Annotated in this window: 56 protein-coding genes, 1 tRNA gene, 1 rRNA gene, 1 pseudogene and 1 riboswitch; of the genes and pseudogenes, 25 read left to right on the top strand and 34 right to left on the bottom strand. The window is 44.9% G+C overall.

Annotation, left to right across the window (positions count from 1 at the left end; translation table 11 throughout):
- Together BTA31_RS21270 and BTA31_RS21265 are read right to left on the bottom strand one after the other, a co-directional pair.
- A 16S ribosomal RNA gene (locus BTA31_RS21270) occupies positions 1-254 on the bottom strand; the annotation flags it as partial.
- Between the two features lie 624 nt (positions 255-878).
- Positions 879-1,979 carry a GntR family transcriptional regulator gene (locus BTA31_RS21265; RefSeq protein ID WP_076794086.1) on the bottom strand — a complete coding sequence of 367 codons (1,101 nt, stop codon included), beginning with the start codon at positions 1,977-1,979 and terminating at the stop codon, positions 879-881.
- A gap of 162 nt (positions 1,980-2,141) precedes the next feature.
- A riboswitch (TPP riboswitch) is annotated at positions 2,142-2,241 on the top strand.
- A gap of 111 nt (positions 2,242-2,352) precedes the next feature.
- Here BTA31_RS21265 and thiT point away from each other — a divergent pair.
- Positions 2,353-2,937, top strand: a complete 585-nt coding sequence (gene thiT, locus BTA31_RS21260; protein WP_076794083.1) for an energy-coupled thiamine transporter ThiT — start codon at positions 2,353-2,355, stop codon at positions 2,935-2,937.
- Between the two features lie 42 nt (positions 2,938-2,979).
- Here the strand turns inward: thiT and BTA31_RS21255 are convergent, their stop codons facing one another.
- Both BTA31_RS21255 and BTA31_RS21250 read right to left on the bottom strand, forming a co-directional pair.
- Complete coding sequence (locus BTA31_RS21255) at positions 2,980-3,546, bottom strand: class D sortase (protein ID WP_076794081.1); 567 nt, start codon at positions 3,544-3,546, stop codon at positions 2,980-2,982.
- Positions 3,547-3,652: 106 nt separating this feature from the next.
- The gene (locus BTA31_RS21250; protein ID WP_076794078.1) at positions 3,653-4,648 is read right to left on the bottom strand and encodes a processed acidic surface protein; all 996 of its coding nucleotides are present in this window, start codon (positions 4,646-4,648) and stop codon (positions 3,653-3,655) included.
- Positions 4,649-4,828: 180 nt separating this feature from the next.
- On the opposite strand from BTA31_RS21250, the gene BTA31_RS21245 reads away from it, so the two are divergent.
- From BTA31_RS21245 to BTA31_RS21225, 6 genes are all read left to right on the top strand, one after another.
- Positions 4,829-5,017: a hypothetical protein gene (locus BTA31_RS21245; RefSeq protein ID WP_003184678.1), complete on the top strand. Its 189-nt coding sequence runs from the start codon at positions 4,829-4,831 to the stop codon at positions 5,015-5,017.
- A 124-nt stretch (positions 5,018-5,141) separates the two neighbouring features.
- Positions 5,142-6,254, top strand: coding sequence for a response regulator aspartate phosphatase (locus BTA31_RS21240; protein ID WP_043928501.1), 1,113 nt, complete (start codon positions 5,142-5,144; stop codon positions 6,252-6,254).
- 1 nt (position 6,255) lies between these two features.
- A complete protein-coding gene (locus tag BTA31_RS23610) occupies positions 6,256-6,384 on the top strand; it encodes a hypothetical protein (protein WP_255204467.1) in 129 nt (42 codons plus the stop codon).
- 79 nt (positions 6,385-6,463) lie between these two features.
- Positions 6,464-7,111 (top strand): pyroglutamyl-peptidase I, encoded by a 648-nt coding sequence (gene pcp, locus BTA31_RS21235; protein WP_076794075.1) that lies wholly within the window; start codon positions 6,464-6,466, stop codon positions 7,109-7,111.
- Positions 7,112-7,257: 146 nt separating this feature from the next.
- A complete protein-coding gene (locus tag BTA31_RS21230; RefSeq protein ID WP_076794073.1) occupies positions 7,258-7,914 on the top strand; it encodes a potassium channel family protein in 657 nt (218 codons plus the stop codon).
- 2 nt (positions 7,915-7,916) lie between these two features.
- On the top strand, positions 7,917-9,236 hold the full coding sequence (locus tag BTA31_RS21225; RefSeq protein WP_076794070.1) for a TrkH family potassium uptake protein: 1,320 nt from the start codon (positions 7,917-7,919) through the stop codon (positions 9,234-9,236).
- Between the two features lie 10 nt (positions 9,237-9,246).
- Here BTA31_RS21225 and BTA31_RS21220 read toward each other — a convergent pair whose 3' ends face one another.
- Complete coding sequence (locus tag BTA31_RS21220; RefSeq protein ID WP_076794068.1) at positions 9,247-10,161, bottom strand: DMT family transporter; 915 nt, start codon at positions 10,159-10,161, stop codon at positions 9,247-9,249.
- Positions 10,162-10,278: 117 nt separating this feature from the next.
- On the opposite strand from BTA31_RS21220, the gene BTA31_RS21215 reads away from it, so the two are divergent.
- On the top strand, positions 10,279-10,764 hold the full coding sequence (locus tag BTA31_RS21215; protein WP_043928494.1) for a DinB family protein: 486 nt from the start codon (positions 10,279-10,281) through the stop codon (positions 10,762-10,764).
- Between the two features lie 40 nt (positions 10,765-10,804).
- Here BTA31_RS21215 and BTA31_RS21210 read toward each other — a convergent pair whose 3' ends face one another.
- From BTA31_RS21210 to betB, 3 genes are all read right to left on the bottom strand, one after another.
- Positions 10,805-11,386: an MOSC domain-containing protein gene (locus BTA31_RS21210; protein WP_043928493.1), complete on the bottom strand. Its 582-nt coding sequence runs from the start codon at positions 11,384-11,386 to the stop codon at positions 10,805-10,807.
- Between the two features lie 108 nt (positions 11,387-11,494).
- The gene (locus tag BTA31_RS21205) at positions 11,495-12,703 is read right to left on the bottom strand and encodes an iron-containing alcohol dehydrogenase (RefSeq protein ID WP_076794066.1); all 1,209 of its coding nucleotides are present in this window, start codon (positions 12,701-12,703) and stop codon (positions 11,495-11,497) included.
- A 17-nt stretch (positions 12,704-12,720) separates the two neighbouring features.
- Positions 12,721-14,193: a betaine-aldehyde dehydrogenase gene (betB, locus tag BTA31_RS21200; protein WP_076794064.1), complete on the bottom strand. Its 1,473-nt coding sequence runs from the start codon at positions 14,191-14,193 to the stop codon at positions 12,721-12,723.
- 323 nt (positions 14,194-14,516) lie between these two features.
- On the opposite strand from betB, the gene cudC reads away from it, so the two are divergent.
- On the top strand, positions 14,517-15,071 hold the full coding sequence (cudC, locus tag BTA31_RS21195; RefSeq protein ID WP_043928490.1) for a choline uptake/conversion transcriptional regulator CudC: 555 nt from the start codon (positions 14,517-14,519) through the stop codon (positions 15,069-15,071).
- A 120-nt stretch (positions 15,072-15,191) separates the two neighbouring features.
- The gene (locus tag BTA31_RS21190) at positions 15,192-16,820 is read left to right on the top strand and encodes a high affinity choline transporter 1 (RefSeq protein ID WP_076794062.1); all 1,629 of its coding nucleotides are present in this window, start codon (positions 15,192-15,194) and stop codon (positions 16,818-16,820) included.
- Positions 16,821-16,863: 43 nt separating this feature from the next.
- On the opposite strand, the gene BTA31_RS21185 is transcribed toward BTA31_RS21190, so the two are convergent.
- Positions 16,864-17,781 carry a class I SAM-dependent methyltransferase gene (locus tag BTA31_RS21185; RefSeq protein WP_076794059.1) on the bottom strand — a complete coding sequence of 306 codons (918 nt, stop codon included), beginning with the start codon at positions 17,779-17,781 and terminating at the stop codon, positions 16,864-16,866.
- A gap of 176 nt (positions 17,782-17,957) precedes the next feature.
- Positions 17,958-19,139 (bottom strand): alanine racemase, encoded by a 1,182-nt coding sequence (gene alr / locus BTA31_RS21180; RefSeq protein WP_076794057.1) that lies wholly within the window; start codon positions 19,137-19,139, stop codon positions 17,958-17,960.
- Between the two features lie 342 nt (positions 19,140-19,481).
- Between alr and BTA31_RS21175 the strand changes: the two genes are divergently transcribed.
- Together BTA31_RS21175 and BTA31_RS23470 are read left to right on the top strand one after the other, a co-directional pair.
- Positions 19,482-20,663, top strand: coding sequence for an oxalate decarboxylase family bicupin (locus BTA31_RS21175; RefSeq protein ID WP_076794055.1), 1,182 nt, complete (start codon positions 19,482-19,484; stop codon positions 20,661-20,663).
- 344 nt (positions 20,664-21,007) lie between these two features.
- Positions 21,008-21,222: pseudogene (locus tag BTA31_RS23470) on the top strand (YolD-like family protein).
- Positions 21,223-21,351: 129 nt separating this feature from the next.
- Here BTA31_RS23470 and BTA31_RS21165 read toward each other — a convergent pair.
- Together BTA31_RS21165 and azlC are read right to left on the bottom strand one after the other, a co-directional pair.
- On the bottom strand, positions 21,352-21,684 hold the full coding sequence (locus BTA31_RS21165) for a branched-chain amino acid transporter permease (RefSeq protein ID WP_043928485.1): 333 nt from the start codon (positions 21,682-21,684) through the stop codon (positions 21,352-21,354).
- Positions 21,681-22,391, bottom strand: coding sequence for an azaleucine resistance protein AzlC (gene azlC / locus BTA31_RS21160; RefSeq protein ID WP_076794052.1), 711 nt, complete (start codon positions 22,389-22,391; stop codon positions 21,681-21,683). The genes BTA31_RS21165 and azlC overlap by 4 nt, the downstream gene beginning before the upstream one ends.
- 171 nt (positions 22,392-22,562) lie before the next feature.
- Between azlC and BTA31_RS21155 the strand changes: the two genes are divergently transcribed.
- The gene (locus BTA31_RS21155; RefSeq protein ID WP_076794050.1) at positions 22,563-23,951 is read left to right on the top strand and encodes an aminotransferase-like domain-containing protein; all 1,389 of its coding nucleotides are present in this window, start codon (positions 22,563-22,565) and stop codon (positions 23,949-23,951) included.
- 178 nt (positions 23,952-24,129) lie between these two features.
- Here the strand turns inward: BTA31_RS21155 and BTA31_RS21150 are convergent.
- Positions 24,130-24,202: transfer RNA gene (locus BTA31_RS21150), tRNA-Ala, on the bottom strand.
- A gap of 113 nt (positions 24,203-24,315) precedes the next feature.
- Positions 24,316-25,302, bottom strand: a complete 987-nt coding sequence (locus BTA31_RS21145; protein ID WP_076794047.1) for an ADP-ribosylglycohydrolase family protein — start codon at positions 25,300-25,302, stop codon at positions 24,316-24,318.
- A 257-nt stretch (positions 25,303-25,559) separates the two neighbouring features.
- Between BTA31_RS21145 and BTA31_RS21140 the strand changes: the two genes are divergently transcribed.
- Together BTA31_RS21140 and BTA31_RS23125 are read left to right on the top strand one after the other, a co-directional pair.
- Complete coding sequence (locus BTA31_RS21140) at positions 25,560-25,769, top strand: zinc ribbon domain-containing protein (protein WP_003184724.1); 210 nt, start codon at positions 25,560-25,562, stop codon at positions 25,767-25,769.
- Between the two features lie 22 nt (positions 25,770-25,791).
- The gene (locus BTA31_RS23125; RefSeq protein WP_165569714.1) at positions 25,792-25,965 is read left to right on the top strand and encodes a hypothetical protein; all 174 of its coding nucleotides are present in this window, start codon (positions 25,792-25,794) and stop codon (positions 25,963-25,965) included.
- A gap of 20 nt (positions 25,966-25,985) precedes the next feature.
- Here the strand turns inward: BTA31_RS23125 and BTA31_RS21135 are convergent, their stop codons facing one another.
- The gene (locus BTA31_RS21135; RefSeq protein WP_076794045.1) at positions 25,986-27,467 is read right to left on the bottom strand and encodes an alkaline phosphatase family protein; all 1,482 of its coding nucleotides are present in this window, start codon (positions 27,465-27,467) and stop codon (positions 25,986-25,988) included.
- A gap of 16 nt (positions 27,468-27,483) precedes the next feature.
- Positions 27,484-28,617, bottom strand: coding sequence for an MGDG synthase family glycosyltransferase (locus BTA31_RS21130; protein WP_076794043.1), 1,134 nt, complete (start codon positions 28,615-28,617; stop codon positions 27,484-27,486).
- 99 nt (positions 28,618-28,716) lie between these two features.
- Here BTA31_RS21130 and BTA31_RS21125 point away from each other — a divergent pair, with 99 nt between their 5' ends.
- Complete coding sequence (locus BTA31_RS21125) at positions 28,717-29,265, top strand: YkoP family protein (RefSeq protein ID WP_043927727.1); 549 nt, start codon at positions 28,717-28,719, stop codon at positions 29,263-29,265.
- Positions 29,266-29,310: 45 nt separating this feature from the next.
- On the opposite strand, the gene BTA31_RS21120 is transcribed toward BTA31_RS21125, so the two are convergent.
- The 3 genes from BTA31_RS21120 to BTA31_RS21110 form a co-directional block, all read right to left on the bottom strand.
- Positions 29,311-30,126, bottom strand: a complete 816-nt coding sequence (locus BTA31_RS21120) for a metallophosphoesterase (protein ID WP_043927729.1) — start codon at positions 30,124-30,126, stop codon at positions 29,311-29,313.
- A gap of 130 nt (positions 30,127-30,256) precedes the next feature.
- Entirely contained in the window at positions 30,257-31,087 is an 831-nt protein-coding gene (locus BTA31_RS21115) for an undecaprenyl-diphosphate phosphatase (RefSeq protein ID WP_043927731.1), read from the bottom strand.
- Positions 31,088-31,170: 83 nt separating this feature from the next.
- Positions 31,171-32,316: an AI-2E family transporter gene (locus tag BTA31_RS21110; protein WP_076794039.1), complete on the bottom strand. Its 1,146-nt coding sequence runs from the start codon at positions 32,314-32,316 to the stop codon at positions 31,171-31,173.
- A gap of 212 nt (positions 32,317-32,528) precedes the next feature.
- Here BTA31_RS21110 and BTA31_RS21105 point away from each other — a divergent pair, with 212 nt between their 5' ends.
- Positions 32,529-33,515 (top strand): Gfo/Idh/MocA family protein, encoded by a 987-nt coding sequence (locus BTA31_RS21105; RefSeq protein ID WP_076794037.1) that lies wholly within the window; start codon positions 32,529-32,531, stop codon positions 33,513-33,515.
- Between the two features lie 44 nt (positions 33,516-33,559).
- Here the strand turns inward: BTA31_RS21105 and BTA31_RS21100 are convergent, their stop codons facing one another.
- The 4 genes from BTA31_RS21100 to tlpB (BTA31_RS23850) form a co-directional block, all read right to left on the bottom strand.
- Positions 33,560-34,084, bottom strand: a complete 525-nt coding sequence (locus tag BTA31_RS21100; RefSeq protein ID WP_076794034.1) for a type 1 glutamine amidotransferase domain-containing protein — start codon at positions 34,082-34,084, stop codon at positions 33,560-33,562.
- Positions 34,085-34,217: 133 nt separating this feature from the next.
- Entirely contained in the window at positions 34,218-36,200 is a 1,983-nt protein-coding gene (gene tlpB, locus BTA31_RS23860) for a methyl-accepting chemotaxis protein (protein WP_076794032.1), read from the bottom strand.
- A 133-nt stretch (positions 36,201-36,333) separates the two neighbouring features.
- Positions 36,334-38,319 carry a methyl-accepting chemotaxis protein gene (tlpB, locus tag BTA31_RS23855; protein ID WP_076794030.1) on the bottom strand — a complete coding sequence of 662 codons (1,986 nt, stop codon included), beginning with the start codon at positions 38,317-38,319 and terminating at the stop codon, positions 36,334-36,336.
- 145 nt (positions 38,320-38,464) lie between these two features.
- Positions 38,465-40,447, bottom strand: a complete 1,983-nt coding sequence (gene tlpB / locus BTA31_RS23850; RefSeq protein WP_076794091.1) for a methyl-accepting chemotaxis protein — start codon at positions 40,445-40,447, stop codon at positions 38,465-38,467.
- A 130-nt stretch (positions 40,448-40,577) separates the two neighbouring features.
- Here tlpB (BTA31_RS23850) and BTA31_RS21080 point away from each other — a divergent pair, with 130 nt between their 5' ends.
- Positions 40,578-41,315 carry a protein-glutamine gamma-glutamyltransferase gene (locus BTA31_RS21080; RefSeq protein ID WP_043927739.1) on the top strand — a complete coding sequence of 246 codons (738 nt, stop codon included), beginning with the start codon at positions 40,578-40,580 and terminating at the stop codon, positions 41,313-41,315.
- Here BTA31_RS21080 and BTA31_RS21075 read toward each other — a convergent pair.
- From BTA31_RS21075 to BTA31_RS21065, 3 genes are read right to left on the bottom strand one after another with little or no spacing between them, the layout of a single operon-like run.
- Positions 41,295-42,350, bottom strand: a complete 1,056-nt coding sequence (locus BTA31_RS21075; protein WP_076794028.1) for a nitronate monooxygenase — start codon at positions 42,348-42,350, stop codon at positions 41,295-41,297. The two genes, BTA31_RS21080 and BTA31_RS21075, sit on opposite strands and share 21 nt — an antisense overlap.
- Before the next feature lie 15 nt (positions 42,351-42,365).
- Positions 42,366-42,767 (bottom strand): secondary thiamine-phosphate synthase enzyme YjbQ, encoded by a 402-nt coding sequence (locus BTA31_RS21070; protein WP_076794026.1) that lies wholly within the window; start codon positions 42,765-42,767, stop codon positions 42,366-42,368.
- Between the two features lie 38 nt (positions 42,768-42,805).
- Entirely contained in the window at positions 42,806-44,488 is a 1,683-nt protein-coding gene (locus tag BTA31_RS21065; RefSeq protein WP_076794024.1) for a glycoside hydrolase family 13 protein, read from the bottom strand.
- Positions 44,489-44,789: 301 nt separating this feature from the next.
- On the opposite strand from BTA31_RS21065, the gene BTA31_RS21060 reads away from it, so the two are divergent.
- Both BTA31_RS21060 and BTA31_RS21055 read left to right on the top strand, forming a co-directional pair.
- A complete protein-coding gene (locus BTA31_RS21060; RefSeq protein ID WP_043927743.1) occupies positions 44,790-45,380 on the top strand; it encodes a TetR/AcrR family transcriptional regulator in 591 nt (196 codons plus the stop codon).
- Positions 45,377-46,051, top strand: coding sequence for a YqeB family protein (locus tag BTA31_RS21055; protein WP_076794022.1), 675 nt, complete (start codon positions 45,377-45,379; stop codon positions 46,049-46,051). Before BTA31_RS21060 ends, BTA31_RS21055 begins: the two co-directional genes overlap by 4 nt.
- Positions 46,052-46,133: 82 nt before the next feature.
- On the opposite strand, the gene BTA31_RS21050 is transcribed toward BTA31_RS21055, so the two are convergent.
- The 4 genes from BTA31_RS21050 to BTA31_RS21035 all read right to left on the bottom strand — a co-directional run bounded on the left by BTA31_RS21050 (position 46,134) and on the right by BTA31_RS21035 (position 49,430).
- On the bottom strand, positions 46,134-46,919 hold the full coding sequence (locus BTA31_RS21050) for a GH12 family glycosyl hydrolase domain-containing protein (protein ID WP_076794019.1): 786 nt from the start codon (positions 46,917-46,919) through the stop codon (positions 46,134-46,136).
- A 182-nt stretch (positions 46,920-47,101) separates the two neighbouring features.
- Positions 47,102-48,391, bottom strand: coding sequence for a hemolysin family protein (locus tag BTA31_RS21045; RefSeq protein WP_076794017.1), 1,290 nt, complete (start codon positions 48,389-48,391; stop codon positions 47,102-47,104).
- A 50-nt stretch (positions 48,392-48,441) separates the two neighbouring features.
- Complete coding sequence (locus BTA31_RS21040) at positions 48,442-49,116, bottom strand: zinc metallopeptidase (RefSeq protein ID WP_076794088.1); 675 nt, start codon at positions 49,114-49,116, stop codon at positions 48,442-48,444.
- Positions 49,117-49,205: 89 nt separating this feature from the next.
- Positions 49,206-49,430, bottom strand: coding sequence for a YuzI family membrane protein (locus BTA31_RS21035; RefSeq protein ID WP_043927747.1), 225 nt, complete (start codon positions 49,428-49,430; stop codon positions 49,206-49,208).
- A gap of 182 nt (positions 49,431-49,612) precedes the next feature.
- Between BTA31_RS21035 and BTA31_RS21030 the strand changes: the two genes are divergently transcribed.
- Both BTA31_RS21030 and BTA31_RS21025 read left to right on the top strand, forming a co-directional pair.
- A complete protein-coding gene (locus BTA31_RS21030; RefSeq protein ID WP_076794014.1) occupies positions 49,613-49,867 on the top strand; it encodes a protein mistic in 255 nt (84 codons plus the stop codon).
- Complete coding sequence (locus BTA31_RS21025; protein ID WP_076794012.1) at positions 49,864-50,847, top strand: potassium channel family protein; 984 nt, start codon at positions 49,864-49,866, stop codon at positions 50,845-50,847. The genes BTA31_RS21030 and BTA31_RS21025 overlap by 4 nt, the downstream gene beginning before the upstream one ends.
- Here BTA31_RS21025 and BTA31_RS21020 read toward each other — a convergent pair.
- Together BTA31_RS21020 and BTA31_RS21015 are read right to left on the bottom strand one after the other, a co-directional pair.
- Positions 50,844-51,248 (bottom strand): YugN-like family protein, encoded by a 405-nt coding sequence (locus BTA31_RS21020; RefSeq protein ID WP_076794010.1) that lies wholly within the window; start codon positions 51,246-51,248, stop codon positions 50,844-50,846. The genes BTA31_RS21025 and BTA31_RS21020 overlap by 4 nt on opposite strands.
- Positions 51,249-51,285: 37 nt before the next feature.
- Entirely contained in the window at positions 51,286-51,852 is a 567-nt protein-coding gene (locus BTA31_RS21015) for a DUF421 domain-containing protein (protein WP_076794007.1), read from the bottom strand.
- A gap of 118 nt (positions 51,853-51,970) precedes the next feature.
- Here BTA31_RS21015 and BTA31_RS21010 point away from each other — a divergent pair, with 118 nt between their 5' ends.
- Together BTA31_RS21010 and BTA31_RS21005 are read left to right on the top strand one after the other, a co-directional pair.
- Positions 51,971-52,447: a TspO/MBR family protein gene (locus BTA31_RS21010; RefSeq protein ID WP_076794005.1), complete on the top strand. Its 477-nt coding sequence runs from the start codon at positions 51,971-51,973 to the stop codon at positions 52,445-52,447.
- Between the two features lie 68 nt (positions 52,448-52,515).
- On the top strand, positions 52,516-53,040 hold the full coding sequence (locus tag BTA31_RS21005; protein ID WP_076794002.1) for a GNAT family N-acetyltransferase: 525 nt from the start codon (positions 52,516-52,518) through the stop codon (positions 53,038-53,040).
- Between the two features lie 21 nt (positions 53,041-53,061).
- Here the strand turns inward: BTA31_RS21005 and BTA31_RS21000 are convergent, their stop codons facing one another.
- Together BTA31_RS21000 and BTA31_RS20995 are read right to left on the bottom strand one after the other, a co-directional pair.
- Positions 53,062-54,414: a glucose-6-phosphate isomerase gene (locus BTA31_RS21000; protein WP_076794000.1), complete on the bottom strand. Its 1,353-nt coding sequence runs from the start codon at positions 54,412-54,414 to the stop codon at positions 53,062-53,064.
- A gap of 291 nt (positions 54,415-54,705) precedes the next feature.
- Positions 54,706-55,869: an iron-containing alcohol dehydrogenase gene (locus BTA31_RS20995; protein WP_076793997.1), complete on the bottom strand. Its 1,164-nt coding sequence runs from the start codon at positions 55,867-55,869 to the stop codon at positions 54,706-54,708.
- Between the two features lie 141 nt (positions 55,870-56,010).
- On the opposite strand from BTA31_RS20995, the gene BTA31_RS20990 reads away from it, so the two are divergent.
- Positions 56,011-56,247 carry a DUF378 domain-containing protein gene (locus BTA31_RS20990; RefSeq protein WP_076793994.1) on the top strand — a complete coding sequence of 79 codons (237 nt, stop codon included), beginning with the start codon at positions 56,011-56,013 and terminating at the stop codon, positions 56,245-56,247.
- The last annotated feature ends 42 nt before the right edge of the window (positions 56,248-56,289 follow it).

Below are 56,289 nucleotides of genomic sequence, written 5' to 3'. Positions count from 1 at the left end.
CTAATGCGCCGCGGGTCCATCTGTAAGTGGTAGCTAAAAGCCACCTTTTATAATTGAACCATGCGGTTCAATCAAGCATCCGGTATTAGCCCCGGTTTCCCGGAGTTATCCCAGTCTTACAGGCAGGTTACCCACGTGTTACTCACCCGTCCGCCGCTAACCTAAGGGAGCAAGCTCCCGTCGGTCCGCTCGACTTGCATGTATTAGGCACGCCGCCAGCGTTCGTCCTGAGCCAGGATCAAACTCTCCACGAAATAATGGAGCGCAGATTAAGTTCGTCACATCCTGTGACAACATCTGCATGACCTGCATCGTGCAGGCCCCTGACTACGCACACTCGCATGTGCGATTTATTTAATGAATTAACAGGTACGTTTGTCTTGTTTAGTTTTCAAAGATCATTTCCGCCTCTCGAAGAAGCGACTTTACTAATATAACATTCTATCAATGTGAATGTCAACAACTTTTTTCAAGAAATTTTTGAAGTTGTTTTTATAAAGCCTTCTTTTTAGGGGCGGATACTAATATAACATCTATTTTCGCTTTGCACAATAGCTTTTTTAAAAAAATAATAATCAAATGAATTGGACTTAGGTGATTCATGAGCAGCTGGAGCAGACGGCAATTGGCGTAATGTATTCCTTCTTACTGTTTTCTTCTATATAAAAGATATACAGCGGTCTTTAACAGCTGAACACGATCTGAAGCTGCAGAGATGACATTAAACTCTCCGCTATCAGCCTTCACTTTAATAAAAGCTCCGAATTCGGAGCTTTTTAAAGGATCTATCTTCGTCTCATTATCATCCACTCTGTCGTGCAGTTAAGCAATGAAAGCAGCCGAACACTTGAGTCGCTTGTATAGGTAAAGCTGATCAGCTACCTTTTCAGCTTGGCAGTCGAATGTCTGACAACCAGTTCAGGTTTATAGACGGTAGAATGCTCAAGCTTATCCGTGTTGCGTCCCTCAACTTTGGCAATCATCCATTTTGCCGCCTCAATCCCCATCTGCATTTTCGGATGGGTGACTGATGTCAGCTTCACTTCAGATGCCTCGCTCAAGTGTGAGTCGTCATATCCGACAATCGATATATCTTCCGGTACTTTCAAACCGAATTCCCTCACGACATCCAACACCATAAGGGCTATCTCGTCATTATAGCAGAATATGGCAGTCGGGCGGTCTGATGAGGAAAGCCGCTTCCTAGCTTCAGCAATCGTTTTTTCTTTTTTGTTCTCTGTTGTGTAAGTCACGACCATTTCCGGATAAAACGACAAGCCGTTTTCTCTGAAAGCCCGGATAAATCCTTTCATCCGGTTGACACCCTGCATATCGTCCTGTTTAAAGAAACCGAACATTTTTTCATGGCCAAGCTTAATCAAATGCTCTGTGGCGATAAAACCGCCGTGCTCATCATCCAAAATGAAATGAGGCGGGTTTAACTCCTGATATAATTGGTTGATCATCAAATACGGTATATGGTGCTGTTCAAGCGTCAGATAGTAATTTAAATTCGGATTAAAGCTACCGGTTTTCGTCGGCTCCACAATCAACCCATCAATTTTTTTGTCAAGCATATTCACAAGACATTGTTTTTCTTTTTCAATGTCATTATTCGTGCTCGCGACGACCAAGGTGTAACCTTCACTCGACAGCGAAGATTCGATACCTGTTATAATAGAAGGAAAAATGTAATCCGAAAGGTAAGTCGTAATAACCCCGATCATCTTATTTCTTTCCCTTCCTTTTTCAGAAAGCTGAAGGCGGTGAGAGCAATACGTCCCTGAGCCTTGCTCTCTGTATAAAAGCCCTTCATGAACAAGGTCGCCAATCGCTTGCCGGATCGTATGCCTGCTCACATCAAATATTTTCATCAATTCGTTTTCAGAATGGATTTTTTCGCCCGGCTTTACTTTGCCTTTATATATCCACGATTTAATTTCATTTTTCACCATGCTGTATTTTGTGAGTTCACTCATCAGATCAACCCTTTACTGCATCTTGTACGTATGAATAAGTTCTATTATAAAGGAAAAGATGTTTGCATTGCTACATATTGGAGAGTTTTAGCAAAATTTTTCGAAAAATTAGCTTGTCGTCCGTTTCTTTTTTTAGTATAGTAAAATATAACTAAATAACTTGATGACCACAAGGGGAGCCTCCGGGCTGAGAGTGAACGACCGTTCTGACCCTTCGAACCTGTTAGTTAACGCTGGCGTAGGGATGTGGCAAAGTCATTTCTAATTGCATCCAAAGCAGTGCGTGGAAAACTTTCCTACTCCTTCCCCGCATTGCTTTTTTTATTGGGAAAGAAGTCCGGTATCCCTTTGTTCATCAAAAGTGAGGGTTATGATGAATCAATCTAAACGACTTGTACAGCTGATTGAAATTGCGATTATGACAGGAATAGCACTTATACTTGATATGGTGTCCGGAATGTTTTTAAAAATGCCTCAAGGCGGTTCAATCGCAGTTATGATGATTCCGATCTTCCTGATCTCCTTTAGATGGGGACTCAAGGCAGGCCTGGCAACCGGGTTTTTAGCCGGATTGCTTCAATTTGTCACTGGAGGATTTTATGTTGTTCATCCTCTGCAGCTTCTTCTTGATTACTTTATCGCGCCTACTTCCGCGGGAATCGGCGGCTTTTTTGCCGGATCGATCCGAAATGCTTCATTCGAGAAACAAAAAGGAAAGATCATTTCCTATGTTACGCTGGCCGTCTTTCTTGGAAGCGGACTGAAATTTCTCGCACATGTCATCAGCGGCGCTGTCTTTTTTGGAAACTATGCGCCTGAAGGCACTCCGGTATGGATTTATTCATTAATATATAATGGAACATATATGCTTCCGTCTTTCATCGTCTGCACAATCGTCCTTTGTTTACTGCTGCCAACCGCGCCAAGACTTCTGGAAAACAGATCAAACATCAGATAACATAAAAAAAACAGCGGGCTCGCCTGAGATTCCGCTGTTTTTTTATGTTTTAATCAAATCTGCGACCAATATATACCGCTCCGGTGCTGAGCCGATAAAGTCAAAAGGATAGCAAGTGGAAACCGTCAATGTCGCTCTCGGCTTCGGTACAATCACCGTCCGGTCATCCGCATCCACGATCCGGACCTTTTTCACTTTGTATGTAAAAGTTCCGTAGGAAGCTTCAACAATTAACTGATCGCCTTTCCCCACTCGGCCGAGTTTTCGGAAAACCGTATCCCGGTGGCCTGATAAAACCGAGTTGTCATCTTCTCCAGGCAGAACGGATCCTGCGAAATGGCCCACGCCTTTTTGCAGCTCGTCTTCATCTGTCCCATGATATATCGGAAGCCTTGCATTGATTTTCGGAATAACAAGATCACCGATTTTCTCCCCGGTTTCAAATGTTTGATCAATGACCGTCTTTTCTTTTTTCGTCGTCTGAATCGGGGGTTTTTCAGGTTTTTCAGGCTTTTCCTCTTCTTTCATCTGCTGAAATGAAAAAAGAGCGTAGCCGTGCATCAGCTTGAACACATTCGTTGTTGTAAAATAAGCGCCGCATGCAACCATCGCAATGGCTACGAACCAGATGATCTTTTTTCGATGTGCCTTAATTTCCTTTCACTCCTTATAAAAACTTCCCATTCTATACATACTTAGAATGGGAAGAGAAATGTTAAGCCGCTTTGCGAAGCCTTCTGACCATGAAGAATCCGCCAAACATCAGAACGGCGCCAAAGATCGACCATTCCGCATAATGCCCGGCCGTTTTCGGAAGCTTTGCACCTTTAACCGTCTTTTTCACATGAGATTTCTGTGTATCATGTTTGACAGCCGTTTGCGTTTGCTTCACTTTTGACCCTGTGTCATGAATTAAATCAGATCCGATCATTTCAGGCGTCAGCAATACATCCAAAATGAAATTGCCTTGCAGATCGTACACTTCCACCAGAAGGCTTGCTCCCTTCAGATCTTCCGCACTGACAAGCGTAGTCAAAGACACTTCTTTTTTCTTTCCGTCTTTAACAAGATAATATTTCGTTTTCACTTCAAGCGTCTTTTGAAGATCGTTTAAAATGGATAGCATTTCAGCGATATCCTGAGCTGACAGCTCTGATACAGACTCGAAATCGGCTACCGCTTCAAGACGTTCTCCAAGAGCCATCAAGTCATTTTCAAGGTTCGGATTTTTATCGCGCACCTTTCGGAGATGATTCACGAGTCTTTCCCACTCCTGATCATCCACACCCAATTCTTGAAACAGGTTTCCGATCTGAAAATCATCTTCTTCATATGTCACGGTGAAAAGCGCATCGTCCAATTCGTATTCAAACATAAACACGTCGAGAATGTTTTGGCCGCTTTCCATATAGCCATTTTCAACAAAAAGGGCAGCCGCTTCTTTTTCGCTCAATCCGTATTCTTCCAAATAGGATGCCAAAAGCTTTTTAGTCAGCTTTTGTCCTAAAAAGTCTTTCAACTCTTCCACCGACTCAAAATCTTTTAAACTCTCATCATATGTATCCTGCAAATAGGCTTCCAATTCCTTTTCTGTCATTCCTATTTCTTCTAGATACTCTTTAAGCTCGGCCTGTTTCGGCGCGGCAAAAGCCCCTGCTGCCGGCACTAAAACCAGGATGCAGACCAATAGTGACATCAGCCTTTTTTTCATTTCGTATGACCCCCTAAGTTTATCTTTCATTTTGATTATAGTGGAAATATTTTAAAAAACATGTATTGTAATTGAAAATCTTTTCGTCTATAATATTTTGTTCTTTTTCCTGTTTAAACAGGCATAATCTTTCCCTCTATTGAATGTAATTATAGTAAGGCGAATAGAGGAGGTATACAAATGAATCCTTACTATATGATGCTCTTATGTTACGTCCTATCGATCATCCACTTTTTAATAGGCTACCGGGAAGCCCTGAAAATAAGCGGAGCTGACGGGCTGGTCAACGGAACCGCAATGATCTCCTGTATTCCGCTTGGCGCGGTTTTCGCTTTTTTCGCGCACTTTTTTTGGAAAATGACGATTTAATTTCAGAAATGAATTTTTCACCAACAAACTTGCATTTCGGTGTTATTCACAGACGGCGGCAGTTTATGCTATGATTAATAGAACTTCAATTTACAAAAAATTCACAAAGATTGGAGGGAAGAGAATGGCCAAAGCCGTGGCTTCTCAAGAAGTCGCCAATATGCTGAACGACTGGTACATACTGATGAAAAAACGAGACATTTCAGGTTCAATCGAAATGAAAGATGACATAGATAAAGCAATTGAAAAGATGGAAGAGGATCATGACGTTCTTCTCTATTATCAAATGCTGGATTTTCGCTTAAGGCTCCTTCTTGAAGATATCTCCCAATCTTCCACCGAAAAATTGGAAGCCATCAGTTTTCAGGACAAAGATCCAAAAAGTACGGACGACAAGCTGAATTATTATTTTTATCTGTTCAAAGGGATTTATGAAGACTACAAGCAAAACCATACAGAAGCGCTCAATTTTTTCAGAATAGCGGAAAAAAGGCTGAGCGTCATTCAAAATGAAATTGAAAAAGCCGAATTCCATTATAAAATTGGTGTTTTGTATTACAACTTAAAAGCGACATGGCTGTCGATTCACCACATCAACATTGCCTCCGGCATCTTCCAAGGATATGACGGCTATGCCAAGCGGGTCATCAACTGCAAAATGTTGATCGGGCTCAATTATATTGACCAATTTAAGTTTGCCGAAAGTGAAGTATTATTAAAGGAAGCAATCGAAAAAACCGAAAAAATCGGCGACCAATATCTTTTACCGTGTACCTACTATAATATGGGCTTTTTGAAGAGTAAGGAAGACAAGCAGAAGGAAGCACTAAAGTATTACAATAAAGCTTTTGCAATCAAAGATTTTGAAACGAAGGCCAAATATGCTTACCTTCTTTGCGTTTATGAAAACACAAGGTCTCTTTTCAAAACCAACTCACACAAACAAGCATTTAAATGGATCGAAGTGGGCTTTAAAAAATCTCTGGAAATGAACAGCGAAATTTTCGAATTGAAATTCAAAATTTTATATACATTATATTCTGATACACAGAATAAACTGGAAATAATCAAGGACTATGTTCACCAGTTAGAAAATGAAAAAGCCTGGGTAGATTTGGAGGAATTATTGATGGATGTAGCGAATTACTACAGGCGAGAAAAGTTATATGAAGAAGCCATATACTTTTACATTAAAACAGACAAGGCGAGCAAGCTCGCCGGAAGAGGAGGAGAATAAAATGAAAAAAGTATTATTAACAGCAGTTGTATTAGGTGCAGTTTTCAGCTTTTCATTCGTAAATCATGCACCGGAAGCGGCTTCTCAAGGAGATCAGGTACTTCTGGCATCCCGGGGATCAGGAGCATAAAACATTTCAAAAAATACCCATTCAGACATCTGCTGAATGGGTATTTTGCACTTTACATTCATATTCAGGAGTGATCGATATGGGAAAGAAAGTACTGCTGACAGGCTTTGACCCCTTCGGGGGAGAAACGGTCAATCCGTCCTGGGAAGCTGTAAAACGGCTGAACGGAGAGGTAGTCGAAGACGTTTCTATCGCGGCGGAGCAGATTCCGACCGTTTTTCATCATTCAGCGGCCGTTTTGGAAAAAGCGATCGAAAAGCACAAACCCGATGTCGTCATTTGTGTAGGACAAGCAGGCGGCAGGGCTCATATGACACCGGAACGCATCGCAATCAACATCGATGACGCTCGCATTCCGGATAATGAAGACCGGGAACCGATCGATGAACCCATCGCGGAAGACGGGCCTGCAGCTTACTGGTCCGCGCTTCCGATCAAGCTCATTGTGAAAGAGTTGAGAAAAAACGGAATCCCGGCCTCTGTCTCCAATTCAGCGGGAACTTTCGTATGCAACCATCTTTTTTACCAGTTAATGCACCGTATAGACCGGACCTCGGCAAACATCCGCGGAGGGTTCATCCACATTCCGTTTCTCCCCGAACAAACAGTCGATAAACATGAGCCGAGCCTCAGCCTTGAAACGATCGTCGAAGGACTGAGGATAGCTGCAGTCACCTCCGCCCTTCACGAAAAAGACATTCGCGAAACCGGAGGCTCGCTCAGCTGACACCAAAGCCGCCTCAAAGCGGCTCTCCGGCTTCGAAAAAAGCCGCTTGATCCCTTGCCGCTTTTACCCGGATTCTAGTACATCTTGTGTGTTTTTCTTAAAAAAAGTAAACACTATAAGAAAAACAGGTAAAAGGGTGAACACGGATGCAGAAATCTTATGCCGTTTTCGGGCTCGGCCAGTTCGGCGGCAGCCTTGTGAAAGCCTTCCACGCAAAAGGAGCGGAAGTCTTAGGCATCGACAAATCAGAAGAAAAAGTAAACGAATATTCTGCTTATGCAACCTACACCATTTGCGCCAACGCCGTTGATGAAAAGACATTGAAACAAATCGGGATACGCAACATCGACCACGCATTTGTATCATTCGGCGATGACATTGAAGCAAGCATTCTGACCTCGCTTTTGCTGATTGAAATGGGCGTTCCCAAAGTATGGACGAAAGCACAAAATGACTATCACCAAAAGGTTCTGCATAAAATCGGCGTCCATCGTATCATTCATCCTGAAAAAGATATGGCCAAGCGGATAGCCAGCCATATCACCTCGGAAAAGATGATTGATTTTGTTGAGCTGTCGCCAAACTACAGCATCGTCGAAATTGTGGCAACTAAAAAGCTGGACAAAAGAAGCCTGGGGGATATCGATGTACGCGCCAACTTCGGCTGCAACATCGTCGGCATAAAAAGGGACGGGCATTTCATCATCGCACCGAGCGCTGACGACATGATATATGAAAACGATATTTTGATTGTGATCGGGCAAAACAAAGATATTGAGACCTTTGAAAAAAAGGGCGATTAACCGTGAAGTTTAAACAGATTCAATTAAGCCCGTCCCAACTGCTCGTGCTAGTGTTTTTATTTTTTATCATATTAGGAACCCTTTTATTGAAGATGCCGGCAGCAACGCCTAAACCCATAGGCTGGATTGATACGCTTTTTACATCGACCTCGGCGATGACTGTTACCGGTTTGGCCGTTGTTGATACAAGCACGGATTATACGATGTTCGGTCAGCTCATGATCCTCGTTCTCATTCAGCTCGGGGGACTCGGCATCATGTCATTTGCGGTGCTTATTTTTATTATGCTCGGGAAAAAAATCGGCCTGAAAGAACGGCTGTTGATTCAGCAGTCGCTCAATCAAACTTCTTTAGGCGGGATTATTAAACTCATCAAGAGTTTGTTTATTTACTCCTTCGCGATTGAAATGCTGGCGATGCTGATACTGGCTGTCAAATGGGTTCCTGAATACGGTTTCGCACGCGGCATCTACTGCAGCCTGTTCCACGCGGTTTCCGCCTTTAACAATGCGGGATTTTCCATATGGCCGGACAGTTTAATGCGGTATGAAGGCGATCCGCTCGTCAACCTGGTGATCAGTTTTTTGTTCATCATCGGCGGGATAGGGTTTACCGTATTGTCCGATTTATGGGATAAGCGGAGCTTAAAAAAATTGAGCCTTCATTCAAAATTGATGATATATGGTACGTTTATCATCAATTTGGCAGCCATGATCTTCATCTTTCTGCTTGAGTATCAAAATCAAAAAACGCTGGGAATGCTTCCGCTAACTGAAAAACTTTGGGGCGCCTATTTTCAGGCCGTGACCCCGCGAACAGCGGGATTTAACACGACAGACATCGGAAGCCTGCGCGAAAGCACGATCACGCTTTTGCTCCTTCTTATGTTTGTCGGAGCGGGGAGCGCATCGACCGGCGGAGGGATCAAGCTGACGACGTTTCTTGTCATTCTCCTGTCGGTGATCACTTTTTTAAAGGGCAAAAAACATATTTCAATAGCAAAAAAAACGCTGAAAGACCAATTGATCATCCGTTCGCTCGCTGTTTCAACAATCAGCGTGCTATTGATTTTAACAGCCGTCTTTATTTTAAATATGACAGAACCTAAACCGTTTTTGGCGATTTTGTTTGAAGTCGTATCAGCCTTCGGCACCGTCGGCCTGTCAATGGGGATTACGGCCGACCTGTCCCCTATCGGAAAGATGCTGATTATTTTCATTATGTATCTCGGAAAACTCGGGCCGCTCACATTGGCGTTTTCCCTGGCCAGACCTGAACAGGAAAACATCCGCTATTCAAGCGAAGATATTTTGACTGGATAAAGTGCAGACTTTAAAGCGCCTTGTGCGTTTTCCCTTTCACAGCCGGGACGTTGTCTTTCCGTATGCTTTGCGAGGCCATGAACAGGATGATGCCTGAAAAAATGACCGCTCCGCCGATTACTTGCGTCATCATGACGGATTCGTCTAAAATCCAATACGCCAACGCAACCGCTCCGACGGGTTCAAATAAAATCGCCACAGAAATCATATTGGTGCTCAGCCATTTCAGCACCCAGTTAAACAGCGAGTGGCCGAGCAAAGTCGGAATGACGGCAAGCAGGAAGAAGTACCCCCAATCTGACGCAGGATAAGAAAAAAAGGCGGCGCCCGAAATCAGGCAGTATAGACATAAAGTGAGGGCGCTGATTCCATACACAATAAAAGTGTAAACGGTCAAACTGTGGCGTTTTCTGACATGCTGTCCAAACAGCAGATATGCCGTCACAAGCGCGCATGCCAAGAGTGCAAGAATGTCGCCGTAGAGCGCCTGGCCGCTTACTTTGAAATCCCCCCAGCTGATGTACACGCTTCCGCCGATCGCGAGGAGCGCACTGATGATCCCGGCGAATGACACTCTTTCTTTAAATAAAAAGTATGTACCGATAAAAGAAAAAATCGGCTGCAGCGTAACGAGAACAACCGAGCTCGCCACTGACGTGTAATCAAGCGAGCGAAACCATAAAATAAAATGAAATGCCAAAAAGAATCCCGCTGCCGCGGAAAACAGCCAGTCTTTTTTCGAAAAACTCAAGACTTCTTTTCTTTTTCCCCAGAAAAAAGGAAAGATCAGCAAAGCGGAAAAAAAGAGACGATAAAAAGCGATGATTCCAGCATCAGCTGTTGACAGCCTGACGAAAATGGCGGAGGAAGACACAGCCAGCACCCCGACCACTAATGCTATATACGGATACAATGTGGTTCTCAAATAAATCCTTCCTTCTGTTCATTTTTTCTTAAGCATATCCGATGGCGCTGCGAAAATCGAGTGTTTTTTGGTTATTTTACCAGCCTGCGATATGGTACAGTAAGAACAGGAGGGGATATGATGAGCATTTTTAATGAAGCAAGAAAAGAACTTTGGAGCGAGATTCAAGGCCTGTCAGACGAAACGCTGAATAAAAGGCCCGCGGAAGACGAATGGAGCATTCAAGAAGTGATCGACCACCTGAAAAAAATCGACCTGATGGCACTTCAAATCCTGAAGGAACAAATCAAGCATGCACCGGTTAAAACAATCGAAGATAAACCGGTTCATCAGTCGGAAGACAGAAGCTCCAAACGAAAGGCGCCTCCCTATGCTGAGCCGGAAAGAAAAACGGCGGATGCTTTAACCCTCAAAGCTGAGCTCGACAATGTCAGAACTCAATTAACTTCAGTCATCGCTGCCTTTCACGATGAAGATTTTCAAAGGGTGCTGCCGCATCCGGTTTTCGAAGAGCTTACGGTCAGGCAGTGGCTCGACTTCATCGGCCATCATGAAAGAAGGCATATGAAACAGATCAAAGAAATCAAGCAGAAACTGTTGTAATACGCGGAAAGCCCCGGCTTACTCGGGGCTTTTCATCCGCTCAGGCAAACGACCTGGCGTCTTTCATGGCAGCAGGCGAATACGCCCACACTTCTGCCTGGTCGCCTTGATGGATCTGACCCGGGCGTTCGACGACACAGACGATTCCCCTTCTTCCCATCGCATGGCGCACAAAGCGCGAAGCAAGCTTCGGTTTGTCGGGAAACTGCTCCTGAATGACTTCTCCTGGCTGGATGCACGGCTCATTCTCACCCTCGCACAACAGAGAGGCGCCGCTCGGAAAAACGATTCTGCTTCCTTCTCTTAATGAGGTTAAATCAGGCAGTCCGCTTAATGCGATATTGGCCCCGAGCCATTCCGGAAGTACCGCAGGAATGTTCAGCCGTCCGGCAATCTCAAGGCACTCTTCTACCGAGACCATCGAAATCTGCCTCCTGTTGAAAATCTCCGTTCCTCTTTTATACATCGGCTCCCTTGCCCCGGCTTTTTTCGTCAGACCAAAATGCAGGTCACCCGGTATGCCCCCGTAATCGATCGCGATCTTTACCTGTTTCTCTGTCACAAATGACGGTGTGTCCGCTATGTATACGTTCTCCGCAACAGCCGTGTGCTTTTTCCACATTCAACCCATCCCCTTTTTTCAAGATGTGATTTATTTTACAATGCTTCCCTTTTTTTCTCAAATTGAGAAAGCCCGCTGTGCATTCAACAGCGGGCTTAACACATTTCTTTATACAGTTTTCGGGGTCAGATTAAAGCAGCGTTTGTAAATCCAATTATACGCTTTTTCGTTCAGGTCTCTCGGGTTTCCGACCGTTTGCGGATCTTTCATCGCTTCTTTTGAAAGGCGGTCGATCATGTCAGGTGATACGTCTTGCTCTTCAAGACTAGGAATCTCCAAGTCTTCCACAAGCTGATACATCCAGTTCACTGCAGCTTTAGCTGCTTCAACTGTAGACATGCCGCTTGTGTCAATTCCGAACGCTTTTGCAATGCGGGCGAATTTTTCAGGGTAGCCTTTCCAATTGTATTCCATTACAGGGCCCATCATCGCTGCCACACATTGGCCGTGCGCGACAGGAATGATTCCTCCGAGCGTCTGGCTCATCGCGTGAGCAGCGCCTGCAGATTCGCTTCCGTAAGAAAGGCCTGCAAGCATAGCCGCCTGCGCCATGCCGTATCTCGCTTCAAGATCTTCGCCATCGGCAAACGCTCTGCGGATGTAATGTGCGCCATATTCGATCGCAAGAAGGGCTACAGCGTCAGTAATCGGCTGGGCAAATTTCATCGTATAGCACTCGATGGCGTGAGCCAAAGCGTCAACGCCGGTCATCGCTGTGACGTGCGGAGGCATTGATACATGCAATTCAGGATCGATAACTGTTAAGTGAGCAGCAATCAGCGGGCCGCCCGTATTGAATTTAAATTCACGCTCTTCATCTGTGATAACCGCCCACTGTGTAACTTCTGAGCCGGTTCCGGCAGTCGTCGGGATCGTTGTAAGCGGAGGAATCCGGTTTTCAAGCGGCTTTTTTCCTTCTGCGGCTTCATAGTCAAGGACTGAGCCTTCATGAGTGGCTTCGACTCCGATCGCTTTTGCCGTATCCATTGAGCTTCCGCCGCCGACCGCAACAAGGCCGTCGCAGTTTTCTTCAGCATACAGCTTGGAACCTTCAGCGACAAGACGGACAGGCGGATTCGGCTCGACTTTATTAAAGACGACAACTTCAACGCCTGCTTCCTGAAGGGATTCAACGACCGGGTTTGTTACACCGGCTTTGTAGATGCCGGGGTCTGTGACAAGCAGCGCTTTTGAAACGCCAAGCTTTTTCACTTCTTCACCCACATGTTTAACGGCTCCGATTCCGTGCTTAATGACGGTCGGGATTTCAAACGTGTGGAATTTGTTCATCGCTTCTACTTTCATATTTAAAGTCATGAATAATCTCCTCCTTCTTATGCTTTAAACCAATTGACAGCCGCCGGTTTCGTATTGCGGTAGACGTGCTTCACTTCTGTGTATTCTTCAAGGCCCATGCGGCCAAGTTCGCGGCCGATGCCTGATTGCTTGTAACCTCCCCAAGGCGCTTGTGCGAAATAAGGGTGGAAGTCATTGATCCAGACGGTTCCCATGCGCAGTTTGGCAGCGACGCGTTCTGCTTTTTCGATGTCTTTTGACCAAACGGCGCCGGCAAGGCCGTAAATCGTATCGTTTGCAAGTGAGACAACTTCTTCTTCTGTTTTGAATGTTTCAACTGTTAATACAGGACCGAATACTTCTTCCTGAACGATTCTCATATCTGATGTACAGCCCGAGAAGATTGTCGGCAGATAGAAGAAGCCATTTGCAAGTTCAGGGGCCTCCGGTCGTTTTCCGCCTGTTTCCAGCTTGGCGCCTTCTTGCAGGCCGATTTCTACATATTTTTCAACTTTGCTGCGGTGCTCAGCTGAAATGAGCGGACCGCTCTGTGTCTCCACGTGGAATCCGTTGCCAAGTTTGATTTTTTTCGCACGCTTGACAAGCTCTGCGACAAACTCGTCATGAATGGATTCTTCAACGAGAAGACGAGCACCCGCGGAGCAAACCTGTCCTGCGTGGAAGAATACCGCATTCAGCGCCTGGTCAACCGCTACGTCAAAATCTGCGTCTTTAAACACAATATTCGGATTTTTTCCGCCAAGCTCAAGCGCAATTTTTTTCACATTCGTACTTGCAGCCTGCATGATTTTCTTTCCGGTTTCAATTCCGCCGGTGAAGGAAATTAAGTCGACGTCTGTATTTCTGGCAAGTTCATCGCCGACAGTGGCTCCGGGGCCAAGAACAAGGTTGGCAACCCCTTTAGGCACACCGGCTTCTTCCATCAGCTTGAAGATCTTAATGGTTGTCAGCGGTGTGATTTCACTTGGTTTGACAACGATCGTGTTGCCCGCTGCCAAAGCCGGAGCGATTTTCCAGCTAGCCTGCAGAAGCGGATAGTTCCACGGTGTGATCTGCCCGCAGACACCGACCGGCTCCCTGACAATTTCGCTTTTAGAATCGGGAATCGGTGAAGAAATGACTTCTCCGCCATCTTTATCCGCAAGCCCAGCATAATATTGAAATACGTTTGCAATATCATCCATATCGGCTCTGCTTTCTTCAAGCGTCTTGCCGGTATCAAGCGATTCAAGTTCTGCCAGCTCTTCGTGGTCGCGTCTGATCAATTCCGCGATCTTTAATACAATGTTGCCTCGTTCAAGACCCGGCGTATTCGCCCACTCACCGTCGTCAAATGCGCGGCGCGCTGCGGCAATCGCCCGAACAGCGTCTTCTCTGTCTCCTTCACTGACGGTTTCAATATGCTCTTGATTGTAAGGATTGATAATTTGGCGAGTCTCGCCGTTTTTGGCGCCCACCCACTTTCCGTCAATGAAAAGTGTTTGACTCATAAAAGCAGCCTCCTCATTACGCAAAGTTTGTTAAATAAAAATTTAACGTTTTGAACACTTTGAATTTATCATGAGCCATTTTTTGTGTCAAAGGAAATCAGTCTGATTATTTTTTTGAATTTTATGTGAATGCAGAGCTCACATGGGATGAGGCCGTTTGAAAAAAAATTTTGATTTTGACATTTGAATTTCTTTCGTTAAGATAAAGAACATACAGAAATAACTTAACAAACTTAACGCGGATTTCAGATCAATCCCCGATTTTTCGGGGGGCATTGAATCTGCAATGCTGATGTTCCGCTCCTGTGAAAGGAGGCAAGTTAATGGACAATCCCCGTGATCTTTCAGCAAAAGAAGCGATCGCACAGGCAAAGGATCTTGTCATTGATTCAATCGCAGAAACAATGGATCTGTACGGGATTACCCGGAGTGCGGGTATTTTGTACGGAACCATGTACCTATCGGATGAAATGACACTGGACGAGATGCGGGAAGAACTGCAAATGAGCAAGCCCAGCATGAGCACAGGCGTAAAAAAGCTCCAAGACTTAAACGTCGTCAAAAAGACATTCCATAGAGGTAGAAGAAAACACAGCTTTGTTGCTGAAAAAGATTTCTTCAAGTTTTTCACAAGCTTTTTCCCGCAAAAATGGGAAAGGGAAGTCAAAGTGAATCTCATGGCCATTCAAGACGCTCAAAAAGCATTGGAGGACATCGTCGAAAGCGATGGGCTTGACGAAAGGATAAAAGAAGAAGCGAGAACTCTTTATGACCAGCTGGAACATTCAAAACCGTATTATGACTGGCTGCTGAGACTCGCGAAATCTGTCCAATCCGGAGAGATTTTTGAGTTTATACCGATTGATAACAAGAAATAAAAAGGTTTTATCCGCTCTGAAGTCAGCAATTTGCATACTTCTCAGAGTGGCACAAAACCTTTTTTCACATTTTAATTTCACGAAAATTCAAAAAATATTTTTCGGAGGCGATGTGCATACATGAATTATGTTGAGAAGAAAAAAAACTGGATCAAATTAGGTATTTTTGCGCTGTTTGCGGGAGGCATACTCGCGTATATCGGCATTTCGAATGCAGACATTCATTGGGGCGGCTTTATCTCCATGATGATATTCTTTGCTTTCACCTATTATTTAGGCGCATTTTACGCAGCAAAGAAATCAAATTCTTTTTCTGATATGATCGTGGCAAAAAGGAGCATGCCGTTTTTCGTTGGAATGGTGACGATGGCCGCAACATGGGTCGGCGGCGGATATATTAACGGAACGGCTGAATCGGCTTACAGCGACGGCCTCATCTGGGCACAGGCGCCTTGGGGCTACGCATTGAGCCTGATTATCGGCGGTATTTTCTTCGCCAGAAAAATGCGCCGTCATCGATTTATGACCATTATCGATCCTCTCGAACAGCGCTTCGGTAAGCGGATGGCCGGCGTTTTATATATACCGGCGCTGTTAGGAGAATTGTTTTGGAGCGCCGCGATCTTAACGGCACTGGGCACGACTTTCGGAATGATTCTGAATATCGATTTCCAAACATCGATTATTCTTTCGGCGATGATCGCCATCGCTTATACGGTGGCCGGAGGCATGTGGGCAGTCGCTTTCACAGATGTCTTCCAAATGATCATTATTTTGCTCGGGCTGTTTTTAGTCGTCCCATTTGTATTGTCAAATGTCGGTTCACTCGATAGCGTATGGGCAAATTACAGACACGATTTCGGCAGCAGCGCCAATCTGTTTCCGCCGTTGGACGGCTGGAAAAACCCCGAATGGGGAAACCTGTTTTGGAACTGGTGGGATAATGCGCTCCTCTTGATTTTCGGAGGTATCGCATGGCAGGTGTACTTTCAGCGCGTTCTTTCGGCAAAATCGGAAAACGCCGCCATGTGGCAGTCGATTATTGCCGGAGTGATCTGCATCATTGCCGCCATTCCGTGCGTGATCATCGGAGCTGCCGGAAACAGTGCCGATTGGAGCCTGTTCGGAGCGAGCGCTCCGGATAACCCGGCGATGATTTTGCCGCAAACGCTTGCGTATTTAACGCCAGGAATCATCGCAGGCCTCGGCTTGGGTGCAATCGCAGCAGCCGTCATGTCAAGCATGGACTCATCGATTTTATCGGCATCATCAATGGCCGCATGGAATATTTACCGTCCGCTGATCAAGCCGAAGGCCACCCAAAAACAGCTGCAAAAAGTCGTCAAACGCTCAATCGTTTTGTTCGGTGCGGGAGCAGCGATCATCGCGCTGAATGTCAAAAGCGTTTATATATTATGGTATTTGGCTTCAGATTTAGTTTATTGCATTCTTTTTCCCCAGTTAACAATGGCCCTCTTTTATAAAAGAGCAAACCTGTTCGGGTCAATTGCTGGATTTGCAGTTGCAGTCATTCTGAGGCTCGGCGGCGGTGAACCCGCATTTGGCATCCCACCGCTTCTGCCGTATCCGATGATTGAAGACGGCACAGTCCTCTTTCCTTTCCGGACGCTGGCTGCAGTCACAGCATTTATGACGATCTTCGCTGTGTCCGAATTGACGCAGCGCAAATGCCCTCCTAAACAGCTTGTACTCCCCCAAGAAAAACAGAAAGACGATCGCGCGGCTTAAATAGGTAAAACGCCCGGCTTCGGGCGTTTTTCTTGATTCGTGTTTATTTTTTCACGGCATGAATGTAATGAATCGTTTCAAAGGCTGACAGCTCGTCTTTTCGATTTTTAAAATAACGCTCTTGAATATCTGACGGTGATAAGTGCTCATAAACGAGCAGTCCAGATTGCTCCAGCAAATGCTGCATTTCCTGATACGAATAGCATGACTTCATCGGTTCACCGCCTGCTGCTGCCATTTTCACCATATTTTCTACCCTGTTGGAGAAACCTTTCTCTTTAAAGAGGTTTTCATCCGCATAATCGAAAACGATCGAACTCCCTGAAGGTAGGTCAGCCATTAATTCCCCGAGCAGTTTTTCGGTTTCTTCCTTTGTTAAGTAGTAAGAAACGCCTAAAAAACTGAAAAATGTTTTTTTGTTAAAATGAAAACCCTTATCAGCCAATTCTTGATAAGAAAACGACTTGGCAAAGTCCAAAGGAATAAAATGAAGGTGGTCCGGGATGTGAAAACCGGCTTTGTCCAGCCTTTCCTTTTTCAATTTCTGTGTCGCTGGGTGGTCAATTTCAAAGATATCAATTTTGTCCTTTAACTCTAGGTTCCGAAAACAAAAAGTATCCAGCCCTGCCCCAAGAATCACGTATTGTTCTGTCCCAAGCCGAATCTCATGATGCAGCACTGTTTCGCAATAAGCGGCACGGGCGAGCGGCGTCGGAGAGAGCTGAACTTGTGTGATCCATCGTAATATTTCTTCATCGTCTCCCTCGTATTTTTCCGCTATATCTTTGTTGAAGAACTGTATGCCTTGAATGAAGCTGTTTTTGATATCAGCAAATTCTTGTTTGGAAATGAGCGTTTTGGCCAGATTGTCATCAAAAATTTTTGGTTCATCATACTGACTGTGATAAGCTCTGCCAAAAGCCGAAATAAGGGACGTTACACTCGATTCATCTTTTTTCATGTCGGACACTCCTTCATAAACGCAAAAAAATAGGATTCTCCCGGCCAGGAGAATCCTATTATACACACCAATATTTAATTAGTAAATTATAGCATAAATAAATTTTTTTGTCAAGAAATTGCACTTTTTTTATTTTGATCATTGATCGAGTAAACGGCCTGTGATGTATGGGAAAACTACACGTATAACAGCGGAGTCGACTTTTTAAAGATCTTGCCGTCTCTTATATAAAAACGAGGGACGCGCCAGCTTATGGTAGATACCACTTCATAGTTAATCGTATCAAGCATTTCCGCAATTTCATCAACAGAAATCTCGGCTCCCTTTTGCCGGCCGTAAATCACGACTTCCTCTCCTTGTTTACCTTCACTCTCTCCCAGACTGACCATGATCATATCCATTGTTACTCTTCCCGCCACCGGCACTCGTCTTCCGCGATGAAGAATAAAACCGCGGTTGGAAAGTTCACGGGAATAGCCGTCAGCATAGCCGACCGGAATTGTGGCAATGACTTCCCCGCGCTCTGCAACATATGTAGCACCGTAACTAACGGTCCGCGGTTCAGTCAACATGGTTTTCACATAAGCGATGCGCGCCTTCAAGCTTAGTGCAGGCACAAGCTTAATGATATTGAGCTGTCTGATATAATCGGAAGGATATAACCCATACATTCCGATGCCTAAGCGAATCATATCAGCGCTGAATTCCGGAAAAGCGATCGCCGCAGCCGTGTTGTTCATATGCACTGTAGGCAGCTTAAAGCCTTGTTCTTTCAGAAAACGAAGAAAGCTGATAAACTTTTCGTGCTGCAGCAACGTTAACTCAGTATCCGGTTCGTCAGCTGTTGAAAAATGCGTAAAAATTCCTTCCCACCTGAGGTTTTCACTTGCCGCCAGCGCTTCCACGATTGCTAAAAGCTTTTCTTTTGTTCGTACACCTAAACGCCCCATACCGGTATCCACATTGATATGAACAGCCAGCCGGTTAGGGCCTGCTTCATTTTCCAATATCTCGTTCGCTTTTTTAATCCAGTCAACTTGAAATGCTGATAACGATATATTCCAAGCTGCCGCTTCTTTCACACAGCTAAGCGGGGTGAAACCAAGCACAAGGGTCGGCGCTTCAATCCCCGCTTTTCGTAAAACGACCGCTTCCTCCACCGAGGCAACGGCGAGCTCACTCGCACCATGTTCAAGTGCATGGCGTGCCACTTCCACCGAGCCGTGACCATAAGCGTTCGCTTTTACGACAGCCATAATCTTGCTCCTCTTCGGAATATGCCGCCGAAAGGCGCGCAAATTTTTTTTAATCGCATCAAGATTTACCTCTACCCAAACTTCCCGGCAAAGCTTTTTCATCAACGCTCCCTTCTTTCTTGTCACATAGTATTCATTTCATGTAGCCGTTCGAAAATTGCCCGGATGCTTTCTATCTCATTCTTATTCAGCTTCGGGCGAAATCATTCAGTCAGTAATCGTTAGATGATCAGTCGAAGGCAATTAGAAAAGAAATAAGCCGGATGCCGCGCCGTGCAGACTGTAAATCGAAGGTTTTCTTCTGCTGCCAAAGAAAATGCAAATCTGTCTATCTAGTTTCTTTAAAGTGTCTTATTAGGGCTCCGGTTTTTTTTCGATTTGATATATTTTCAGCGTCCGTGTCATAAATTTCGTTATACACGACCTGTGAAGGGAGCTTTCCACATGAAAAGAACAGCCGGGACTCCAGCTTGGTACAATCACGTGCCGCATCCAATAAGAAACGATGGTGCGGGCGCGACCGATTTTGGCCCCCGCGACGTGATGCGGGATCTAGAGAATCCCGACATGTTCGTTCCTCCAAAAACAGATGCCGGAGCAATCCCTAATTTAAAGTTTTCTTTTTCAGACACACATATGCAGTTAAATCATGGCGGCTGGTCCCGTGAAATAACAGCCCGGGAACTGCCGGTATCAACGACGATTGCCGGTGTCAATATGCGGCTGACGCCAGGCGGGGTTCGCGAGTTGCATTGGCATAAGCAATCGGAATGGGCTTACATGATTTTAGGCCATGCGCGCATTACCGCCGTCGATCAGGACGGCCGAAACTTTATCGCCGATGTCGGCCCCGGAGATTTGTGGTTCTTCCCCGCCGGAATACCGCACTCGATTCAAGGGCTTGAGGATGGCTGCGAATTTCTCCTCGTTTTTGATGACGGGAACTTCTCCGAGTTCGATACCTTCACGATTACCGATTGGTTCGCACACACACCGAAAGATGTTCTGGCCGCGAATTTCGGTGTGCACGAAAGCGCCTTCGCCCGCACCCCTGACAAACAGCGGTACATCTTCCAAGCAAAAGTGCCGGGACCGCTTGAAAACCAAAAAGTTCCGGGACCGTATGGAACCGTCCCAAAAAGCTTCGCATACTGGCTGTTTGCACAAAAGCCTATCGTAACGCCGGGCGGAACGGTACGAATTGTTGATTCTTCAAACTTTCCAATTTCGACAGCGATCGCCGCCGCACTCGTCGAAGTCAAGCCCGGCGGAATGAGGGAAATGCATTGGCACCCGAACAACGATGAATGGCAGTACTATATCTCAGGGACCGGGCGAATGACAGTATTCGCCGCAAACGGGACTGCCCGGACCTTTAATTACCGGGCGGGGGATGTCGGATATGTCCCGTTTGCCATGGGGCATTACATTCAAAATACAGGCAGAGAAAGCCTGTGGTTTTTAGAAATATTCAAAAGCAGCCGCTTCGCAGACATTTCATTAAATCAGTGGATGGCGCTGACTCCGAGAGAGCTGGTTGAAGAGCATTTGCATGCAGGCCCTGAGCTGATGAACGCTCTGCGAAAAGAAAAATGGCCAGTCGTCAAATACCGTACTGACGGATAGGCCATGAACCTAAAAAAATGGATCGCGTAAAAAAGACAACAAAAAAACCCTTGAATCATCAAGGGTTTTAAAGATGGAGCATAGCGGGCCTCTACATGGAAATCCTATCGATATGGGCGTTAAGGCTGATTTCGGGTAGATTCATTTCTATTAAAGTGCTTAAGTCCGAACTTATGGTAGATTCAAACACTTCACGGTCAGTTATTTTCGCCAGATATCCTTGAATAAAAAAGAACCTAACTTCGACTATTGGGTTCTTTTTCTCGCTGAAAAAAGAACAAAAGTTCTCACATCATCATCTTTGGGGAGATTCACAATATGATAGATGACAGAAATGGTCTGCTATGATGCTGCCAAAGCATGTCCCCTGCTCTACGAATTAGAAAGTAGCCAGAACAAAGTGAAAAAGCCGGTGCTCGACATGTCCCAAATTGAAGATATGGGAATGGTCATAAGTGAAGCAATGGAGTTTAAAAATCCAGTTCAGTTATTTCAGCCGCTTCCCTTTGTAAATTCATTACATAAAATCAGATTCCGTTGCGTGGATTCAAATTCCTAACGACTGTGCGTGCGGATGATTCTCTACTTGCTTAAAAATTCATGGTTTTGTTCATAGAGTTGATGCTCGTCTGTTTTCTTTTGCACGATTCGCAGCCTCCTTGATTTTCACAAATCGGAATCGGTGTGATCAAAAAATGACTTGCACCAACATCATATAGACAATGGTTCCTCCTGCTATGGAGAGGAGCATATTTTTCTTCCAAAAGTGAAGCAGTACAACTGCAGCTGCCCCAATCAATTCAGGGATACCGTGACTTCCAGAAATTAAACTCACATCTTTAAAACAATAAATAACCAGAAGTCCAATTACTGCTGATGGCAACACTTTGCCAAGATACTGTACATATTTCGGTGTCGGTTTGCCCGACGGGAAAATCATAAATGGAAGAAACCTTGTCAGCATTGTTCCAAGCACTACCATGGCAATGGTGATCATTTGCTGCGTTATGCTCATCGTCATACGGAAACCTCAGCTTTCTCCAATGGTTTTCTCAGAACGGTGAGCACACCTAAGATGGCAAGCATAGCAGGAATCATAAATTGGTTTCCGCCAAAAATGATAAGACTGGCTGCTGAAAGCCCAAGTCCTGTGAGAGCACTGTGGTGCTTTTTCTCTTTCATCCACTGTTCTATGAAAATCACAATAAAGAGTGCTGTCATGACAAAATCAAGCCCTTCAGTATTAAACTTTACAAAAGATCCAAAAATTCCTCCGATTGCTGCTCCTGCGACCCAATATAGATGATTAAGCAGCGTCACAAAAAACATAAACCATCCCTTGTCAACATTCGCTGGTACATCAGCTGTATAATTGATAGAAAAAGATTCATCACACATTCCATAAATCAGATAAAACTTTTTCTTTCCAGTTCCCCTGTACTTATCTAACATGGAAATTCCATAAAATAGATGACGGGCATTCACCATTAACGTTAATAAAAGAGCATTAAACGGATTGAACCCGCTTAGTAAAAAATTTGCAGCAACAAACTCCATAGACCCTGCAAATATCGTAAAACTCATAATGATCGGGTAAATTGCGCTAAACCCTAAAGAATGCATAAAGATTCCATAAGCAATTCCCAAAAACAAAAAACCGGCTAAAATCGGAATCGTATATGGGAAGGCCCAACGAAATGCAGCCCATATTTGATTTCTTTCTGTCATACAATTCACACCTCGAATGAAAAATTTTATTATAATTTAGCACATGAAATCCAAACAATAAACTAGATAATTGTATGGATTACAATTATCTTTTGTATAATAAATAAGTACATTACTAGATGCTTCACATGATAGATATGTTGTTTAGACATTAGATAATGGAGGTGTATTATGCCAGTAAACTCATTCGACAATTACCCAATGTCTTGGAAACCTGAAAGGAAGGCATTGAAGCGTCCGTTTTATGAATCAATCGCAACTTTGCTTGAAGAGGATATAAAAAACGGCTATTTAGCGCCTGGTACAAAACTGCCGCCGCAACGGGAATTGGCTGACTTTCTTGACTTAAACTTCACTACAATCACCCGTGCTTATAAAGTGTGTAAGATTAAGGGGCTGATTTATGCGGTCACTGGAAAAGGAACTTTCGTTTCTCCTAGCGCCGCTCGTTCTATTACCATTTCTAGAGATAAAATGACTAACTGTATCGATCTTGGTTTGGTTGCCTCTTTTGAAGAAACCAATGAAATTGTAGCTGAGGCGATTCAACAGGTTACGAATAAACATTATTTAGAGCAGTTACTCAATTACAACGATCCAACCGGCATTCCGCATCAAAAGACGGCAGGACTCAACTGGATGAAATCGCTCGGCATTCAAACGGACCAAGAGCATATCTCAATTGTTTCCGGTGCCCAAAATGCGCTGGCCGTTTCATTGACCGCATTGTTTGAGCCAGGAAATCGAATTGCAACTGACTTATATACGTATTCAAACTTTATTGATCTGGCAAAAATGCACCAGATTCAGCTAGTGCCGATTCTTGGAGATGAATATGGAATGCTGCCAAACGAGCTTGATAAGCAGTGTACGCAACTCAATATTCATGGCATTTTTCTGATACCCTCTTGCTGTAACCCGACTACTATTATGATGTCAGATGTTAGAAAGAAAGAAATCGCGGAAGTCATCCGCAAGCATCGTTTACTATTGATTGAGGATGATATTCATGCATTTATGACCGCAGGCATGATCTCTGATTATCAGGAGCCCATGTTCAACCTGCTTCCAGAACAAAGCGTTTATATTTGCAGCACTTCTAAGTCAATCTGTTCAGGATTAAGAGTAGCCTATATCGCCTATGGGGATGCATTACGTGAGAAAATCCTCCAGGCTATTTTTACCATTAATGTGAAAACATCTTCTTTTGATGCAGAGGTGGTAACAGAACTGATCTTATCAGGAAAGGCGCATGACATTGTTTCTCGAAAAAAACAGCTTGCTCAGTCTGCAAATGATATTTATTCGGAGTATTTTCCAGAAAAAGAGCTGAATGGACATCCTTTAAGCTTTTATCGCTGGCTTTCCATCAAAAATCTTAATGATGGGTTACAGATGGAAACAGATCTGAAAAAACACGGAATTCGTGTATTTCATTCTGACCGCTTTCTCAGCGGTTCGACAACACCTAATAAGTACCTGCGTGTTGCCCTTTCTTCTACAAAATCACTGGATGAGCTCAAAACAGGTTTAGAAAGATTAAAAAATTATTTAGGGTAATTCAGAAAGAAAGGATAAAGAAATTACCCCTTTTTAATGAATTAAATTAATCAACATACTTAACAGTTTCTAAAAACATCGGTATCGGTCACTGAAAGGTTAGCCAACAACTCATTTCGAGTCGATTTTTATAAATCACAAAAAAAAGAAACCCTTGGTGTATCAAGGGTTTCCGAGATGGAGCATAGCGGGCTCGAACCGCTGACCTCTACACTGCCAGTGTAGCGCTCTCCCAGCTGAGCTAATGCCCCGTATATTTAAGACATGATTTATTATAGATGGAATTTTGGAGAAAAGCAAGTGGTTTTTGATGTAAAAAAGAAAATGCTCTGTTAGCCGGCATTTTCTTTTTCACATAGACAATCTATCGCTCTGATGTTTCAAAGCAGAACTGAGTAAACCTTTCAGACAAATCCAGAATGTCTTCTTTCCTTGCCAAGGCCGCGATCCATTCTTCCGGGATGCTTTCCATTTGATCATACATTCCAGCCATCGTACCTGTAATAAAGGCAATTGTATCTGTGTCTTCCCCCAGGTTCACTGCTTCCAATACGGCATCAGAATAACGGGCTGAATTGAGGAAACACCACAATGCCGCTTCTAAAGAATGCACGACATAGCCGTCTGACATGATGTCTTCTCTTTTAACAGTCGCAATGTCATCATTGAGTATCCTCTTATACGCAGAAAACTCATTTTCATACTTGGTTCCTCTCAAATTCTCCAGACAAGAATGAACAGCTTGTTTATATGCCTCTTTAGGAGAATGATCAAATAAGTTTATTAAGAATTCTATATAAATGATGCATCCCAGCGTAGATCGGGGATGGCGATGTGTAATAAAGGCCCACCGTTCGATCTCAGCTTGCCTTTTTGAAAAATCGGGTTCGTTCCATAGTGTAAAAGCCAACGGAGATATTCTCATCAATGCCCCGTTTCCATTATCAAACTCAGATGCTCCGCCGCATTGTTCAATTGGAACGCCCCTTTTGAAGCGCTCGATTGCATCATCAGTGGCTCTGCCAATATCAAACATGATGCCGTATGGAGTCCAATACCCTTCTCGATACGCAGCAAACTTTTTCATCAATTCGGTCTCATCTTTTTCTTCGATCAGATTCTCCATTAAACACAAAGTAAGTGATGTATCATCTGACCATGTTCCAGGCGGCTGATTATAAGTCCCGTACCCTGTCATTCCAGTGATATTTAAGTTTCTAGCTTTAAATTCCACAGGGACGCCCAGCGCATCACCGATAATTCCGCCAAGGATAGTGGAGTACAGTCTTTTTTTAAAGTTCGATATATGTTTATCATCGTTCAACTGAAACGATATTGTTCGTCTTTTCATTTGGCACACCTGCTTTGTTAGTTAATCTTTAAAATAGGTTTATCTTACAGGATGGTCCTAGACGAATGAATAGGTTAAAAGGATTGTTTTTTGCGCCAAAAAAATAAAACCACCGGACATCAAGGCTTTTTATAAGCAAAAGGAATCAGTCTATTTTTCCTCCTCCAACTGATCATTTCCTGAGAAATATTTTCTTTTGAAGAACATTCCATTATAATGAACTTGGTTGGATTTTACATCATGAAAGGAGAAGCGCCATGCGTGAACATAAAGGATGTATCAAGTGCGGAAGCACAGATGCGGGGCAAAAAGAAATCGCGACGACCGGAACCGGCCTGTCAAAGCTGTTCGATGTGCAGCATAACCGTTTTCTCGTCGTTTATTGCAAAAACTGCGGGTATTCGGAGCTGTACAATAAACAATCTTCAACCGCCGGAAACATTCTCGACCTGTTCTTTGGAGGATGACGGCCCGAAAGGAGAAACAGTTGTGGGGGAAAAATACGGTTCATTGATTGCCATATTTATTTTGGCTTTATGTGTGCACTCCAATATCGTCGTAGAACATGCATTCTTACAGGCGATCATAAAAACAGTTTCACTATTTGTGATGATCGCTTCGGCGCTCGCAGCATTTGTTAAAGGCATCAGACAGCCGTCATAATTGCGGGGAGGGGGCTTTAGTCATTCCCCCGCTCCTTGTGATTTGACTAAGTCGAGGACCCATTCTTTTATATCGACAAGACGATTGTATGCCGGCTTTGTATCGGTTCCGGTGATGATCATGGAGACGAGGGTGTCCTGCTTATGCAATGCACCGTGGCTGGCTCCTCCGACGTGCGTCGGCGACCCTTCGCCGATAAATTCGTATCCAGGCTTTGCATTGGCGATCAAATAATCACCTTCATGCGAAAAAAATGAAGTGTACAGTCTGGCCAGCGCATCAGGAAATTTTCCGTAAGTAAGGCTGTTCCGCTCATCCGTCAAATCGAGAATGTTTAGATCCCCTTCCAGCGTCCACGTTTGTCCAAATTCATCCGTGCATTTGCCTCCTGGTCGAAATGTGAGCTTCCCGTGCTGCTCCCCTGAAACGACCTCAATTGAATCCGTTTCATTTTTCCAGCTGATGATGTCGATCCTCTCATCCTTTTGCAGAATGTCTGCGATTCTATTGAGCGGAAGCTTCGCTTTATCGAGCGAATAGATAAATGCCATTCTTTCGTTAACGGCAAGAACGATGTCGTCATCGTCCGTCACGCCTTTCTTTAATTTCACAATGCGAAAGGCGTCCAAAAGGCTTCTCAAATCAATCAAAGCTTCTTTTTTATTGCCGTTGATCCAGGCCTGTCCGTTATCCCCCATCACGATCCAAATGTGATCCTTTAAAGCGTCTTTCCATGACGGAAAGCTGTCTAAAATCTTTTGAACATGCCGGTCGGCTTTCGCCACCCCCGCTGCGTCGTTCCTCCCGTGTTTATGTACATGCTGGTCGAGATCGGGAAAATAGACGAGTGCAAGAGGCGGTACTTTGTTTGTTCGGATCAGATAGACCAATTCATTGGTTGAAAATCGGTCGTTAAAACCGAATTTTTTGAAAAGCGAGCGGTTGGCCGGATTCACTTTGGAAAAACCGCCGTACGAAAACAGCTGGGATGCGTTGATTTTGACTGACTGGTTTAATCCGGAAATCATTGAAAAAAGAAAGGGAACCTGTAAATAGCCGTCCCGGCTCCCCCTGTGCAAGAGCGCATTGATCGAGCACGTTTCAATTCCTTTTTCATCAAGCTCTTCGTGAAGCGTCTTCACTTGTTGGCTTAAATGAACCTGATTCAGATTGTAAAAGACGTCTCTGGAGGATTGTTTGATGCCTAATTTCAGAAGCTCTCGAATATGGCTGCCATAATTGATGATCCGTTTTTCCTTCGCGTTGTACCATACAAGGCCAGGCACTTTGTGGCGGTCGCTGTACACCCCTGTAAGCAATGTGCTGTCAACATTGACAGACATCGTCGGAAAAGGGCTGATCACATCAGGCACATACCGCCCGTTTTCCAGCAAATATTGCAGTCCAGGAGCCTGTCCGTTTTTCACGGCTTCTTTGAGCGGTTTATCCATTAATGAATCGATCAGCAACATGACGACTGATTTCTTGCGGCTCTCAGACATCGTTCTTCCTCCTTCCTTATACGTGAGCATTCCCTAAACCGCTCCGGTTATGAATGATCCCGTCTAAAATGTCGCTGATATCCCGGTCCGATTTTTCGCGCAAATATTGGCCAACGCTCATTTGATAGCGTCTGATGTCTTCTTCCGAACGGAAAAAGGAAAGCAGCTGCTGTTCGATCGGCTGCTGTTTTTGCTGGCTCAATTCGATGACAAGGTTTTTCTTTTTCAGGATATCAAGATTCATCTCTTCCTGGCCGGGCAGCGCATGATAGATGAAGACAGGGAGCTGTTTTTCAATGCACTCGCTGATCGTGACGCCGCCGGGCTTCGTAATAATGCCCGACGCCTCCCCGTATAAGCGGTTCATTTCAGCTTTGCTTTCGATATAAGGCAGCGCTTTAATATATGGATTGTTTAAATCATGAACATACCGGTAGAGCTTTCGGTTTTTTCCGCATAGTATTTGGTATGCGACATCCCCGTTCGGCGACAGCTCCCGCACGAGCTTAAAAATGCCGCCCACCCCCATGCTTCCGCCGGTTATGAGGATGTTGCAAAGCGCTTTTTTGTCACCGGGCTGCCCAGGCTTTGTCTCCGTTTTATAGGAACGGTGCACGGGTATTCCGGTCAGAATAATCTTTTCTTCATCAACGCCTTCTGCGATCAGCTGGTCTTTGATGTCTTTGATGGGTGCGAAATGATAATCAATCTTCTCTCTTCCCCAAATTCGGTTGACGAAAAAATCGGTATATACATTGACCACTTTCATGTCGGGAAATTGGCCTTTTAAGCGGTTCAGCAAATAGGAGGGCAATGCATGCGTACAGAACACGATATCAGGCTTTTTTTCGGCAATAATCTGCTGCATGCCTTTCAAAAAGATCAGCTCATACAAGAGGTGGCGCTTTGCCGTTTCATGGCGCCCGCACGCCAGGAGATGATAGACCGAGCTGTAGACTTTCGGAAAATACTGAATCCATGACAAATATGTCGCAGAGGAAGCTTTTTCAAGCCGCCGATAAGCATGTGAAAAAATGTCGATTTTTTCACAGTGATGGGATTTGAGGAGCAGTTCTGTCTGCAGCGAATCGGCAACGTGATGATGACCGGTGGAAATGCTTAAAAAAGGGAAAATCAGAATCTTTGTCATCTCCATCCTCCATTTCAGAAGAAAAATGTTTTCCATTTATATTTTTCAAATATCCAGCCAAAATATAAGTGTATTTTTTCAGGAAAGGAAAGTGACGACTTGAGAAACTGTTTTTTGTCAATTTGGAGTGTAATTGACCCGTTTTATTATTTTTTTTCAAGACTGACACTCATTGATCAAACGAAAACGAGCATTTTTCGCGTCCGTCTCACAAGATACAAAGGGATCGATGTGGTGTTAAGCGATGGGACGGTTATTAAGAAGAACGATGTTTTGATCAAAATTCATCTGCACAATATTAAGCTGATCAAGGAGCTTCAAAATATTGAGAGCGCTGTCAGAAGAGGCATTCTCATTTATCAAAAGGCGTACTTTTCAATGCCGATCTTGGCCGAATATGTCAAAAATCATCACCGGTCGGACCAAATTAAAGGCATCATCGGCATCACTACGCTGCATAAAGGAGTTGAGAGGCTCGGTTTTGAAGCGGTGGAGCCCGCAAACCAGTTTTACAGAGTCTTCAAGAAGCTGACGCAAATTCCGATTTTATATTTAACAACAAAGCAATTTTCTTTTCGTAAAATCCCCCCTTCCCAATATTTGTTTATCTCGAAAGAAAAATTGTTGAAGTCCTACCTTCAAAAATAACCAAAAAAGAGACTGATCTCCAAAAACAGGAGCAGCCTCTTCTTTTTATGAAATGTGATGGAACGTCACTTCCGGACGGCTTCCGATGCGGATGTTCGCCCCCGTCTGACCCAATCCCTCGCTGATATAAAACGGTTTGTCATGATGATAGTGAAGACCTTTGATCATATTCATTCGCACAAGCTTTCCCATCTTCACGAGATGATAAGGCTTCGGCCAATGAATCTGACCGCCGTGAAAATGCCCTGACAGAAGATAGTCAAAGTGAAATTCTTGCATATCAAGCACAACGTTCGGATCATGCGTCAATACAAGGTTGTACCCTTCTTTAAGCCCTTTATACGAACCGGCGATATCGCTTCGTTTCGTACTGTAATCATCAATCCCGATAATGTTGAGTGTCTCGCCTTCCATTTCAATGGAGACATGCTGATTTTGCAAGGTGATGCATCCGTTATCTTCCAGCGTACGTTTCAGCTTCCGAAAGTGTTCGCCTTTCAATACGTAGTCATGGTTGCCGAATACAGCGTACATTCCATAGGCCGGCTTCAGTTTTTTCAAAGCTTTTAAGTAGTTTGCAAGCTTTGGAATATTTCTTTTCCTATCAAGAAAATCTCCTGTTAAAGCAATGAGATCCACTCGTTTTTTATTGGCAAGTTCAAGAATCTTTTCAGGTGAAATCGAAATGTTTTCTAAATGAAGATCAGACAGATGAAGAATGTTCAGCTTTTTCTTTAAAGCGGGCGCCTGCACGCGCTCGACCGAAATCGTGTTGACTTTCACATCTTTTGTATTGTGGTTCGCTTTATATAAAATCGGCATGAAGCCTAAAATAATCAATAAACATGCGAAAATAAACATTCTATATCTCCTCCCTCTTACTAGTATAGTAAGTTGGCAGGCAGTTTTACAGTGGGAAATAATAGGATATCATTCTTTTTACCCATAACAAAACCGATTTCCAACTGGAAATCGGTTCGTATTTTTACTCTTACAGAAACAAAATGAACAGTAGAAGCCCTAAAACGATTCGGTAGATGGCAAACGGGACAAGCTTGATCTTATTGATCAGCCGGAGAAAAAAACGGACGACAAAAAGAGCGACAATAAAAGCGCTGATAAACCCTGCAATAAAGAAAGGAAACAGGTCTGCACTCAAATAGGCCCAGTTTTTGATTAAAGAGAGCAGGCTTGCTCCCATCATGATCGGAATCGCCATGATGAAGGTGAAATCGGCGGCCGCTCTGTGGCTCAAGCCGAGCATAACCCCGCCCGAAATCGTCGAACCCGAGCGCGAGAAGCCCGGCCAGAGCGCCAGACATTGAAACAGCCCCATACCGAGTGCCTGCTTATACGTCATCCGGTCAACCGAATCTGTCGTGTCCTTGCGCCGGTTGATCCAGTCGGCTGCGAGCATCAGCACCGCACCGGCGATGAGACCGACCGCAACAGTGCGTACCGAAAACAGGTATTGGTCAATATAGTCTTCAAATAAAAATCCGAGCACAGCGGCGGGAACAAGGCCTACAGCGATTTGGGCGATGGAAAGGCGGTTTCCCGTTTTCTGCTCTTCCGTAATGTTTTTCTTCACGCCTAAAAGATTGAGAATCCGGTCTTTAAATACGATGGCGACAGCAAGGATGGAGCCGAGCTGAATCACGACTTTAAAGGTATTCGCCGCCTCCGGCGTAAGCAGTTCTTTCGATTTCAGCCAGAGATCGTCAACAATGATCATATGCCCTGTTGACGAAACAGGGGCATATTCGGTTAATCCTTCAACAATTCCGAGTATGACGGCGACAAAAATATCCCAAATGTTCATATGTCATTCCTTTCGCTTCCTTAAAACTTGTCCTCTAATAAACTATTTATATCGCTTTTAAAAGCCGATTATGCAAGCGGGATTCAGACTTCTTCATTTTTTTCATAAAGGTGTGAACGCTGTTTAAACCATTCAAACAAATGCGTGACAACCACTTTGATGACCGCGTAGCCGGGGATGGCGAGAATGACGCCGATCACGCCGAACATCTTGGCTGCCGTCAGCAACACAAAGATGATCGTTACCGGATGGATGTGCAGGTTTTTTCCCATAATCTGCGGCGAAATAAATTTTCCTTCAAACAGCTGCACCACAGTCCAAACGATGATCAGCTTCACAAGCATAAACGGAGAAGTAACCAGGGCAATGATGATTGCCGGCGTAATCGCAATCGTCGGGCCGAGATACGGAACGATGCTCGTACACGCCGCTACAAGAGCCAAAAGAGAAGCATAATCAAGACCGATGATCATATATCCGATAAACAACAGGCAGCCGATACAGAAGCTGACGATGATCTGCCCCCTGATATACGAGCTCAGCCGGTGATTCATCTCCGACATCATCACATACGTCTGTTCCCGCAAGCGGACCGGTACGAGTTTTAGAATAAACAGCGGCAGTTTTTTACCGTCTTTCAATAAGTAAAACAGGATAAACGGCACAGTCACAATCGAAATCACGACTTCTGTCACGGCGCCTATGAACGTTCCCACTCCGGTAAACGTACTGTTTAAAATGGTGGTGGCTTGATCGGATAATTTGCTTGCCAAATCGGTCAGATTGATGTTCATCGTCTGCTGAACCTGATTAAAGAACTGGCTTCCGATCAGCTGTTTAATTTGGTCTTCCACAATGTGGACATACCTTGGGAAGTTATCGACAAGGCTCATGATCTGTTCCCTTAACAGCGGGATAACAGAGACGATCGAAATCGTAATCAGACCGATGATCACAATGTAGAGAAGAAGAATCGAATAAATTCTTTTCACGTTTTTCCGCTCTAGAAAATCAACGATCGGATTTAACAAGTAATAAACGACACCTGTCAGCACGACAGGCAGAGCGATGGTTTCCACAAGGACGATGAAAGGCGTAAAAATAAACGATGCTTTTGTAAATACAAGGATGTTCAATCCGATCAAGAGCAGAACGAGCAGAAACAGGACGAATTTATTGTCTAAAAAAAACTTCTTAAATCTGCCGCCCCACATATGCAAAGAGTCCATGGCGATCCTCCATTAACGTTGGTTTTATAAATTAAATTGTACACTATTACCCCTCATACTAAAAATAAAACCATTGCTATTGGTCTTTTTTTCCGCTTGCAAACGTCTGTTGATGATATACATATACGCCGATGTTTCCGGCTTTTTGTCTTTCGCCGGCAAAAGAAAACACTGTATAATAAACATATCCTACAACGAAAGGGGAAAATAACATGATACGGTTCGGGGTAGTCGGAACAAATTGGATTACCGACCGGTTTCTTGAGGCGGCCCGTTTGATCGAAGATTTTCAATTAACCGCGGTATATTCAAGGACCGGAGAGCGCGGACGCGAATTCGCACAAAAATACGGAGCCGAGGCGGTTTTTACCGATATCGGAGAAATGGCTGAAAGCGATGTTATTGATGCCGTATATATCGCAAGTCCCAACTCTTTACATAAAGAACAGGCCGGCACATTCATGAAAAGCGGAAAACACGTCCTGTGCGAAAAACCGCTTGCGTCCCATGTCAAAGAAGCTGAAGAAATGATAAAAACAGCGCAGGAACACCGCGTAACATTTATGGAAGCGATGAAAACGACGTTTCTTCCGAATTTTATAAACATCGGACGCAACCTGCACAAAATCGGCAAAGTCCGCCGTTTTACAGCCAGCTACTGTCAATACTCTTCCCGCTATGACGCCTATAGAAACGGAACCGTCTTAAACGCATTTAATCCGGCTTTATCGAACGGTTCCCTGATGGATATCGGCGTCTATTGCGTTCATCCCGCGATCGTCCTGTTCGGCAAGCCCCTCGAAGTCAAAGCTAACGGGCTGATCCTTGAGTCAGGGGCGGACGGTGAAGGAACAGTGCTGTTAAAATACGAGGAACACGAAGCTGTTTTGATGCACTCGAAAATCTCCAATTCCTTCATCCCGGCTGAAATTCAAGGAGAAGAAGGCTCTATCATCATCGATAAAATCCACCGCCCCGAAAAAGTCGACATCCGCTATCGGGACGGACGGGTTGAACATCTTACGCTGCCTGATGACAAACCGGCCATGTTTTATGAAACAGAGGAATTCATCAATTTAATCAAACTAGGGCGGATCGAGTCTTCGCTTAATACGTTTGAACGCTCTATAGACACCTTGGCGGTCATGGATGAAGCGCGCAAACAGATCGGTCTCGTTTTCCCCGCTGATCAAAAGTAACAAATGAGCCGCCTCGACTCGAATGAACGGGCGGCTCATCTGTTTTAGGATTGCGCCAAAAGATCGGCAAAGGCTTTGACATAGATCGGCAGGTCCGGCGGGCGGCGGCTTGACACGATATGGCCGTCGACAACCGCTGCTTCATTCACCCATATGGCTCCGGCATTTTCCATATCGTCTTTGATACCCGGTGTGCTTGTGACCTTCCTGCCTTCCAATATTCCTGCAGAAATCAGCACCCAGCCGGCATGGCAGATTTGTCCGATGGGCTTCTTCCTTTCGTTGAACCACCGGATCATCTCCAGTACCTCGGGATATCTTCTGAGCTTGTCAGGCGCCCAGCCTCCCGGAACCAGAACTGCGTCGTATTCCTCAATGTTCACGCTTTTCAGCTCATAATCGGAGACAGCAGGCACGCCGTATTTGCCCTTATATTCATGATCCGCTTTTTCACCAATGAAATGTACGATCGCTCCTTCTTCCCTCAACCTTAAAACTGGATACCACAGTTCTAAATCTTCGAATTCATCGCTGACAAGCGCGATCACTTTCTTGCCTTCCAATCGCATGATTGATCCCCTCCTATACAACCAGTGTACGATAGATGACAGTCTGTTTAAACCTATTTATACCCTTCCCCGTTCCTTTAAAAAAAATGCTTTTCCCGCGCAAAAGGCTGCCGGATCGCCGGCAGCCTGATGTTTAGTCAATCTTAAATTTTTTCGTTAAATCGCGCAGTTCTTCAGCCATTTGTTCAAGCGTAGCCGCAGAAGAACTGATTTCTTCCATTGAAGCGAGCTGTTCTTCAGCCGAAGCGGCGATGTCTTGAATGCTTCCTGAGCTTTCACGCGATACGTCTGCAATTTCTTCAACCGCTCCCGCGACTTGCTGTGACCCTTCTGACAGCTCTTCAACTGCCGCATTCATCGTCTGCAGCTTGCCCGCGATTTCGTTTGTCATGTCATAAATCTGTTTAAAGCTTGTATCTGTTTCATCTGTGATGGTGAGTCCCGACTGCACTTCACGGTTGACGTCCTGGAACATGTCCAGCGACTTTCCGATCTCATTGACGATTTCCTGAATAAGCGCTTCGATTTCTTTTGCCGATGACGCGGATTGCTCAGCCAGTTTGCGCACCTCTTCGGCAACTACAGAAAACCCTCTTCCGGCTTCACCGGCTCTTGCGGCTTCAATTGCAGCATTCAATGCGAGCAAGTTCGTCTGGTCTGCAATGCCGTTAATCACCCGCAGGATCGCTGTAATGTCTTTTGATTTGCTTTCAAGTCCTTTCACGACGGATTCAGCCTGTTTAACGGAATGATCGATCGAATTCATCTGTCCGACCGTTTTTTGAACAAGCTCTCCGCCTGTACCGGCAATGTCCGTCGATTGAATGGATGATTCTGTAATCGACGCTGAGACTTTGGACATTTCATGCAATCGGCTGTTCATGTCAGCCAGCTGCTGCGCACTGATTTCCACTTTCTCATTTTGGCTTTCATTTCCGTTTGAAAATTGTTCGATCGCAGATGTAATATGTTCTGTCGCCTTGCTTGTCTGATCCGCGCTCGCGGTCAGCTGCTCTGACGAAGAAGCAACGTTTTCAACTGATGTCTGAATGACGCTGATTAAAGAACTCAGCGATTCAGCCATATCATTGAAGCTTGTTCCGAGCTGTCCGATCTCATCTTTTGAACGGACAGTGATTTTTTGCGTCAGGTCGTCTCCGCTAATGCTTTTCGCAGAGGAAACGAGTTCGCGAAGCGGCCCTGTGATCGATCTGATGATGAGAATCATGAGAAGCACGCCGATGATGATGCTGACGCCCAACGTAATCAGAGCGGCATTCAACACAGGCTGTGATGCTTCTTTTAATTCAGTGATATACATGGTTCCGCCGATTTTCCAGCCGGTCAGCTTATTGGTCGCGAAAGCCATCTGCTTTTCGCCGTCAAGCGTATATTTGAATGTTCCTTTGTCATTGGCATATACCTTTTCCGCCCAGCTGCCTTCGACATCTGAGCCCGCATCATGTTTCGGGTGGGCGACAAACTTTTTATCGGCGCTGGTGATAAAGGCATAGCCCTTTTTCCCGATTGTGACGCGTTCTGTCGCTTTAATGAGCTCTTCGATTTTCATATTGACGGCGACAACGCCGGAGCCGTCTTCATGCATCTTGGCGATGGTGATAACCATCGTTCCGGTTGACGCCGTTTTGTAAGGGTCTGTAATAATGACTTCACCCTTGTGTTCGGCGGCTTTTTTATACCAGTCCCGCTCTACCGGATTATATCCGCTCGGCATCTCCTGATCCGGGTAGCGGATGAACTTCCCGTCCTTTGATCCGGTAAAGATCCCTTCAACATCGGGATGGAGCTTGGCGAACTGTTCGAATTTCACTTTTAAAGCATTGCTTTCTTTCCCTTTAAAAGAGTTTTCTTTAATGAACCCGCTGAAATAGGACATGGCGTTTGTTTTCTGGCTGATATTCTGATTGATGATTTCATTCAGCTGGTTAACGTTTTCGCGCGCATTGTCCATGATTTCTCCGTCAAGCGTACTGCTTGCCGTTTGATACGCACTATAGGAAAGGACGATGATTGGAACGGTTAATATAAGTAAGAATGAAAGAATTAATTTCTTTGCAATGGAGGGACGCTTCACCCAATTGACAATATTTAACATATAATTGTTGACTCCTCTTTTCTGTTATATTTCTAATATCGGATTCTTTTAAAAGTTTTTATATGGATTTTATAACTTTTCATAGTCTAAAATAACTAAAAAAACATCCGGCGGAAAACCGGATGTTTTAAAGCTATTCAATTTTAAATTTCTGTGTCAAATCACGCAGTTCTTCAGCCAGCTCCGCCAATGTCGTGGAGGATGCGCTGATCTCTTCCATCGAAGCAAGCTGTTCCTCGGCCGAAGCAGCGATGTCCTGAATGCTTGCCGAACTTTCTCTCGATACATCCGCGATTTCTTCGACCGCGCCCGCGACTTGGCGGGAACCTTGCGTCAATTGCTCGACAGCGGCATTCATTGTCTGCAGCTTGCCTGCGATATCATTGGTCATATCGTAAATCGTTTTGAAGCTTGTCTCTGTTTCGTCGGTGATTCGAAGTCCTGACTGTACTTCATGATTGACCGATTTGAACATGTTCAGGGAGTTGTCGATCTCCTTGACGATTTCCTGAATTAAGTGTTCAATTTCCTTCGCCGAGCCGGCGGATTGTGCGGCGAGCTTCCTGACTTCTTCAGCCACTACCGAGAAGCCGCGGCCCGATTCCCCGGCCCTTGCCGCTTCGATCGCGGCATTGAGCGCCAGCAAATTCGTTTGATCGGCGATTCCGTTAATCACGCGCAAAATGCTTGTGATATCTTTGGATTTGGCTTCAAGTCCTTTGACGACCGCTTCCGCTTGCTTGACAGACCGATCGATCGAATTCATTTGGCCGACCGTCTTTTGAACTAGCTCTTCCCCTTTGCCGGCAATCTCAGTCGATTTCAGCGACGCATCAGTAATCGACGCTGATGTTTTCGACATGTCATATAACCCGTTGTTCATTTCATTCAGCTGATGCGAGCTTGCTTCCACTTTTTCTTTCTGGCTTTCATTTCCGTCAGAAAATTGTTCAATGGCCATTGTAATATGCTCAGTCGCTTTGCTTGTTTGCGCCGCGCTGGCATGAAGTTCTTCAGATGAAGAAGCTACATTGTCAACTGATGATTGAATGACGCTGATTAAAGAGCGCAGCGATTCGGCCATTTCATTAAAGCTTGTACCGAGCTGACCGAATTCGTCTTTTGAACGGACTTCGATTTTTTGCGTTAAGTCGCCGCCGCTGATGCTCTTTGCGGATGACACGAGCTCGCTTAACGGCTTGCTGATTCCGCGGATAATAAAGTAGATAAGAATGCCGCCGAGCACGATCGCCGCTGCCAAAATGATGATCGCCATGTGGAAGACGGGCTGGGCGGCATCTGATATCTCATCCGTGAACATCGTTCCGCCGATTTTCCAGCCGGTCAGCTTGTTCGTCGTGAAAGCCATTTTCTTTTCTTTTCCTTCAAATGTATATTGAAAATCACCTTTTTCACTGCCGTACATTTGTGCAACCCAGTCGCCTTTGCCTTCGGTTCCGGCTTCAATCTTTGGATGGGCAACATATTTTTTGTCTTTGCTTGAGATAAACGCAAAGCCGCTTTTTCCGATGTTAACGCGCTCTGTCGCTTTAATAAGCTCATCGATTTTCATGTTAACGGCAACGACCCCTGAGCCGTCCTCCGTCTGCTTTGCAATCGTAATGACCGTCGTTCCGGTTGACGCCGTTTTATAAGGGTTTGTGATGATCACCTCTCCTTTATTTTCAACGGCTTGCTTATACCAGTCCCTATCCGCCGGGTTATAGCCTTTCGCCATTTTCTCAGCGGGATAGCGGATGAACTTGCCGTCTTTTGAACCTGTGTAGATCGCTTCCACATCCTGATTCAGCTTGGCGTACTGCTCGAATCTTTCTACAAATGATGTGTTCCCTTTTTCTTGATATAGCTTTTCATTCACCCAGCCGCTGAAAAAGGAGACGGCCTGCTCTTTCTTCCCGATATTCTGGTCTATGATCTCATTCAGCTGTTCAACATTATCGCGCGCGCTTCTCATGATTTCCGTTTCAAGAGAGCTTCCCGCCGTCTGGTACGCACTATAGGATAAGGCCAAAATCGGCAAAGTTAAAACCAATATAAAGCTGAAAAACAGCCTTTTTGAGATAGACGGACGTTTAAGCCAGTCCAATACCTTTTTCATTTGATATAACTCCTTTAGCTTCTAGATTATGAAACTAATATCGGACCTTTCATTTACTTTTGCATATTAAAAAACTTTAAAAATCATTTCTGAAAATTCTTGAAAATAGAACTAAAAAAAGAGGCTGACCAGCAGCCTCTTTTCATCAAATCTTAAACTTTTTCGTTAAGTCGCGCAGTTCTTCAGCCATTTGTTCGAGCGTTGCAGCGGATGAGCTGATTTCTTCCATGGAAGCCAGCTGTTCTTCCGCTGAAGCAGCGATGTCCTGAATGCCGGCAGAGCTTTCACGCGATACGTCGGCGATCTCTTCGACCGCATCGGAAATTTCGTGAGAACCTGTTGATAAATGCTCTACGGCGGCATTCATTGTCTGCAGCTTGCCTGCGACTTCGTTTGTCATGTCGTAAATATGTTTAAAGCTCGATTCCGTTTCTTCCGTAATTTCGAGTCCTGACTGTACTTCTTGGTTGACCGACTTGAACATGTTGAGCGAATGTTCGATTTCTTTGACGATATCCTGAATCAGCGCTTCGATTTCTTTTGCCGATCCTGCTGATTGGGCCGCAAGCTTTCTTACTTCTTCAGCGACAACCGAGAAGCCTCTGCCTGATTCGCCGGCCCGCGCTGCCTCGATGGCGGCGTTCAGCGCCAGTAAATTCGTTTGATCGGCGATTCCGTTTATGACGCGCAGGATCGCGGTGATATCTTTCGATTTCGCTTCAAGCCCTTTGACAACCTGTTCGGCCTGTCTGACGGATCTGTCGATCGAATTCATCTGCCCGACGGTTTGTTGGACAAGCTCTCCGCCTGTTTCGGCAATTTCCGTCGATTTACCCGAGGATTCTGTAATCGATTCTGATACGCCTGCGATTTCATTCAGCTTGTCATTCATTTGGCTGAGCCGCAGGGAACTCGCTTCGACTTTTTCGCTTTGACTTTCAGCGCCGCTTGAGAACCGCTCGATCGCTAATGTAATGTGCTCCGTCGCTTTGCTTGTCTGGTCCGCGCTTGCCGTCAGCTGCTCTGAAGAAGATGCCACATTGTCGACCGATTCCTGAATCGTGCTGATCAGCGAGCGCAATGAGTCAGCCATTTCGTTAAAGCTTGTGCCCAGCTGGCCGAATTCGTCTCTGGAGCGGACATCGATTTTTTGTGTCAGATCTCCTTCACTGATGCTTTTTGCAGAAGAGACGAGTTGATTTAAAGGCTTGCTGATCGCGCGGACGATAAAGTAAACAAGGATGCCGCCCAGAATAATTGCGCCCGCCAATGTCATGACTGCCATGTGAAGCACGGGCTGGGCAGCGTCTTTAATCTCCGCTGTATTCATCTTTCCGCCGATTTTCCAGCCGGTTAGTTTGTTTGTCGTGAAGACCGTTTTCTTTTCTTTTCCTTTTTCATTAAAGGTGAACAAGCCGCTCTCTTTGCTGAACATTTGCTCTGTCAGATCAGCTTCTGCTTCTGTGCCGGCTTTAATTTTCGGATGGGCGACATACGTTTTCCCTTCGCCGATGATGAATGCATAGCCGGTTTTCCCGATGCTGATGGTGTTTGCCGATTTGATCAGCTTGTCAATGTTCAAGTCAAGGGCGACTACGCCAGAACCGTCTTTATTCTGCTTGGCGATCGTGACGACCATATGCCCCGTTGATGCAGACTCATAAGGTTCAGTTACAATCGTTTTCCCTTTTTCCTGGACAGCCTGTTTATACCAGTCGCGTTCTACCGGGTCATACCCGTCAGGCAATGGAGCATTCGGATATTGTGCGTAAACACTATCTTCCGATCCGGTGAAGACGAGTTCAACGTCGGGATTCTGTTTTGCAAACTGCTCAAACCGTTGTTTAATGGCAGTCTGGCCTTTCTCTTTGTACGCTTTTTGATCAATCCATTCGCTGAAATACGCAATGGAAGTCTCCTTGCTGCCGATATCTTGCTGAATGATGTCGTTCAGTTCATCGATATTGTCTTTCGCACTTCTCAAAATCTCATCCTCGAGCGTGCTGCTTGCCGTAAAATATGAAGTAACCGAAAGAACCAAGATCGGAATTGTTAAAATGAATATAAATGAGAAAATTAATTTTTTAGAAATAGAAGGACGTTTCGTCCAATTTAAAAGCTTTTTCATGTGTGATTCCCCTTTCTCTACTTTTATCGGAGACGGTGTCTGTTTTTTAAGTAAAAAAAGCGGAAAATTAGACCGTTTTCCTGCCCAAGCATCAGGCATACGCTAATAAAAAAGGAAAAGGGTGTATCCTATGATAAGTGTTTCGGGCTACCGGCTCCGTCCTGAGGATATCGAAAAACTGAATGTCAGTCAGACGCAGAGAGACATCGCCAACCGGATGCTGGCCATGCCATCCGGATATAGATACGGTTCAATCTCAGAACTGTTATTTGAGCTGAGATTCCGAGAGCATACCGTCGAATCGGCCAGAGAGCTGATCAACAGCGGAGCGAAGTTTGCTACCTTTTCAAAGACATACGGGAATGAAGAGTTTTGGAGGGTGACGCCTGAGGGGGCTTTGGAGTTGAAGTACAGGGCACCGGCTTCAAAGGCGATTCGAAATATTTTTGAAAGCGGCCCTTCTTATGCTTTTGAGTGCGCGACTGCGATTGTCATCATTTTTTATATGGCGCTTCTTAAAACGATCGGCGACCAGACATTTGACCGGAATTATCAAAGGATCATTTTATACGATTGGCATTATGAGCGGCTGCCGATCTATACGGATAAAGGAAACGACTACCTTCCAGGAGACTGCCTGTATTTCAAGAACCCTGAATTCGATCCCGAAAGACCGCAGTGGCGCGGAGAAAATGCTATTTTACTTGAAAATAATCTCTATGCGGCACACGGTCTGGGGATCTTAAGCGGCGAGACGATCATTGAAAAACTGAACGGGCTGAGAAAGCCTCATGCACAGACGTCCGCCTATCTGCTTTCTCAAGTGACTCGGGTTGATATTCCGGCATTAATACAAATGATCAGATAGCACATCGGCAGGCACAAGCTGATCCATCAGCTCCTTCACCGTCGTTTGCTGGACGGAAGCCCGCACGCCCTGTCCGGACCACAATGACATGCTGTCCGTATTTCCTTCAAGCTTCGCCTGATTTCTCATCGGTTGCGTCAGCGTGTTTTGCAGAGGATAAGGCAGCGCTTCAGCTTCGTCCGGGCGTCTGTCTTCCATCCACTGATTGACGATGCCTCTTGCCGGCTTCCCTGAGAACAAGCGGGTCAGCCTTGTGTCTGTTTCAACCGCTTCGAGCAGTTTTTGTTTGTATGCAGGGTGTGTTCCGCTTTCTTCGCACGTCAAAAAAGCGGTACCGATTTGAACGCCCTGTGCGCCGAGGGCAAAAGCTGCCGCAACACCTCTTTTGTCAAAAATGCCGCCCGCTGCGATAACCGGAACCGACACATGATCTGCCGCATGGGGAATTAAAGTCATCGAGCCGACAGAAGGCTCTCCCTTCGTTTTCAAGAAGGCTCCCCTGTGACCGCCCGCCTCACTTCCTTGAACAACGACGACATCCATCCCCAGTTCTTCAAGCAGCACGGCTTCTTCAACTGAAACCGCGGTGCCCATTAAACAGCAATTTCGGTTTTTCAGTTCCTTGACGGCATCAGCCGGCGGCGGGCCAAACGTAAATGAAACGGCGCTGATCCCTTCCTTTAGAATGATTTCGATTTTCTCGTAAAAATCGTCCCAATCTTGTTTTTCATCTGCCACGGATGAAGCCGAACGTGCCAAGGGTATTTTCTCTAGCCACCTTTCATATTCTTCCCGACTGACGGTTTCCCGTTTTTCCGGAATGAAGAGGTTGACTTGAAACGCGGCTGATGTCAGCTTTTTCGTTTCCATAATCTGTTGTTGAAGCACTTCCGGCGTCAAATAGCCGGATGCAAGGCTGCCTAAGCCGCCGCTATCTGATACGGCGGCGGCGAGCCTTGGCGTTGTCGGCCCGCCTGCCATCGGCGCCTGGATCACAGGCTTTGACAAAGAGAGGCGTTCCATGAACTGATTCATTTTTATTTCCTCCTTTTAATCGGCTAAAATTTTAAAATAGCACGTCCGGTGCCTCGGGCCGTCGAACTCGCAGAAATATATGCCCTGCCAAGTCCCGAGGACAAGCCTGCCCCCTTCAATCAAAATATGCTGCGATGCCCCGACCGTGCTCGATTTCAAATGCGCCGCGGTATTCCCTTCCATATGGCGGTCAAGCTCATGTTCCCACGGATACACTTCATCGAATCTTCTCAGCATATCGCGTTTGACATCGGGGTCGGCATTTTCATTGATCGTAATACCTGCCGTTGTATGCGGACAGTAGACGATAACAGCGCCGCTGGAAACATCATTTTCTGAAATGAATTTTTCGACTTCATTTGTGATATCAAGCATTTCATCGCGCCGGTTTGTTTGAATCTGTATTTTTTTCAACATACGAATCCGCTCCTTTCTTGGCACCCTCTCTCAATTCGTTACAAATCGCCGATTTCCTGTCTGAACATGTAAACGCGCGCCTCATAAGGCTTCATCACAAAAGATGTGAGATGCTTGTGCGCGTCGATATCCGCATTTGACAGCAGCAGTCCGTCTGTACATAACGGGTATGAGGGATGATGGTAAAACGCCTGGCGTGCGCTGAGGTTCACGATCACGATGGCCGTTTCTTCTCGAAGTTTTCGCAAGTATGCAAAAATCTGCCGGTCCTCAGGCAAAAGCAGTTCATATGATCCGTCGATGAAGACGTCATACCGCTTTCTGATGGCAATTAATCGTTTATAAAAATGATAGACCGACAGGGGGTCATACTGCTGATGAACCGTATTGATCAGCTTGTAATTTTCGTTCATGCGCAGCCACGGTTCTCCTTTAGTAAAGCCGGCATTTGGCCGATCTGTCCATTGCATCGGTGTGCGCGCGTGATCCCTGCTCTTTTTCCAAACCGCCTTCATGATGTCTTCGTGTGAGCGGCCCTTTTCTTTTTGAATCCGGTAATCATTTTTAATCGATACGTCATCATAATCATCTATATCAAAGAAAATCGCGTTTGTCATTCCGATTTCCTGTCCTTGATAAATAAACGGGGTGCCTTTCATCAAAAAATACATTGCAGCTAAGGCCTTCGCGCTGTCTATTCTGTATTTCCCGTCATCTCCCCAAACTGAAACAGCCCGGGGCTGATCATGATTTTCGATAAAAAGCGCGTTCCACCCTTTCCCTTCAAGAGCCGATTGCCAGTTTGACAAAATCCGCTTGAGTTCGAGGATATCGAGTTCTCCGTCTTCAATACCCCAAAGGCCGAGGTGTTCAAATTGGAAAATCATGCTGAATATACCGTTTGATTCTCCAACCCAGTCCTCCGCTTCTTCAGCGCTGACACCGTTTGCTTCGCCGACTGTCATGATATGGGGATACCCGGCGAATGTATTCTCTTTTACTTCCTGCAATAACGCCATAATCCCTTCGACATTCATATGGTAAGCAAATGAAGGCACAAAAGGGAGCCCTTCCGGATTCGGCAGATCCGGCAGCCCTTCTTTTTTCTTAATATGTGTAATCGCGTCAACTCTGAACCCGTCGATTCCTTTTTGAAGCCACCAGTTGATCATGTCATAAAGAGCGCTTCGCATATCACTGTTTTCCCAATTCAGATCAGGCTGCTTTTCGTGAAACAGGTGCAGATAATACTGCTCTGTTTTTTCATCATAAGTCCAGGTTGAGCCGCCGAATATGCTTTCCCAGTTGTTCGGTTCGCTCCCGTCCTTTCCGTCTTGCCAAATATACCAGTCCCGCTTTCCGGAATTCCGCTCTGCCCTTGATTCGATAAACCAAGGATGTTCATCGCTCGTATGATTGATGACGAGATCGATGATCAGTTTCATTCCGAGCTGATGCACTTCAGTCAGCAGGGCGTCAAAGTCGTCCATCGTGCCAAATTCCGGCATGATACTTTGATAATCCCTGATGTCATAACCGTTATCTGCATTGGGAGAATCAAACACCGGACAAATCCAAATGGCATCCGCCCCGAGCTCCCTGATATACGGAAGCTTCTCTCTGATCCCGTTGATATCTCCGATGCCATCCCCGTTCGAATCCATAAAACTGCGCGGATACACTTGATAAACGACTGCCTCTTTCCACCATGCCCTTGTCATTCAAACACCCCTTGTGTGAAGACATTATGATGAATAAAATATTTTTAGACTGCGAACATAAACATCCTGTAAACTTTGATATACCAACGATTATACGTTTCTTTATACTAAATATGCTTTGCGGCTTATCAATACTTTGAGAAGGCAGCAAGGTGACGGCAAGAGATGGTGAAAAAAAGATTAAACCCTTGTGAAACGAGACATCTCTGAATACAGAATACGTAAAACCTAAATTACAGTTGCTTTTTTTACCTATCGGTAAGTAAAATAAATATATAGATTATGCTAAGGATTGATTTCAATGAAAAAGAAAATGAACACCCAAGATGCGATCGTTGAAGCAGCATTTACTCTTATTGCCCGACACGGCCTAAAAGGCACGAGCCTTTCAATGATTGCGTCGGAAGTAGGCATTTCTAAACCAGCTATTTACTATTATTTCCCTTCTAAAGAAGAGCTGGTCGATTACCTATTTCATATTGTATTTGATGACCACCACTTCTCTGCTTATTTTTCAATTAATGAGTACACGAAGGAGAACTTTGAAAAACGCTTAATAACAGACGGCGTACGCTATTTTGAAGAGTATAAACATAACTCTCCTGCTTTGAAAGTGGTACACGAGTTTGTTTTAAGTGCAGCGCAAAAACCAAAATATGAGAAAAAGCTTAAATCTATCATGGAACAATTCTTAGAAGGTTTTGAAGCATTGCTTTCTTACGGTGTCGAACTCGGTGTCATCTCTTCTAAAAACACCAAGGTGAATGCACACTCCCTTGCCCTGATCATTGATAATTTGGGTAACTTCATGATTTTAGGAATTGAGATGGATTATAAAAAAATATGGGAAACAGCAGTCAGTAATGTGATGAAAGGCAGTGAAAGATTTTGAATCAGGAAACGATTGTTGGATTATCTAAAATAGAAAAAACCTTATATTGGATCATTCCGCCGGTTTTAGGAGCTGTTCTTGGATGGTTTTTGCCTGTTATTGCCGATTGGGTACTGACTATTCCTATCGTTCCTTTTAAAGGGCCTTTGGAATTTATCACATCACTAAACAGTTTCTGGGTTTCAATTATCGCTGCAGCTATCGGAAGCGTTGCCGGCCTATTTTTTTCACAATATATTCTCACTGAAATTCTTCAGGTGTTCATTTCTGATCAAAACGTAAAGCTGTTGTTTAAAGAGAAAGAAGAAGTGATTGAGAAAAAAGACATTTCTGCAGTCTATCTTGAGAATAAGGATCTCGTTGTTCTTGGTCATGATGACACTGAATTGTACCGTGAACGAATTGAATCAAAGGAAATGTTTGTAGAAAGCGCTTTTAAACATCACGGCTATAAATGGGCAGACGAAGATCCCTTTAAGAATAAGTATCAACGCTGGGTTGCGGATCATCCCGATTTCCCCTCACATATTAATACACTTCTTTTAGCCAGAGAACGGGCTATCCTGGATAATAAACATGAAGAGGCAAAAATCCTGCGCAAAGACCTGGCAAAGCTTGGAGTGGTCATTCAGGATGAAGATAAACGGCAATACGTAAGGATGGTATCGTAATATTTCAGTTGCGAACGCCTAAAAAAGAACATTTGGAATAAATTAAACACCGCCCTTTTTGCGAAAGAGCGGTGTGAATCCATCAGCGGACCGTTACGTCCCAATTGGAAATATTAATTTGTCCTGTTCCTCCGAAAACTTCCGTACCGAATTCCACACTGCTGACATACTTCGATTTGGAAAGCCAATGTTTAGAGTCGGCAAGATAATTCGTGAAATCCCGAATATTCAAGTTCGCACTTTGGGTGTTTGCTGTTCTGATAAATGAAAACACGTTCCACCCTTTGCCGCCTCCTGCATCAATATAGCCTTTATATACTTTCCAATTGTGCCCGCCAATCGAAACAGTTTCGACATAAGAACCGGCAGGTCCGGCATTTGTGTTATTGAGCCAGATCATAATCTCATCGGTTGGAGCCGAATCCCAGCTCGCCTTGTTTGTATTGTGGAGCCAAATGTCATATGCGGCATTGTACGTGCCGTTTGCGCTGATCGAATAGCTGACTTTCGTGTTGATGTTTTTTTGATCTGACAACCGGGTCGGGAAGCCGCTTCCCGCGGTATAGCCTTCAGTCCAATGCCAGCCGCTGACGATCGACGGATAAGCTTTTACCGTGCTCGTATTGCTCGGCCAATTCCATACCCAGCCCATATCTGAATCATTGTTATGATAAATGGTCTGCCACCAGCCGCTGACCTGGTCGGCTCCCCATACATTGTTGAATATGTAGTATTTTTTGTTTTTAAAATACAATTTATCCGACGGGTTTGATGACGAAGCAGCAAGCGCTGAAAGCGGCCCAGCCAGCAGCATGATGCATACGGCTCCCCATAGCAGAACGGATTTTAGCAATTGGTTGTTTTTCACGTATTTAAAACCTCCTCATATTTATACATCATATTATAAAAAAGAACGAAAAGATGCACATTCGTAAAAAGTCATGAATTTCCATAGATATATCCTCTTATCTTTGAATAAATATCCATTTTATTGAAATAAAGAACGGCCATCGAACTAAAAAACAGCCGCAGTCACCCGCAGCTGTTTTTTTAAAAATCCGTTTTTTTCACTTCGATAAAACGGATATGATGATCTTCAGCATCAATAATTTTAAATTCACATCCCTCAGTTTTAAGGATGTCCCCGTTTTTCAGCTCCATCTTTTGCGTCAAAAGCCAGCCGGCAATCGTATCAACTTCTTCGTTTTCGATCGCGATATGAAGGAGGTCATTCACTTCGTCGATTAAAGCCTTTCCGTCCATAATATAATGATGTTCGCCTTTTTTTATAATGTGCGGCATTTCGTCCTGATCATACTCATCCCTGATCTCGCCGACGATTTCCTCCAATATGTCTTCAACCGTAACCAGCCCTGCCGTTCCGCCGTACTCATCAACAAGAATGGCCATATGAATCCGTTCCTTCTGCATGCGAATCAAGAGCTCCTGGATCGGTATGTTCTCAATCACCCTGATGACAGGCCTCATTAAGTCAGTTAAAGGAATCGTCTGGTCGAGAAAATACGATTTAAACAAGTCCTTACTGTTGACAATTCCGATAATATGGTCTTTATCGTCCTTAATGACCGGATATCTCGTATAGCGTTCATTAATGACGGTTTCAATCGCTTCTTTTATCGATTGATCGGCCAAAAGGGTAGCCATCTCCGTTCTCGGCACCATGATTTCTCGGGCCAGCCTGTTGTCAAATTCAAAAATTTTGTTGACGTATTTATACTCAGACTGATTGATTTCTCCTTTTTTATAGCTTTCAGACAGCATGAGCCGCAACTCTTCCTCACTGATCGCCACTTCATGCTCTTTTACCGAATGGAACCCAAACAGCTTCGTTAGCAGCCGGGCAGAGCCATTCAACAGTTTGATAAACGGAAACATGATTCTATAAAACAAAATGAGCGGCTTCGCCGTCCATAAGCTGACGGCTTCCGCCTTTTGAATGGCAATTGTTTTTGGCGCAAGTTCGCCGACCACAACGTGCAAAAATGTAATGATGACAAATGCGGCAACAACCGAAGCCACTCTTAAAACGGATTCAGGCAGGCCAAATAACTCAAAAAACGGGTGAATGATTCTTTCGAATGTCGATTCTCCGAGCCAGCCGAGCCCTAATGCGGTGATGGTAATGCCGAGCTGGCAGGCAGACAAATATTCATCAAGATTTGTCACCACTCTTTTGGCCGAAATCGCCCGCTTATCCCCGCTTTCAACGAGCTGATCGATTTTGGTGCCGCGGATTTTGACGATCGCAAATTCGGCGACAACGAAAAAAGCCGTAGCTGCAATTAAAAGTATGACGAGTATGAGATTCAGGATATTCAAAAAAAGCCCTTACCAAATATGGTAAGGGGCCACCTCCTTAAGACGAATGGTTAGTCATTACGACCGGACAGGAAAATTGCGACGAAGCGCAGCAGCTCAAACAGCGAAACAAGCGCTGCTGCGACGTATGTCAGAGCCGCGGCATCCAGCACTTTGCTGACGCCTCTTTCCTCCGTGTTGCGGATCATTCCTTCTGAAACGATGATCCTTTTTGCCCGGGAGCTTGCGTTAAATTCAACAGGCAGTGTCACAAGCTGGAAGAATACGGCTGCCGAAAACAAAATGATGCCGAGTCCGATCAGATTCAGGCTTCCGAGCAGCATTCCGCCGATAAACAAAAACGGCGCCACTCCCGAAGAAAAGTTCACGATCGGAAACATCTTATGCCTCAAAACAAGTGCACCGTATGATTCCTGATGCTGCAGGGCATGTCCGCATTCATGAGAAGCAACGGAAACCGCTGCAATTGAATGGCCGTAATATACGGGTTCAGACAAGCGCACAACGCGTGCTGTCGGGTCATAATGGTCTGTCAAGGTTCCTCTTACCGGTTCAACCGGGACATCGTAAAGGCCGTTTCGGTCGAGAATCTGTCTGGCCACTTCGGCTCCAGTTCTTCCGCTCGACGCCTCTACTTTTGAATATTTTTCAAAGTTGCTCTTTACTTTAAATTGTGCCCAAATCGATAAACCTAATGCAGCAAATGTTAACAAATAAAAAATCATGCTCATGCAATCATCTTCCCTCTTATGATAAGTCGTTTAATGTAAATATATTTTATCCCGAGGGATTTCCTTTTGTACAGAAAAGTGCACTACCTTTTCCTTCGCGGTAAACAAACCCCGATAAAGATCAGCACCATTCCTGACATCATGATGTATAAAGGCGGCCTTGTGAACAGCTCCTTGAAGAATTCCCTCCAAAACACCTCATCAGAGGAATGATAAACGGCGTTTAAATCAAAAATGAATTGAATGGACGACGCCGCCATCAGCTGGACTCCGATCAGTATGAAAAAGAGCCTCATTAAACAGGACATTCCGCTCCCATCCCTCATCCGTTTATAAAAAGTGTATGGAAGGACGGGAACCGATATGACGCCGCAGTAAAAATCTTCAGCTCTACCGGTTATTGTCGGTTAACAAAGGTTTATTTTTACCTGAAAAATTTTTGTAAAAGAGGGATATACTGAATAAAAAGGCGAACTCGGGTGGTGACACGGTGAAAGTAACAGATCAGGAAAAAGAACAGCTGAGCACGGCGATCGATAAAATGAATGAAGGGCTTGATGCGTTCATTCTTCTCTATAACGAATCGGAAAAAGACGAGCAGCTGATCGAATTTGAAGAAGACACGGCTGAGATGATCAGACAAGCGATTGAACAGCACGGGAAAGTCAGCACCAATCAAAAGTTAAATGCAATCATCAAAGAGATTTTATCATTTTCCCTGCGGAAAGACGGTGAAGAAGCATGAAATCAAACCGTGTATTTATCGCATGGTTGAGGTGGCCGATATATGTCCGCATCGCAATCATTATCCTTTTATTGATCATCCTTTTCGGTCAGCTGATCACCTTCATCGAGCCGCAGCAGTTCTCAAATGTTTTTGAAGGCATATGGTGGGCCCTGATCACCGTGTCCTCAGTCGGATATGGCGATTTTGTCCCTAAAACCGCACTCGGCAAAACCGTCGGCATGCTCCTTATTTTAATAGGGGCAGCGTTTGTTACGGCCTATTTTGCAACGATGGCGACGGCCGCTTTCAGCAAGCAGCAGCGCTACGCCGAAGGCAAGGTGAACTACAGGGGCAAGGGACATATGATCCTGATCGGCTGGAACGAGAAATCCAGCAAGCTGATGAGGACGCTCCAGGCCGCGGATTCAAACAAAACGATCGTCCTCATTGATGAAACACTAAAGGAAGGTCCTCTGATAGAAAACATTCATTTCATCAGAGGACACGCAGCGGATGATGCCACACTGCAAAAAGCAAATATTGAAGAGGCTGAAATCGTCTTTATTACCGCCGATCAGCATAAAAGCGAAATATCTGCAGACATGCAGTCGGTCTTAACATTGCTGGCTGTTAAAGGCTTGAACCCGTCGGTGTATTGCGTTGTAGAAATCTTGACAGAAAAACAGAAAAAAAATGCCGAGCGCGCCGGAGCGAACCAAATCATCAGTACAGCTGATCTTTTAAAAACGGCGATGCTGCAGCATTTTCTCATTAAAAATCAGCTCCCTGATCCGCTTTTTAAGGAAGCCGACATTCATTTCACAGTCCATCGGGTTCCGCTTCCGAAGACGATGGAAGGCGCGTCTTTTCAAGAAGTGATCCGCCATTTCATGAAGGAAGACATTTTCATCATCGGTATTCACCAAAAAGACGGGCCTGTGCTGTCTCCTTCTTTTTCGTACAAGCTTCAGCCGACAGACCAGCTGCTGTCTCTTTAAGAAAGAAGCGCCTTTTCGAGTTCCTTTACATACGATTGGCCAAGCTTTTCATAGACGCCGGGAATATCGGCGTCTTTTTCTTTCGGTTCGGCAAACTGGTCAAAAGATGCGCGGAAATTCCCCTGAACAACGTAGTCGTCCAGCGCTTCCTGATAGACGTGGCGAAGCAAAAACGGCGTGCCGAGCTTGACTGTCGCATTTTGCGAATCAAGCTGTCCGTCCTCCGCCTCAAACGGAATCCGCAAAAACAGGTATCCGTCCTCATCATCAATCTTATAGTCAAAAAAGCCGCGGTCATATTCCCAGCCGCCGCTGATCACATAGCCGAGAGGCTTCAGCGTCTGTTCGAGATGATAAAGAGAAAACGACCGGTTTTCCAGTTCAGAAGGTAAGCTTATCATGAAAAAAACTCCTTTTTCGTTTTTTTACATCAAGACTCTAGCGCAATTTCTTATCAGGTTCGTTCAGGTGGCCTTTGGTGATTTCTTTAAACAGGTTGTCCTCCGGCTGCTGCAGATTGTTTTGCATCCGAAGGAATTTTTTATACTCTCCCATAGTAAAAGGCTTGGCATCATCTGATAACTCGTAGCCGATCTGGCCGTTTGATTCAAGCGTTACGTTTTTCACATCCGATAACTTTGAAATCCCCTGTGTCCGGAGCCTCATTTCCAGCTGGTCGACGGTCAGGCGGTGTTTTTTTAGATTCTGCTCCTGGAGCTCCCCGTTTTCGATCAATACAACGGCTTTTCCCGCAATCAGGCTTTCAAAAAAATCAAACTTCATTTTCAAGTACTCGATCAACAGAAGGACGATGATAAAGATTGATGCAGCTGCCACCGTTTTAAAAATGCTGTCTTCAATGATCGGCTGAACGATGATCGTTCCGATCGAAATCATGACGACGGTGGTGGCTATTGTCATTTGCGAAATTGATTTTCTTCCCGAAATTCTCAGCAGAATAATACCCGTTAAGATGAGAAACAATGTTTCCAATACAAATGCCATGATGTCACTCCAAACTGTTTTATTTTTTTAGTATGGATCAGAAGCTTGTGCGGTATAAGTATATTTCATCGAATTGGGAAAGACAAAGGTATGAGCTTATGACGGGGAGGAACTTCGATTGAGAAGAGAAAAGTTTGTAACGGCTGTGATCGTGTTTCTCGTTACATATGCACTGTTTTCACTCGCGGGCGTTTTATTTCCCGTAGATCGTGAATGGTATGAGTCATTAAACAAACCGGACTGGACGCCGTCAGGCCGTTTAATCGGAACCATTTGGAGCGTGCTGTTCGCCTTCATTTCATTATCGGCGGCACTTGTATATGCCACATATGATCTGAGAAAAGCAGCGGCGCCATTTTGGATCACGCTGATCATCAACTATTTGTTTAACCAGGCATTCAGCTATTTTCAATTCACGCAAAAAAAATTACTTGCTGCCGCAGTCGACTCTTTTTTCGTAGCCATTACCGCTCTTGTGCTCGCCTTGATCGCACGTCGCATTCATAAAACGACAGCGATTCTCTTAGTTCCTTATGTGTTGTGGAGTTTTTTCGCGACTTATCTCGCGTTTACGATTTACGGGATGAATCATTAGTTTAAAGAGCCCCGCCGGCTATGGACGTGTTAAAATAAGGTAAACAGCTGCCTTACAGGGGGATCGGAATGAACTACTTTCTTCAAACAAAACGCATCGGTTTTTCTTTATGGACGAAAGAGAATTTGAATTTGGCAAAGACATTGTGGGGGAATCGAGATGTGGCCAAATATCTGACAGCAGACGGAATCATGACCGATAGCGAAATAAGAAACCGTTTGCTGCTGGAAATCGAACAATACAAAACACGCGGTGTTCAATACTTCCCGATATTTAAAACAAGAAACAATGAATTCATCGGGTGCTGCGGACTTCGCCCCTATAACCCGGAAAATGATGTGTACGAGCTTGGTTTTCATCTCGTCCGTTTAGCTTGGGGTAAAGGTTATGCATCTGAAGCGGCTGAGGCCATGATTGAGTACGCATTTAACAAAATCCGGGCAAAAAAGCTGTTTGCGGGACATCACCCTGAAAATACAGCTTCACGAAAACGATTGAAAAAATTGAGATTCGTCTACACACATGACGAATTTTATCCGTCTACTGGACTTCAGCATCCGTCATACGAATTAAAACAGCCTCCGGGACAATAAATCCGGAGGCTGTTTTCTCGTTTATTGATTTAAACGCTTCTCAAGCTCTGCTTTTTTCTCTTCGAAACCAGGCTTGCCAAGGAGGGCGAACATGTTCACCTTGTATGCTTCCACTCCAGGCTGGTCAAACGGGTTGACGCCGAGCAGGTATCCGCTCATTGCGCAGGCTTTTTCAAAGAAGTACACAAGGTAGCCGAACGTGTAAGCGTTCATTTCAGGTACGTTCACGATCAAGTTCGGCACATTACCGTCCGTGTGCGCGAGCATTGTGCCTTGGAACGCTTTTTTATTGACGAAGTCGACCGTTTTGCCGGCAAGATAGTTCAAGCCGTCAAGATCATTGTCCGCTTCTTCGATTGTCAGCTCGTGTCTTGGCTTTTCAACGTTCAGCACCGTTTCGAACATATCTCTTCTTCCTTCTTGTACGTATTGTCCAAGAGAGTGAAGATCAGTCGAGAAGTTGGCTGATGAAGGATAAATGCCTTTTTCGTCTTTTCCTTCACTTTCACCAAAGAGCTGCTTCCACCATTCTGCGAAGTACTGAAGGCCCGGCTCGTAGTTGATCAGCATTTCAATCGTTTTGCCTTTGTTATAAAGGACGTTTCTGACGACCGCATATTGGTAAGCCGGATTGTCTTCAAGCTCTGATGTGGAGAAATCTTTGCTCGCATCGCGGGCGCCTTTCATCATTTCATCGATATCGGCTCCGCTGACTGCGATCGGAAGCAAGCCGACCGCTGTGAGCACAGAGAAGCGGCCCCCGACATCGTCAGGAATGATAAATGATTCAAAACCTTCTTCATTAGCAAGCGTTTTTAATGCGCCCCGCTCTTTATCAGTCGTTGCATAAATGCGGTGTTTCGCTTCTTCTTTTCCATACTTTTCTTCAAGAAGCTTGCGGAAGATCCGGAAAGCAATCGCCGGCTCTGTCGTTGTGCCTGATTTAGAAATCACGTTGATTGAAAAATCAGCGTCTTCAAGAAGATCCATCACGTCTCTCATGTAAGAAGAGCTGATGTTGTTGCCGATGAAAATCACTTGCGGCGTTTTCCGTTTTTCTTTCGGCAGCACATTATAAAATGAATGATTCAGCATTTCGATCGCTGCTCTTGCGCCGAGGTACGAACCGCCGATTCCCACAACCAGCAAAACATCGGAATCGTTTTGAATTTTTGCAGCGCATTTTTTAATGCGGGCGAATTCTTCTTTGTCATAGTCAGTCGGAAGATCCACCCATCCTAAAAAGTCGCTGCCCGCACCTGTTTTTTCGTGAATGGTATGGTGGGCGACTTTAACGAAGTCACGCAGATATGTAAGTTCATGTTCTTTAAAGAATGGCAATGCTCTTGAGTAGTCAAAACGGACATGCGTCATATTATTAAACCTCCAGTACTAGCTGTTTTCTTTTAAATACCCGCCAGCGCTTTCATTTGCATGAGAGTGCGAGCCAAAGGGTTTTAAAACATGTCGATTTTCGGCGACAGCCTCTTCCCTTTTCACTTTATATGAACTCCTTCGTTAAATCAAGTGACGAAAAAAAGGAGGATGGGAGCTGACGCGCCAAAAACGCATGTTTTTCAGCCGCCCACCCGCAGTTTTGTCAAAAACATAACAAATAAACAACGGCTCAAGGAATGGCGATCCTTCTTGAGCCGTCAAGAAGTCTTATAAAGAAGCCTTCAAAATAGACAGAACATCGTCTTTATTCAGCGTTTTAAAGCGGCCGAATTCGCCGTTTGCCATCGCTTTGTCGGCAATGAGATCGAGCTTCTCATCCGGGATGTCATAATCGGCAAGACGATTTGGCGCACCAAGGCTGGTCCAGAATTCAGACAGTTTCTCGATTCCAATAAGCGCCACTTCACGATCGGTTTTTCCTGTTTCATCTACGTCAAAAACACGGACGGCAAGCTGTTTAAAGCGGCCGACATTCTCGGAAAGCGTGTGCTTCATCCAATTCGGGAACAGGATCGCAAGCCCTCCCGCATGCGGAATATCGTAGACGGCTGAAACAGCGTGCTCAATATTGTGTGTCGCCCAGTCTCCCCGTGCACCCATTGATAGCATGCCGTTCAGCGCAATGGTGCCTGTATACAGAATCGTTTCGCGCAGCTCATAGTTTTCTAGGTCTTCAATGAGCTTAGGAGCTGTTTCAATTACCGTTTTGAGCAGGGATTCGCACATCCGGTCCTGATAAGGGGTATTTTCGGTATGGTGAAAATATTGCTCAAACACGTGGGACATCATGTCGACAATGCCGTAAATCGTGTGGTCTTTCGGGACAGTAAACGTGTTGACCGGATCAAGAATTGAATATTTAGGGAAGACGAGCGGGCTTCCCCAGCCGTATTTTTCATTGGTCTCCCAATTTGTGATCACAGATCCCGAATTCATTTCAGATCCTGTTGCCGCTAACGTTAAAACCGTTCCAAACGGCAGCGCATCAGCCGGAATATGTTTTTTCGTCACAATATCCCACGCGTCGCCGTCGTATTTCGCTCCGGCAGCAATCGCTTTCGTACAATCGATGACGCTTCCGCCGCCAACTGCCAATAGAAAGTCAATATCGTTCTCTTTGCAGATCGCGACTCCCTTATTCACAGTCGCAACACGCGGATTCGGTTCGACGCCGGACAGTTCATGAACGTCCGCACCCGCCTTTTCAAGGATTGAAATGACTTGATCGTATAAACCGTTTCGCTTAATGCTGCCTCCGCCGTATACGAGCAAGACATTGCGGCCGTAGTGTTTGACCTCTTCTGCCAGCTTTTCAACTTCTCCCCTGCCGAATATCAGCTTCGTGGGATTCCAATATGTAAAGTTATCCATCTACATCTCCTCCTTTATTTACTATTATGGGAAATTGCCGAACGCCCTGTAAAGCGATCTGCTCCTCAGGCGTATAATGTTTCCAAATCGGTCGCAATCTATAAATGTGAAATAAAGGACTTCAAGAAGGAGGAAAAACAAATGAATGCGCTTCAACGTATTGCATTGGTATTAACGATCATCGGAGCAATCAATTGGGGACTGATAGGATTTTTTCAATTTGACTTAGTGGCAGCCATTTTTGGCGGACAAGGGTCTGCATTAGCCCGGACTGTTTACGCGCTTGTCGGAATCGCAGGTCTGATCAACCTCGGACTTTTATTTAAACCAGCTGAAGAGACCGCCGGCGAAGACGCCAAACAGCTGGAAATGCGTTAAAAAAAACTCCGGCTTTTGCCGGAGTTTCAGCTTGTCGACAAA

It is taken from the genome of Bacillus haynesii, assembly GCF_001969855.1.
In the GTDB taxonomy this organism is placed as follows: domain Bacteria; phylum Bacillota; class Bacilli; order Bacillales; family Bacillaceae; genus Bacillus; species Bacillus haynesii.
This window is presented reverse-complemented; position numbering and strand designations above follow the sequence as displayed.

Excerpts from the sequence above, each read along its gene's own strand:
- BTA31_RS21265 (WP_076794086.1), bottom strand. The coding sequence starts at position 1,979 with ATGAGTGAACTCACAAAATACAGCATGGTGAAAAATGAAATTAAATCG.
- thiT (WP_076794083.1), top strand. The coding sequence starts at position 2,353 with ATGAATCAATCTAAACGACTTGTACAGCTGATTGAAATTGCGATTATG.
- BTA31_RS21255 (WP_076794081.1), bottom strand. The coding sequence starts at position 3,546 with ATGGTTGCATGCGGCGCTTATTTTACAACAACGAATGTGTTCAAGCTG.
- BTA31_RS21250 (WP_076794078.1), bottom strand. The coding sequence starts at position 4,648 with ATGAAAAAAAGGCTGATGTCACTATTGGTCTGCATCCTGGTTTTAGTG.
- BTA31_RS21245 (WP_003184678.1), top strand. The coding sequence starts at position 4,829 with ATGAATCCTTACTATATGATGCTCTTATGTTACGTCCTATCGATCATC.
- BTA31_RS21240 (WP_043928501.1), top strand. The coding sequence starts at position 5,142 with ATGGCCAAAGCCGTGGCTTCTCAAGAAGTCGCCAATATGCTGAACGAC.
- BTA31_RS23610 (WP_255204467.1), top strand. The coding sequence starts at position 6,256 with ATGAAAAAAGTATTATTAACAGCAGTTGTATTAGGTGCAGTTTTCAGC.
- pcp (WP_076794075.1), top strand. The coding sequence starts at position 6,464 with ATGGGAAAGAAAGTACTGCTGACAGGCTTTGACCCCTTCGGGGGAGAA.
- BTA31_RS21230 (WP_076794073.1), top strand. The coding sequence starts at position 7,258 with ATGCAGAAATCTTATGCCGTTTTCGGGCTCGGCCAGTTCGGCGGCAGC.
- BTA31_RS21215 (WP_043928494.1), top strand. The coding sequence starts at position 10,279 with ATGATGAGCATTTTTAATGAAGCAAGAAAAGAACTTTGGAGCGAGATT.
- BTA31_RS21210 (WP_043928493.1), bottom strand. The coding sequence starts at position 11,386 with ATGTGGAAAAAGCACACGGCTGTTGCGGAGAACGTATACATAGCGGAC.
- BTA31_RS21205 (WP_076794066.1), bottom strand. The coding sequence starts at position 12,703 with ATGACTTTAAATATGAAAGTAGAAGCGATGAACAAATTCCACACGTTT.
- betB (WP_076794064.1), bottom strand. The coding sequence starts at position 14,193 with ATGAGTCAAACACTTTTCATTGACGGAAAGTGGGTGGGCGCCAAAAAC.
- cudC (WP_043928490.1), top strand. The coding sequence starts at position 14,517 with ATGGACAATCCCCGTGATCTTTCAGCAAAAGAAGCGATCGCACAGGCA.
- BTA31_RS21190 (WP_076794062.1), top strand. The coding sequence starts at position 15,192 with ATGAATTATGTTGAGAAGAAAAAAAACTGGATCAAATTAGGTATTTTT.
- BTA31_RS21185 (WP_076794059.1), bottom strand. The coding sequence starts at position 17,781 with ATGAAAAAAGATGAATCGAGTGTAACGTCCCTTATTTCGGCTTTTGGC.
- alr (WP_076794057.1), bottom strand. The coding sequence starts at position 19,139 with ATGAAAAAGCTTTGCCGGGAAGTTTGGGTAGAGGTAAATCTTGATGCG.
- BTA31_RS21175 (WP_076794055.1), top strand. The coding sequence starts at position 19,482 with ATGAAAAGAACAGCCGGGACTCCAGCTTGGTACAATCACGTGCCGCAT.
- BTA31_RS21165 (WP_043928485.1), bottom strand. The coding sequence starts at position 21,684 with ATGACGATGAGCATAACGCAGCAAATGATCACCATTGCCATGGTAGTG.
- azlC (WP_076794052.1), bottom strand. The coding sequence starts at position 22,391 with ATGACAGAAAGAAATCAAATATGGGCTGCATTTCGTTGGGCCTTCCCA.
- BTA31_RS21155 (WP_076794050.1), top strand. The coding sequence starts at position 22,563 with ATGCCAGTAAACTCATTCGACAATTACCCAATGTCTTGGAAACCTGAA.
- BTA31_RS21145 (WP_076794047.1), bottom strand. The coding sequence starts at position 25,302 with ATGAAAAGACGAACAATATCGTTTCAGTTGAACGATGATAAACATATA.
- BTA31_RS21140 (WP_003184724.1), top strand. The coding sequence starts at position 25,560 with ATGCGTGAACATAAAGGATGTATCAAGTGCGGAAGCACAGATGCGGGG.
- BTA31_RS21135 (WP_076794045.1), bottom strand. The coding sequence starts at position 27,467 with ATGTCTGAGAGCCGCAAGAAATCAGTCGTCATGTTGCTGATCGATTCA.
- BTA31_RS21130 (WP_076794043.1), bottom strand. The coding sequence starts at position 28,617 with ATGACAAAGATTCTGATTTTCCCTTTTTTAAGCATTTCCACCGGTCAT.
- BTA31_RS21120 (WP_043927729.1), bottom strand. The coding sequence starts at position 30,126 with ATGTTTATTTTCGCATGTTTATTGATTATTTTAGGCTTCATGCCGATT.
- BTA31_RS21115 (WP_043927731.1), bottom strand. The coding sequence starts at position 31,087 with ATGAACATTTGGGATATTTTTGTCGCCGTCATACTCGGAATTGTTGAA.
- BTA31_RS21110 (WP_076794039.1), bottom strand. The coding sequence starts at position 32,316 with ATGGACTCTTTGCATATGTGGGGCGGCAGATTTAAGAAGTTTTTTTTA.
- BTA31_RS21105 (WP_076794037.1), top strand. The coding sequence starts at position 32,529 with ATGATACGGTTCGGGGTAGTCGGAACAAATTGGATTACCGACCGGTTT.
- BTA31_RS21100 (WP_076794034.1), bottom strand. The coding sequence starts at position 34,084 with ATGCGATTGGAAGGCAAGAAAGTGATCGCGCTTGTCAGCGATGAATTC.
- tlpB (WP_076794032.1), bottom strand. The coding sequence starts at position 36,200 with ATGTTAAATATTGTCAATTGGGTGAAGCGTCCCTCCATTGCAAAGAAA.
- tlpB (WP_076794030.1), bottom strand. The coding sequence starts at position 38,319 with ATGAAAAAGGTATTGGACTGGCTTAAACGTCCGTCTATCTCAAAAAGG.
- tlpB (WP_076794091.1), bottom strand. The coding sequence starts at position 40,447 with ATGAAAAAGCTTTTAAATTGGACGAAACGTCCTTCTATTTCTAAAAAA.
- BTA31_RS21080 (WP_043927739.1), top strand. The coding sequence starts at position 40,578 with ATGATAAGTGTTTCGGGCTACCGGCTCCGTCCTGAGGATATCGAAAAA.
- BTA31_RS21075 (WP_076794028.1), bottom strand. The coding sequence starts at position 42,350 with ATGAATCAGTTCATGGAACGCCTCTCTTTGTCAAAGCCTGTGATCCAG.
- BTA31_RS21070 (WP_076794026.1), bottom strand. The coding sequence starts at position 42,767 with ATGTTGAAAAAAATACAGATTCAAACAAACCGGCGCGATGAAATGCTT.
- BTA31_RS21065 (WP_076794024.1), bottom strand. The coding sequence starts at position 44,488 with ATGACAAGGGCATGGTGGAAAGAGGCAGTCGTTTATCAAGTGTATCCG.
- BTA31_RS21060 (WP_043927743.1), top strand. The coding sequence starts at position 44,790 with ATGAAAAAGAAAATGAACACCCAAGATGCGATCGTTGAAGCAGCATTT.
- BTA31_RS21040 (WP_076794088.1), bottom strand. The coding sequence starts at position 49,116 with ATGATTTTTTATTTGTTAACATTTGCTGCATTAGGTTTATCGATTTGG.
- BTA31_RS21035 (WP_043927747.1), bottom strand. The coding sequence starts at position 49,430 with ATGTCCTGTTTAATGAGGCTCTTTTTCATACTGATCGGAGTCCAGCTG.
- BTA31_RS21025 (WP_076794012.1), top strand. The coding sequence starts at position 49,864 with ATGAAATCAAACCGTGTATTTATCGCATGGTTGAGGTGGCCGATATAT.
- BTA31_RS21020 (WP_076794010.1), bottom strand. The coding sequence starts at position 51,248 with ATGATAAGCTTACCTTCTGAACTGGAAAACCGGTCGTTTTCTCTTTAT.
- BTA31_RS21015 (WP_076794007.1), bottom strand. The coding sequence starts at position 51,852 with ATGGCATTTGTATTGGAAACATTGTTTCTCATCTTAACGGGTATTATT.
- BTA31_RS21005 (WP_076794002.1), top strand. The coding sequence starts at position 52,516 with ATGAACTACTTTCTTCAAACAAAACGCATCGGTTTTTCTTTATGGACG.
- BTA31_RS21000 (WP_076794000.1), bottom strand. The coding sequence starts at position 54,414 with ATGACGCATGTCCGTTTTGACTACTCAAGAGCATTGCCATTCTTTAAA.
- BTA31_RS20995 (WP_076793997.1), bottom strand. The coding sequence starts at position 55,869 with ATGGATAACTTTACATATTGGAATCCCACGAAGCTGATATTCGGCAGG.
- BTA31_RS20990 (WP_076793994.1), top strand. The coding sequence starts at position 56,011 with ATGAATGCGCTTCAACGTATTGCATTGGTATTAACGATCATCGGAGCA.